This window comes from Amycolatopsis sp. NPDC059235, assembly GCF_042754125.1.
GTDB lineage: Bacteria > Actinomycetota > Actinomycetes > Mycobacteriales > Pseudonocardiaceae > Amycolatopsis > Amycolatopsis albidoflava.
Window position 1 is genome coordinate 1 of sequence record NZ_JBHZAG010000053.1, and the last position, 56335, is coordinate 56335.

Sequence of the window (56335 nt, forward strand, 5' to 3'; positions counted from 1 at the left end):
GTCGACCCGCTCTCCGGTCGCAATTGGACAGTCGTCAACCCGTCGGTCCGCCACCACACCGGCCGCCCAGTCGGCTACCAGCTGATGCCGGGGACGAACATCCTGCCGCTGGCCCAGAGCGGATCGCAAACGAGCAGGCGCGCGGGCTTCGCGTACCGGCATTTGTGGGTCACCGCCTACGATCCTGACCAGCGCTACGCGTCCGGCGATTACCCCAACCAGCGTCCCGGCGACGACGGACTGGTCGAGTACGTCCGGGCCGACCGGCCAATCGTGGACGCCGATGTCGTTGTCTGGTACACGTTCGGAGCGAACCACGTGCCGCGCCCGGAGGACTGGCCGGTGATGCCGGTGTCCAAGGTGGGCTTCCATCTCAAACCGGTGGCGTTCTTCGCCGCGAACCCGGCGTTGGATCTGCCGAGACCTCGGTGCTGAGGCTTGCGGCGGCGGTATCGTCGGCAGGACAAGGCTTTGCGGGAGGCGACGCTCGGGCATGCCGTCGGGAGGACCGGCTCCGGCGCCTCCCGACAGCACCCGCGAATCAGGACTTGGGCAGCGTCACGCCGTACCTCTTGGCCGACAACGTCGCCGGGAAGAAGCACGAGGTCTGAGTGTCTCCGCCGGACAGCGTGCCGAGACCCTTGCCCCCGTCATAGGCCGGACCGCCCGAGTCGCCGTGATCGGAATGCGCGGTCGTGCAGAACTCGTGGTAGACCGTGTAACCCTCCGCCTCGAAGGTGTAGTCGACCTTGGTCACCTCACCCGACGTCACGCCCGAAGTGATCCCGGCCCGCTTGATCTGCTCACCCACCGTCGCATCGGCGAACTCAGTGATCTTCGTGCCGTCGTTGATCTCGCTCGGTCCCTCGCCCGAAGCGTTCTCCACGAGCATGTTGTCCTCGTCGGGGAACACCGCGTCGACGGTCTTGCCGTCGTTCCACGGGCCGCCGCCGCCGAGTTTCTCGCAGTGGCCGGCGGAAAGGAGCAGCTTCTGGCCGTCCTTCTCCACGTTGAACCCGTTGGAACAGGACGCTTGACCGTTGCTGATCTTGTCGCCGCCCTTGATGAACAACGACATGGCGCCGGGATGGTGCTCGACGCGGACCATGTCGCCGTACTGGCGGGCGGTCTCGAGCAGCGAGTCCTTCTGCGCCTTCGGGGTGGCGTCGTAGACGTCGACGACGACCTGGTTGCGGGCGAGGTCGAGGCCCCAGCCGGCGCTGGGCACGCCGCCGGTGGCGTCCAGGTGCTGCTTCACCGTGCCGAGCTGGCCCAGGCTGTACCGCACCACCTTCGCGTTCAGCCCGGACGCGCGGACCTTGGCCGCGTCGGCGTCGTTCAGCACAGTGACGACCGAGGCGCCGCTGTCGTCGAGGTAGTGCCCGCCGGTGGCGGAGCCGAGGCTGTTCATGACCGCGGCCGGTGTCGCCGCCGCGGACGCGGCAGGCACGGTGGTCATGGCGAGGGCCAGCGTGCCGAACGAGCCGACGGCGAGGACGCTCGGCCTGAAACGTGTCGATCGCATGTGTTTCCTCCTGTGCGGAACGGGAGAGAAAGGACGTGCACCGAGCGGGGAGTCCGCGTGAGGGCCTCCGGATTCGGTGCCGGGCTCGGCTGAGTGCGGAGGCAGCTCCGCCCGGGTGCGTCGGGTGACCGGATCGGGACCATGAACCTCCAGTTCGGCGGTCCGGACCGTCTCGTCGTTGAAACGGAACGTGATCAACCTTCGGTTCGTGATTCTCGAACAATTCGGGGCAAGTGCGACACCGACGAAGGTAGGTTCACGTTTGTCGCAATCCCGCGCCCGAACGGCGCAGCGGAGGCGACGAGCGCGGCGCGCCCAGCGCGGTCGACGCCTCCGTGCTCGGCCTGCGGGCGGTCGGGCGCGAGTGTCCACTTGGGACGGTCGCTTCCACGCCTGGCGCCGGCCGGAACTCAAGCCGGACCGAGACGTTCGAGCGACACCGTCGCTTTCCGGCGCACTGGAAAACGGTTCTTGCCGCTCTTTCTCGCGTCGTTATTCGCGGACGGGCGATCAAGCCCGTCCGCGAACAACTGGCCGCCGGGTTACTCGCCGGTGCTGTCTCCACGCCGGCCGTGGGCGCACCGGCTGGGCTCGGCGCGCAGGCACACCGCACCTCCGTTGACGCGCAGCCCGGCGTCGTCGAACGCGGTGGTCCAGGAACGGGCGATGGCGGTCTGGGCGGTGGCGAGCGGGATCAGGCCACTGCAGACGGCGTCTTTGAGTTTATTCTCGACCGCGTCCTTGGGATTGGGAATCTTCCCCGGCTCGACCCACAGGTTGCGCGGGTCGTCAGGCGCTCCCCCGAGTTCCAGGGAGACAAGGTGGTCGTACTCGCCGGTCTCGCCGGCGGGCAGGGTGTACGCCTTCGCCGTGGTGTCCTTCATGCGACTGGTCTTGCCGGTGGGCGGACGCACGGTTTTGGTCCAGCCGCTCTTGCACACCGTCGTGGCGATATTCGCTTGGGAGACCTGCGGATTCACCGCACCGGGGGTGCAGGACGGATCTGGCGTCGGTTGCCCGTCGCGGTTGCCGAGGTGGCAGGAACCAGCTGCCGGAAGCGGCGTCGAAGAGCTTCCGACCGACAGCGCGGCACCGCCGGCCGCCTGGGCAGGCGCTTTGCCGCCGCTCGGTTGCTGCCCGGTCGCGTGGCCGGGGGTGCACGCGGAGCATGCCACGATCCCCGCGGCAAGAACCCCAGCGAGACGTACCGCCCGAAGCGGACGTAAACCCTTCTTCAGCACGTTCTTCCTTTCACCGCAGCAACAATCACGCGCGCCCAGATCCGGGCGGCGCACAGCTTCTCCGCTGCCGCCGGAAGCGAGCGGCAGCGACACGCGCCCTTCCTCGGAAATCCCCCGCGCGTCGGGGCCGGTCGCGCCGGCAGGTTCGGATGTTTCCGACGTCGCAGCATCAACTACGCACCAGGACAGCCGGCCCATTGGCGGAGGATGCGGGGGCCTTGACGTGCTGAACGAAGCGGACATGACCGGCGTAACGAACGGAGTCGCACACACGACTACAAATCACCACGCGCCAAGGAGTTTGCTCATGTTCAAGGGCGTCGCCCTCTTCGCCGCGGCGGCCGCGGCAGCCGTCACCTTCACCGCCTGTTCAGGTGGTGACGCAGGCGATCTCGGTGCCGGCGGGGTGACTCCCGCCGCCGCTTCGACACAAGGATCCTGTCCTCCGCTGCAGACCGGACAGTCGTGCGTCAACGGGCAACTGGTCCAGTCGAGCCCGACCAGCGAGACTCCGCCCCAGGTCACGTCCAGCCCGGCCGGCGAGACTCCGCAGTCGTCGCCCCCAGCCGAGTCCAGCCCGGCCAGCGAGGCTCCGCAATATCCGCCCCAGGTCGAGCAGGCCCGCGATTCCGCGCAGTCGTATCTCGGCTACACCGCCTTCTCGCGAAACGGCTTGATCGACCAACTGTCCTCGAAGTACGGCGACAGCTACCCGAAGAACGTCGCCACCCAGGCGGTGGACAGCCTGGACGTCGACTGGAACGCGCAGGCGGCCAAGGCAGCACAGTCCTACCTGGACTACACCTCGTTCTCGTGCACCGGCCTGATCCGGCAGCTGTCATCGAGGTACGGCGGGCAGTTCACCAATGCCCAGGCCAAGTTCGGCGCCCACCAGACGAAGGCGTGCAAATGACAGCCCACGGCATACGGAATCGTCCGTACCGCGGCCAGGGCTCGCGGACTTAAAGGTCACAAGCGCCCAGACCTGTTGCCGTACAAAGGAATGCCACGAGCGGCAGCCGCCTGCGGGCTGGCAGCCCGGGTGACCGCTAGGCAGGCTCATGAATAGTTCCACGCCACGCGCCGCACTCCGCGCTGCCGGCCTCGCCTCGATCAGGGAACGACCTCCGCCATCCCCCCGCCGTCGATCGCGGACGCGGCGAGTGCGCGCATGCGGCGGAGCAGGCGGGACGTCACCGGGCGGACTAGCGGATGGACCCCGCCGTTCGCCTCGGCGGCCTGTTGCCACTTCGCCTGGCGAGCCTGGCGGACGGCGGGGTCGGCCAGTTCGGCGCACTCGAGGGTGTCGGTGTGCAGGTCGACGGTGATCGTGTCGCCGTCCTCGACGAGGGCGATGGGGCCGCCGAGCGCGGCCTCCGGGCCGACGTGTCCGATGACCAGGCCGACCGATCCGCCGGAGAACCGGGCGTCGGTCATCAGCGCGATGGAGATGCCTTTCGTCCGGCACAGCGCGGTGATGCGGGAGGTCGGGTCGAGCATCTCGGGCATGCCCGGCGCGCCCCGCGGGCCTTCGTAGCGGATGACGACCATGTCCCGGTCCGCGAACTCGTCCGGCGTCTCGACCAGCGCCCGCAGCAGGGACTGCTCGCTGTCGAAAACGCGCGCCCGTCCCTCGAAGCGGCCGTCGACCACGCCGGTCTCGACTCCGGCCAGTTTGATCACCGCGCCGCCGCCGGGAGCGAGGTTGCCCGACAGCAGCCGCAGGCCGCCGGTGGGCTTGAACGGCTCGGTGACCGGGAAGATCACCCTCCCGTCCGGGGCGGGCGGGTCGAGCCGTTCGATTTGCTCGCTGAGGGTCTCGCCCGTGCAGGTCAGGGCGGAGCCGTCGAGCAGGTCGTGCCGGAGCAGTTCCGCCACCACCGCCTGCAGGCCGCCGGCGGCGTCGATGTCCACCATGCTGTACTGCCCGAACGGCCGGGCGTCGACGAGCACCGGGACGGTCCGGGAGAGCCGGTTGAACTCCTCTTGAGTCATCACCTCGGACCAGAAGTCAAGGCCGGCCGCGCGGGCGATCTCCGGCGCGTGCAGGACCACGTTCGTCGAACCGCCCAGCGCGATCGCCACGACGGCGGCGTTGCGGAACGCGAGCGGGGTGGCCAGAGCGCGCGGCGTTATTCCGCGCTGGGTCATGATTTCGAGGCAGTCCACGATCTGCTCGGGGAATTCCTCGACCCGGCGCGGGTCCTCGGACGCCGGCGACACCATATGCAGCGGCTCCAGCCCCAGCACGGCGATGAAGGACTGCATCGTGTTGTAGGTGAAGATCCCGCCGCAGCTGCCGTGCCCGGGACACGCGTTGCGCGCCCACCGCTCGCGTTTGGCCGCGTCCGGGTCCCCGGCGACCTGGAAGCAGCTGACCAGATCGATCGTTTCCCCGGTTTCGGGATCCGTGCCCGGACGGATGGAACCGTCGGAAACCACCACCGCGGGCACGTCGCGCTCCAAGATCGCCGCCGTGGCGCCGACCGGAGGCTTGTCGCACGCCACCACGGCGACGACTCCCCGCATCTCGCTGCCCTCGAAATGCAGGGACAACCCGTCGTTCGTCGTCTCGCGGCCGATCAGCGAGTACCGCATCTGCGGGGTGCCGTTGCGCTGGCCGTCCGAGATCCCGCCCGAGTAGTTCGGGGCGAGCAGCCGGACGGGCAGGTCGCGCTCGCGGATCCGGCGCGCCAGTGCTTCGTGGATCGCCGCGACTTTGTCCGTGACGCCGACGTAGCAGACGCTGTCCCCCAAGGTCCCGACGACGCCCCACGCGTCCCCGTGGATCTTGTCCACGTCCTGGCCCAGCGACCGGGCCGTGGCCACCGCCTGGCAGTCCTGGCCCGGACGCCACACATCCCGGCGGCTCGACTCGTCCATCAGCTCTCCCGTCGTCGACTCGATCGTCCCTATCGTCGCAGATCCGGCCGGGTGCGCAGCTCGAGCGGCTACGCCGAGACGGTCCGCCCTCTCACCCTCGCACTGACACCCTCGGCGATCGATCACCCGCGGTTCGCGAACTCCGAAGGCCGCCAACCGCGCACACAGCAGCAACCGCGAAGGCCGCAGCCTCGTAGGTCATCGCGTGCCACAACGCCGCACCCGCCGTCGCGGCTGGGGCGGCGTAGGCGATGCCAGCGAACGTGACTCCCAGCGTTCCGCCCAACTGCTGCGCCGTAGGAAGCAATCCGGAAACCGAAGCCGCCGCCTCGGGGCGCGCCCTGGCGATGATCTGGGTGAATGCCGACGCGGTGAAGACCCCGAAGGCGACTCCGCCGACGCACAACGCGAGCCAATACCACCAGCGCAGGTCGATCAGCACCGGGACGGCAAGGCACACCAGTCCCATCGCGAGCGAGGCGGCGGCGAGCGCTCGGGGGCCGAACCGGTTGCCCAGGCTGTTCGCGATCCGGCTGCCGGCCAGCGCTCCGACGGCGTACGGCGTGACGCTCAGGCCCGTCTCAAGCGGGCTCCAGCCCTTGACGCCCTGCAGGTGCATCGACAGCAGCAGAGTGAAGGACGGGACGCCCGCGTTGAAGACCAGCACGGCGGCCAGTCCCCATCTGGTCGCCGGTTCATCCAATGTGGACGGTTGGATGAGCGGTTCCGCCGCCCTGCGCTGGGAAAGCACGAAACCAGTCAGCGCTACCGCCGCCAGGGCCAGGCTTGCCCAGGTCCACGGCGGCCAGCCGGTCTCGCGTCCCATCGTCAGCGGGAACACCAGCAGTGCGAAGCCCAGCAGGCTCAGCGTCGCGCCGAGCGGATCCACGCGCGTGGGTTTGCGTTCTTCCCGGACGGACGGCAGCGCGGGCGAGAGCGCGAGGGCGGCGATCCCGATCGGGACGACCACCAGCATCGCCGCCCGCCAGCCCAGTCCCAGCGGATCGAGCTGGGTCAGCACGCCGCCGAGCACCGGGCCGGCGAGGGAAGCCGCCGCCATCGTCGCTCCGAAGGCGCTCAGCGCGACGGGGCGGCGGTTCGCGGGCAGCGCCGACTGGATGATCGACAGGATCTGGGGCGCCATCAGGCCGCTGCCGAAACCTTGCAGGGCGCGCCCGGCGATCAGCACCCACGCGTCCGGCGCGGCGGCAGCCCCGATCGAGGCGGCGGTGAACAGCGCCATCCCGGCGACGAACATCCGGCGGTAGCCGTACTTGTCCCCCAGCCGCGCGGAGACGAGCAGCGAGCAAGCGTAGGTGAGGGTGTAGGCGGCGAGGACCAGCTGGGTCTCCGCCGCCCCGGCGTTCAGGTCCCGCTGGACGTCGACCACGCCCACCTGCATGACCGTGACGCTGAACAGCTGCACAAACGTGCCGGACAGCACAATCGGCAGCAGAAGTCGTTGCGACGAAGGAGAAAGACGCACCGAGCTCATCGGTCGGACCGGTACAGGGCGACCGCGGCGAGGGTCGTCGCCAGTTCGTCCGGCCGGGTCACGAACGGAGAATGGCCGCCCGGCAGGGAGTGCACGTGGAACGGGTTGTCCGGGGTCAGCCGGTCCGCCTCGGCGATCATCAGGTCCTGGGTCGCGGGCGGCAGGGCGAGGTCGTCGGCCAGCCGCACGTAGGAGCGGGAGATCCGTCCCCAGCGCGCCGCGGAGACCGGGACCGGGGTGGTGAAGTTCGCGAACGGGAGGTCGGGGTGCAGGAACTGCCGCCACGATTCCGGGCTGCCCTCGGGGAGATCGTCGAGAAACGCCCGGCGGATGACGCCCACGACGGCCGGGTCGGGGGAAAGCGGGTTGATCCGGATCGCGCCGAGTCGGCCCGGATCGCCGACCGGCGGGACCTGGACGGCGCCCGCGTTCTCCTTGGCCTCGATGTAGTCGGCGAACCGGGGCCGGCCGCCGGGCACGAACGCGGACAGATAGACGAGCCGGTCGACGAGCTCCGGTGCCTGCTCCGCGGCGGCGGACGCGGCCGCGCCGCCGGCGCTGTGGGCGACCAGGACGACGTTCCGGTACCGGGTGCGCGCGCTGACGAGCGCGTTGAGCACGACGTCCGTGCTGTCCTGCATGGTGACGTCGTGCAGGGCCGACCTTTCGCTGGCGAAGCCGGGCTGGCCAGGCAGGAAATACCCGCTGGGAACAGGCGCGTCGAGCCCGCTCCCCGGCAGGTCCACGGCGACGCTGGCGAGGCCGTGCCGGGCGAGCGCGCGTTGCGCCGCTGTCCAGTGCAGGGCGGAATGCCAGGCGCCGTGCACGAGCACGATGACGGTCTCGGACGAGGAGGGTCGGGTCACTTGAGGTCCTTCGGGAGTCGATCACGGACCTCCCCAGAGCACACCCGCCGTGCAGCGTTATCCACTGCGATATCTTGCGAATGCCTTCGCGATACTTCCTGCGTATCATGACGCCGTGGAAGCTCGTCACCTCCGTTACGCCCTGGCCCTCGCTGAACACCAGCACTTCGGCCGCGCCGCCGCGTCGTTGGGCATTGCCCAGCCGCCGTTGTCGACGCAGATCGCCGCGCTCGAGCGGGAAGTCGGCGAGCGGCTGTTCGACCGCACCGCACGCGGCGTTTTTCCCACCGCCGCCGGGGACGCGTTCCTCGCCAGGGCGCGCGGCGCGCTTGCCGAGATGAGCCTCGCGCTGGTCGACGCGGGCCGCGCGGCACGCGGGGAGACCGGGAGGCTGCGCCTCGGGTTCATCGGGTCCGCGCTGCTCGACCCGCTGCCCGGGGTGATCGGCCGGTTCCGGAGGACTCGTCCGGAGGTCCGGATGACCTTGCAGGAGCTGGACAGTTCCGCCGGGTCCGCGGCGTTGCTCGCGGGCGAGCTGGACGTGGCGGTGGGACGGGGCAGCCCCCGCGGCACCGGCGCGGAGCACCTGGTCACCGTGCCCATCGGCGCCGACCACCTGGTGGCCGCGGTTTCGGCGGGACATCCCTTCGCCGGGCGCCGGTCCGTCGACGTCGAACAGCTCTCCCGCGAGCCGCTCGTGGTCAGCGCGGACGCGGCGGGCTCCTATCTCAGATCGGTGTTCGAGCCCGCCGCCCTCGACAGCGCCACGCTGGCGCGCGACATCCACACGATCGCCGGGCTCGCCGCCTGCTCCGCGGGAGTCGGCCTCGGTCCGGAACGGATGCGGCTGATCGCTCGCAAGGACATCTGGTTCTGCGCCGTCGAGCCTCGATTCCGGCTGCCGGACCTGCAGATGTCCTTCCGGGCGGCCGATTCCTCGCCGACGCTGGCCGCTTTCCTTTCCGTGGTCCGGCAGAACTGCGCCGACGTCGGCGGCCGGCTCGACGAACTGCTCGCCCGGCACCCGGCCGCCACCGGGCGACAGCCGTCGCCCGGCGACTCGTGACTCGAAACGCCGACCGCAAGGGAGAAAGCATGCTTCGGAACACACTCGAGTCGGTGCGCCTCGACGACGTCGAACTGGCCTGCCGCGTCGTCGGCGACGGACCGGAACTGGTCGTCCTGGTGCACGGATGGCCGCAGACGCACGAGTGCTGGCGCCAGGTCATCCAGCCGCTCAGCCACGGCCGCACCGTCGTCGCCCCGGACCTGCGCGGCTACGGCGCATCCGGACTGGCCCGCTCGGGCGGCTACGACAAACGCGCCACCGCCGCCGATCTCAGCGGCCTGATCCACCACCTGGGATTCGAATCGGCGACGGTGATCGGGCACGACCGCGGCGCCAGGGTCGCGCACCGCTGGGCGCTCGACCGCCCCGCCGACATCACCGCGCTGGCCCTGCTGGACATCCTGCCGACCAGGGTGGTCATGAACTCGTTCGACCGCGGCTCCGCGAACGCGATGTGGCACTGGTTCTTCCACCGGAACTCCGAACTGGCCGCGAAACTGGTCTCCGGGAACGTCGAGGCCTACCTCGGCCATTTCCTCGCCAGGGTGCGCGAAACCGGAGCCGTCGACGAGGAAACCTTCCGGCATTACGTCCAAGCGTTCGACGACCCGAAGCGGCTGCACGCGTCCTTTGAGGACTACCGCACCGGCTTCTCGACCGACCTCGACCGCGACGAGGCGGACCACGCCGCCGGAGCGCGGATACAGGCGCCGCTGCTGCTCCTGTGGGGCGCCGAAGGGGGCCTCGGCGGACTCGACGTGGTGAAGGTCTGGCAGGAACACCACGCTGATCCGGCTGTTGTGCGCGGGTGGTCGGTTCCTGGCGGGCATTACGTTCCGGAGGAAGCGCCGGGGGCGGTCGTGGATGCGGTCGAGGGGTTTTTGGGGTGAGGGCGGCTGTGTTTGATTGCCGCGACTTCGTCGCGGCGGAGAAATCGCCTTCATCCGGTTTCTTCCCTCCCGATCCGCTCGGCCCGGGGGCCGATCGGATCGCTCAGTCCAGAAACCGGGGCGATTTCTCGTTGTGGTCGGGTGTGGGGTCAGGGCGACCCGGGGCGATTTCTCGGGTCGGTTCAGTGGGCGGTCAAGGCGACGGTGGGGCGATTTCCCGGTTCGGTGCGGCGGGGGGTTAGGGCGACGGCCGGGGCAGGTTTGCGGGGTGGGGGTCGATGGCTGTTCGCGCAGGGGCTGGCAGCTCGGCTCAGGGCGGGCGGGAGCGGGCTTCGCCGTGGAGACCGGATTGCCGTCGAGTGTCTCTGCTGGAGGGGGCGGGTGGGTCGCGAGTTCGGTGGGGCGTTAGGCCGTGGACTCGTAGGTGGGATCGGCCTGGTAGCTCCGGGCGGTTTCCCGCAGGCAGCCCAGCAGCACGTCGCCGTGCTTCAGGTCGTTGCTTGCCCAGGCTGCCCACGTCCGCATCCAGTGCTCGGGGCGCTCCGCGTGCAACGGGATCCATCGCCAGGCGGGGAACCACTTCCGGGCGGACGTCGCGCCGATGAGCACTGTGTCGACCCCTGAGCTGGTGGCGATCAGTTCGCTGTGCTCGGAAAACGCGCGGAACAGCCAGTCGACTTCGGTTCCGGTCGCGGTCGCCGCCGCGCGGAGGCTGACCTCTTCTCCCTTGGCGGAATGGGCCATGACGCGCAGCCCGCCGAGATCGGTGACATCGAGCTGCTCCCGGTCGCCCGGCCCGGTGCCTTCGCGGAAAACGCAGCCGAGCCGTTGCCGGAACAAGAGTTCCTTGTGGAGCTCGGGCGGCTGCGTGTGCACGAGGCTCAGATCCAGCAACCCGTTGAGCAGCAACCGGCGCTGTTCCTCGCTGGTGGCTTCGACGATCGCGAAATGGATCTCCGGCGCGGCTTCGCGCACCGCGTTCAGGTAATCCTCGATCCAGCCTGCCGGAATCCCCGACGGGACTCCCAAGTGGACGAGACGCCGCGCGCCGGCCGCGGCCTGGAGGACCTCGGGGACCCGGTCGACCAGCTCGAAGATGGACAGCAGGTGGTCGCGCAGTCCCTCGCCGACCGCGGTCAGCTCGGTGCCGGTCGCGGTGCGCCGCAAGAGCTGGTGCCCGAGCGACTTCTCCAGCCGGGCGATCTGCCTGCTCAGCGTCGGCTGAGTGAGGTGCAGGGCCGCCGCGGCGCGCGAGATCGAGCCGAACTCGGCGACAGCGCGGAAATAGTCGAGGTGGCGCAGCTCCAGCATGAACCGATGATATGCCTCTGGGGCATGGCAAGGTCGATCGATAGGCATTTGATCTATACCTGCTGGTCGCTCAGGATCGTCCCAGCGAGCAGACGAGCGGAGAGGAAGCGATGACCGTCGAGTTGGCTTTCGAGCAGTTGCCAGGGCCGGAGCAAGCCCCGTTCGTCTTCGTGCTCGTCCACGGCTGGGCACGCTCGCGCTCGGATTGGCATCCCGTTCTGCCTGGCCTGCAACGGATCGCTCCGGTCGTGCTCGTCGACCTGCGCGGGCACGGCGAGTCCGGGCCGGGGCCGGACATGCGGCTGCCGCACGTGGCCGCGGACGTGCGCGCGCTGGTGGACCGGCTCGGTCTCGGCCGGGTGGTGCTGGTCGCTCATTCCGCGGGCAGCGAGGTGGCCGCCTTCCTCGCCCGGCAGGCGCCGGAATCGGTGGCCGGGCTGGTCGTGATCGACCCGGCGTTCGGACTTCCGGACCACGATCGAGCCCGCATCGAAGCGATCGCCGAGCGGCTCCGGCGCGAGGATCCCGTTGCGGTCGCCCGGGAACACTTCGCCGACCACGGCCCGTGCCCGGCGCTCCCCGGCACCGGCGACCAGGTCGCGGCCGCGCCCGAGGCGGTCCGCGACCTGTTCATCGAATTCGCTTTCGGCGCGGAGGCGCTGCATTTCCGCTCTCAGGCGAAGCAGTTCTTCGCCGGTTTTCCCGTACCGCTGCTCGCGATCTACCGAAACGACGAACGCGCCCGCCTAGCCCGCGAGTTCCTCTCCGGTGCCACGGTCGAAGTCCTGCCGGGCGGGCATTGGACGCACCACGAGCACCCCGGCGACGTGGTGGCCGCGATCGCCGAGTTCCTGTCCCCCGCGGAAAAGAAGGAAGCACACCATGACTGAACCCCGCCGTGTCGCCATTGTCACCGGAGCCGCGGGAAAACTGGGCACTGCCATCGCCGAACGCCTGCTCGAAGACGGCGTCGCCGTCGTGGTGGCCGACGTCAAGTCGGGTGCGGCCGCCGCGACCGCCGCGGATCTGCGCGCCAGGTTCGCCCCGCCCGCGGTCGGCATCGCCGCGGATCTCGGGTCCGTCGAGTCGATCGAGGCCCTGGTCGCGGACGTGGGCAGGCGCTTCGGCCGGATCGACGTCATCGTCAACAACGCGGCCGTGAACCGCCGCTCCACGCTCGCCGAGCTGTCGGCGGACGACTGGGATCTCATGAGCGAGGTGAACCTGCGCGGCCCGGCGTTCCTCGTCAGCAGGGCGCTGGAGTTCTTCAAGGCGCAACACGGCGGCGCGGTGGTCAACATCGCCTCGCGCAACTGGGTTTCCGGCGGGCCGGTCGCCTACACCGCTATGAAAGCCGGGCTCGTCGGGCTGACCCGCTCCTTCGCCACCGAACTCGCGAAGCACAACGTCACCGCGAACGCGGTCGCGCCCAGCTTCATCCGGTCCGACTTCACCGCCTACGACCGCGACGACGAGCAGATCCGGCGCCTCACCGCCGAGTACCAGGCCATCACGCCGATGCCGCGGATGGCGGAACCCCGGGACGTCGCCGAAGCCGTCGCCTTCCTGGCCTCGCCCGCGGCGTCGTTCATCACCGGCGAGGTCCTGCACGTATGCGGCGGCGCGCAGCTCGCCCCGCTCCCCCAGACCCCGCTCGCCGTCGAACACGCGGCCCTGCCGTGAAGTTCGGCGTCGCGACGATCTGCCTGCCCACAGTGGACATTCCCGAGTGCATCGCCCAGGTTCGCGCAGCGGGTTTCGCCGGGATCGAATGGCGGGTCGAGCCGCGCCCCGGCAGCATCCGAGACCCCAAGCCCGCGCATCCGTACCTGGTCGGCCACCGCGCCACCCTCCCGCTGGACCTGCCCACGGCCGAGTCAGTCGCCCGCGACACGCGCGCGGCAGGACTCGACGTAATCGGCCTGGCACCCTACCTCGAGGTCGGCGACACCGAGATGCTCCGGCTCGCGTGCGACCTGGCGAACGCTGCCGGCGCTCCGCAAATCCGGTTGCAGGCACCGCGAATCTCCCGAACGGGACAGTCCTATTCGGACCTGTTCGAGCGCACCGTCGCGTTCTTCGGGGAAATCGAGACCGCCGCGAGAGCGGCCGGAATCCGCGCTCTGCTGGAGATCCACCACAACACCATCTGCCCCAGCGCCTCCCTCGCGCACCGGGTGGTCTCGCGCTTCGACCCCGCGCACGTCGGGGTCATCTACGACCTCGGCAATCTCGTCTTCGAAGGCTACGAGGCGCACGAGATCGCGCTCGACCTGCTCGGCGGCTATCTCGGACACGTGCACCTGAAGAACGCCGCGCACTTCCGCTCGCCGGGCGGCGGCTGGCAGGCCGGGTGGACTCCGCTCGAGGACGGCGAGGTCGACGTCCGCCAGGTACTCGGCCTCATCGACCGACGCGGTTACCCCGGCTGGGTCTCGGTCGAGGACATGAGCCTGGACCGCCCGCCCGTCGCGACCCTGCACCACAACGCGGCACAGCTCCGCGAGTGGGGCCTGCTGCACTGAGCTTCCCGTTACTGGACAAGGAGGTCCACAATGGATGCGACAAAGTCCGCATCGGACACCGCCGCGCCCCTGGTCGCGAAAGCATCCCGCTACCGGTGGGTGATCCTCGCCGTGTGCTGGCTGGCCTACACCCTGATCTACCTCAACCGCACGGCCTGGTCCGTGGTCGCGGTCGACGCTTCGCATTCCATCGGGCTGTCCGTGGCCCAGCTGGGGATCTTCGCGACCGCGATGTCCATCGGGTACGTGGTCACCAACATCCCCGGCGGAATCGTCGCGGACCTGATCGGCGGCCGCCTCGCCGTGGGGATTTCCCTTGTACTGGCGGGAGTGCTGACGTTCGCCTTCGGCACCGTGCGCAACCTCGGCGTGGGCATCGCGATCCAGGTCCTCATCGGGCTGGTCAGCGGCGCCGATGTCGCGTCCTTCACGAAGCTGCTCAGCCGCTGGTTCCCGCCGCGCGAGCGCGGGACCGCGTTCGGGCTGTACATCACCGCGACCGCGTTCGGCAGCGTGCTCGCCAACGCCTCCATCCCCGCGCTCATGGCGCGGCTGGACTGGAACGGGGTCTACTACCTGTTCGGCGTGCTCACCGTCGTGGCCGGCGTGGTCTGCTGGGTCCTGCTGCGCAACAACCCGCCCGGCTCGGCCGAGCCGGCAGAACCGGGCGGACGCCTCGGCTTCGCGGCGATGCTCAAGAACCGCAACCTGATGTCGCTCGCCGCCGCCGGACTCGGCATGCAGTGGGCCACCCTGGGGTTCCTGGCCTGGGGCAACTCCCTGATGGTGAAATCGCTCGGGCTCTCGGCGGGAAAGGCCGCGCTGGTCATGGTCATCGTCAGCACCACCGCGATCGGCGTCAAACCCCTGGTCGGCTTCCTGTCCGACCGCCTGCGCGGCACCCGCAAGGCGCACCTGATGATCCTGAGCGGGTACTTCGTGCTCATCCTGGTCGTCTTCGGCCTGGTGCGCGACTACACCGTCCTGCTGATCCTCGCCCCGCTTCTCGGGTTGGGCGTGTACGGCTACACGGTGCTGACCAACTCGACCGTCCCGCAGTACGCCGACCCGCGCTTCGTCGGAGGCGCCTTCGGCCTCGCCAACACGGCCTGGCAACTGGGCGGCGTATTCGCACCGATCGCCGTCGGCGCCGTCTTCAGCGCGACCGGCTCGCTGTTCCTGGCTTTCGGCGTCCTGGCGATCGGGCCGCTGCTAGGGGTTCTGCTGCTCATTCCGATCCGCGAGCAGGTAGACCGCCGCTCCGACGATGCCGCCGGGTCATCGAGCGCAGTCAGCCTTTGAGACCGGGACAGCTGCATTGTCTCGGAAACCCCTGCGGTGGAGCCAGGTTCACCGCACTCCGCTCCGCGCGGGCGCGCCTCGCCGGGCGTTGCGCCTGCTGCCGTTGACCAGGTCGTTGAAGCGGTCGACCGCCCAGATGGTGCGCAGTCCGAGCCTGCCCATCATCATCGGTCGCGGGAACTTCGGCTTCGCCGCCCACACCGTCCGCAGATCCTCGTGCCGCTCGCCGTCGATGATCGCGTCGGCGATGAGGGTGCCCACGTACGGCGCCTGCGCCAGGCCGTGGCCGTTGCAGGCGATCGAGTAGTAGATGTCGTCCCCGATCCGGCCCGCGAGGGGAAGCCAGGAAGACGTGATGGCGATCCATCCGCCCCAGGCTCGCTCGATCGAGAGGTCCGCCAGCGACGGGAAACGCGTCGCGAAGGCGCTGGCGAGTTCCTCGACCAGCCCGGGGTCCGGGGATTTTTCGGGCAGCGGATAGCTGGTTCCGCGTTCGAGGCGCCGCACGCCGAACACGACGGTGTTGCGCGGCGTGAGCCGGTAGTTCTCCATGATGGCGTGCTGGGTGACGAGGCCCATCCGGCTGGTCCAGCCCAGCTCGGCCAGCCGGTCGGGGTCGATGGGTTCCGTTTCCGCCTCGGCCACGTAGATCGGGACCGACAGGTGCCGGGGCGTGATGTCCCACTCCCCCGCGAAGGCGTTCGTGGCCAGCACTACCTTGTCCGCGCGGACCCGGCCGCGCGGGGTGGTGAGGACTGTCTGGGCGCCGTCGTGCCGGACGTCGGCGACCTTCGTCCGCTCGAAGACGCGGGCGGGCGAGTCGAGGAGAATCCGGCGCATGCCCAGGCTGAACTTGCCGGGGTTCATCATGCCGCCGATCACCTCGCGCAGGCCGCCTACGAAACCGCGCGGGATCCCGAGTTCCTCGCTCGTGCCGACCTCGACGTGACCGCCGGCGCGGGCGACGATTTTCGCCACCCGCCGCACCCGGCCCATCTGCCCGCGCGAGACTGCGGCGAAGGCGTTGCCGGTGGCCTCGTAGTCGCAGTCGATGTCGTGTTTGGCGATGAAGTCCTCGACGTGGCGGGCGGCGCGCTCGGCGAGCCGCATCATGCCGGGCATCCTCTTGCGCGACAACAGGTTCAGCAGCTGCAGGTCGCCGCCGGGGGCACCGGCCAGCTGACCGGCGTTGCGCGAACTGGAGCCGTGCCCGCAGAACCGCGACTCCAGCAGCACCACGTCGTGGCCGCGTTCGGTCAGCCGCAGCGCGGTCGACATGCCGTTGATGCCGCCGCCGACGACCGCGACTCCGCAGGTGATGTCCTCGGCCAAGGCCGGGCGGACGTCGGCGGGCGGGTCGACCCAGCCGCTGAAGGTGCGGTACTCGACGTTGTCGGTTTTCATCGGAGCTTCTCCTGGTCGATGCGATGGTCGGCGGTTCAGACCGAGCTGGCGCTGCGCTGGCCGGACGCGGGCTCGAGGCCGGTCCGGACGTTGTGCTCGTGCAGGGCGCGGTAGCTGCGGAAGTAGACGAAGAGCTGGGTCCCCCACGTGCCGAGCGCCAGGATGTAGAAGACCGTGCGGTGCTGGTCGTCCGGGAACGGGAAGAAGTCGTACATCAGCGCGATCGCGGTGCCGGCCGCGGTGGCGAGGCCGGCGCCGACGGCCAGGCCGGTGGCCCCGGCCTTCCAAAGCCGCCACGAGAAGTAGGCGAGGAACACCGTCGTGAGGATGTTGACGACGACGTAGAAGGTCGCGGGGCCGACGTACAGGTGCTCGCCGCGGAACTGCTGCAAGTACGCCCCGGCGGCGATGGCCACGGCGAAGGCCCCGATGTCGGCGGCCAGCGAAGGCTTGTACCGGCGCGTCACCCGCATCAGGCCCATCACCAGGATGAGGGTGATGCCGACCGAGCGCGAGAACGCGTCGAAGAAATACGCGACGGTGTAAAGGAAACTGCCGTCGTCGCCCCCGAGCAGCGACCAGACCAGGAAATTCGTGCCGGACGTGGCGACGATGATCCACTCCAGGCCGAGCAGGTAGTTGGAGTAGGTGCGGAGGAGCTTCCAGCCGCAGAAGAAGCCGGCGAACATCATCCACAAATCGGCCAGCAGGAAGAGCAGCTCTTTCATGTCATCGAGTCCTTAGATCGTGCCCTCGTGCCGCGGCGGAGGCGGCTCGCTCGTGTGATGGCGCTCATACGGTACGACAAACTTAGTCATCTGTTCAAGATGTTTGACTAACTTCTGGTCGCGGCTCCGGATCGATTCGCCTCGCCGCCGTCCGGGCACTGGTAAGCTCGCGCTGACTTAAACAAGCGTCCAACTTCGCGGCGCATCTCGTCCCCAGGGGAGGGCTCGTGGCACGGATCTCCGCGGCGCAGCGGCGCCAGGACTTCGTCAAGGCCGCCGTCGAGGTCATCGCGACGCACGGCATCGACGGGGCGACCACCCGGCGGATCGCCGAACAGGCGAACGCGAACCTGGCGATGGTGCATTACTGCTACGACTCGAAAGAGGACCTCTTCGCCGACGTCTACGAATTCGTGGTCGGCAAGTTCCGCACCCTGGCCGCGACGATCGACCCGCAGGCCACCGTGGAGGAGACGGCCCGCAAGATCCTGCGCGACACCATGGAGTACTACGTCGAGTCGCCGAGCTTCGCCATTTCGGCGCTGGAGCTCATCAACTGGGCGCGGCGGCAGCACGGGGACCGCGGGATCGAACTGTTCGACCGGGCGCTCGAGGGAGCGCGCTCCGCGCTGCGGGCCGCGGCCGGCGACCGCCCGGTGGACGACGAGACGATCAACGAGCTCGCCTCGGCGATCGCCTGCGTGTCGGACGGTTTCGCCGTCGGCTGGATCACCTACGGCGACCGCGCTCTCGCCGAGCAGCAGATGAAGATCGCGGACGCCCTGCTCGAAAGCTGGCTGGCGGCCCGGCTGGGCTCCGCGTCCATCGCGGGGTGAATCCCGGCGCTCGGGACTGCGGGAGGCATCAGGCGGCGTGCCCTTCGAGCACCCGCTTGAAGCCGCCCGTGCGCCGGGCGCGGGACAGCGCCGTCGCCAGAACGACCAGCGCCGGGAAGACCAGCGTGACATAGAAAGTCGTGGTGAAGGCGTCGGCGCTCGGGATGTGCGATCCCTCGAGCAGGTAGTCCGAGGTCTTGAGGTCCACCGACGCCGGATCGACCGTGCCGGCCAGCATTCCGGCGACGTCGACCGAATGGTAGACGAACCCCGACCCGTTCAGCACGATCGTGACGACCGCCGCCCCGACCGCGATCCCGATCGCCATCATCGTGCCCGGCATCCCCGCGGCCATCCCGGATTTCGTCTCCGGCACGACGAACTGCGGAATCGAGAACGCCGCGCTGTAGCCGGCCCGACTGCCGAGGCCGATGATCCCGGACGCGACGGCGTAGTGCCACGCCTGGTCGTGGGCGAGCCCGAGGAAGAGCAGGCCGGCCCCGCAGGCGGCGGCGCCGCCGATCAAGATGATCTCCGGACGGCCGCGGGCGATGAGCTTCTCGGAGTACTTGCCGCTGATGAACATGGTCAGCGCGAACGGCAGCAGGATCAGGCTCGTGGTGAGCGGGTCGAAGCCCAGGCCGTACTCCGCGAACTCACGCGACCATCCGGTCTTGCCTCCGTCCGCGGACAGCGGCAGGCCGTTCACCGTCTGGGCGTAATAGTTGGACAGCACCAGGAACGCGGCGTCGATGCACCCGAAAAGCCCGGCGGAGGCGCAGGCGGTGGTGACGTACGGCGTGCGCAGCACATCGATGTCGAAGACCGGCGCCTTGACCCGTCGCTCGGCGAAGACCCATCCGGCCGCCGCGAGGACGCCGACGAGCAGGATCGCGGTGGCGTTCTGGCCGATCGCGCCGTCCGGCGGTGCGCTGAGAGCCAGCAGGATCAACGAAACCCAGCCGATGAGCCACAGCGTGTTGCCGACGCCGAGCCGGCCCTTGGCCCGCGGCGTCGAATTCGGGACGACGACCAGCAGCGCGATCGTGGTCAGCGCGAACAGCACCGCGAGCACGAAGTAGAACGGTGCGAGCGAAAGGGCAGGCACGGTGCCGTCGGGGTTGAGGCGGGACGGCAACGACCAGATCCGCACGGAGACGCCTCCGCCGACCATGCCCAGCACCACGCCGCTGCCGGTGGCCATGATCAGCACCATGACCGCTGTGGAGATTCCCTTGCCACGCAGGTAACGGCGCAGGAAGCTGAGCGGCACGAATTGCGCGGCGCTGCCGAAGCCCAGCAGCGCGGAGCCGACGACCAGCGCCGGATAGGTGTCGACGACTGCCGCCACGAGCGCGCCGCCGGCCAGGAAACCGCCGGCGAGCAGCGCGATCGACCGGTCGCTCAGCATGTCGGTCAGCCGCGGGATGAGCACGAATCCCGCGCCGCCGCCCAAAGTCAGCGCGGCCAGGATCCAGACCGCGGCGCTCACGGAGTTGTGCGCGTAGCTCGTGGTGATGACCGGGAGCAACGGCGGCACCATGAACGACACCGCGTTGGTCACGGTGGCCAGCAGGGCGGCGACCGCGAGGAGAGCCGTACGGCTGGCCCGCCGCGTGCCCTCCAATGCCCGCACCTGGGCGAGCGCTACTTCGATCTGCATGGGTGTTCTCCAAGCTTTTTGGGCAGGGGCGAGGGATTCACAACGGGAGGCCGTGGCTGTCCACGCCGACGACGCGGTCTCCGCAGAAGACCCGCACCGACTCGGCCGGGCCGTGGCCGCCGATTCCGGCCGGGCCCCAGAAGCTCTGCGCGGAGCCGTCGCCGAGATCGGCGATCTTCGCGCCGTTGACCCGCACCTCCCCGGCGACGATGCGGGAGCCCACCTCGATCGCGCGGTCGGTGTCGGAGCCGAAGACGTAAGCGTCCAAACCGGACGGTGCGGCGTTGGCGATCCGCAGCGCCTCCTCGACGGAGTCGACGCCGTGCAGGGAGACGAGCGGGCCGAACAGCTCCGCCGTGGCGCGGGCCGGGTCGGCTCCGGCGGCGACGGCCGGGGAAAGGAAGAAGCCGCCGAGGTCCGGCAGCCGCGCGGGCTGGTGGATGCTCGCCCCGAGGTCGCGCAATCCCGCGATCCGGTTCGCCAAGGTGCGGAAATGCGGTTCGTTCGAGATCGGGCCGACCTGCGAATCCTCGTCAAGGGAATGGCCGACGACCAGTTTGGCGATCCGCTCGGTGAGGGCTTCCCGCAAGGGATCGACCATCGACCGGGGCGCGAGGACCTTTCCCGGTCCCTCGCACCACTGGCCGTTGAGTTTGGTCATCCCCTCCAGGATCCCGTCGGCGGTGCCATCCAGGTCCGCGTCGTCGAGCACGACGACCGGGTTGTTGCCGCCGAGTTCCAGTTGCAGCACCTTGAAATCCTCGGCCGCGGCGCGCGCGATGGCCCGGCCCGCACCGGGTCCTCCGGTGAAGGACACGATCTTGATCCGCGGGTCGGCGGTAAGCCGCGCGCCGACGTCACCTGCTCCGTGCACGAGCTGCAGCGCGCCCCGGGGCAGGCCTGCCTCGACGAAGCACTCGACGACGATCTGTGCGCTCGACGGCGCGTGCTCGGAGGGTTTCAGGAGGACCGGGCAGCCCGCGGCGATCGCACTGGTCACCTTGGCGGCGGGGATGAAACTCGGTCCGTTCCAAGGAGTGAGGATCGCGGCCGGGCCCCACGGGACCTTGTAGAGCCGCACGTCCCGCCCGTCGGCAGCCAATGCCGTCACGCGCGGGATGGCCACCAGATCGGCTGCGGCCGCGCGGATCCGGTACGGGAGGAACGCCGCGACAGTGCGGGTGACGCTGATCGGTGTTCCGCTGGTGAGCGCGTCCGTGCGGGCGATGTCCTCGACGCGGCTCTCCGCGATCGCGGCCGCCCGCTCCAGCATCTCGGCCCGTTCGTGCCGGGCTTCCTCGTCCCACCGGCCGACGTCGTACGCCTGCTCGGCATAGCGCAGGGCGCGTTCGAGGTCCTCCGGCGCGGTGGTGGCGAGCCGGTAGACGGGCTCGCGTGTGTTGGGGTCGACGTTCCACGCGCCCCCGGCGGTCGCGCATTCGCTCCATTCTCCGGCGATGTAGTTGACCGGCTGGGGCACCGTGATTCCGTTGCGCGGCATAGCGTTCACCTCGGTTCGGGGTTGGTCAGGACTGCAGGTCGACGACGACGCGGGTGACCGCGCCGGACGTCATCGCCTCGAAGCCCTTGGCGATCTCGGCGAACGGGATGACCTGGCTGACCATCTCGTCGAGCAGCAGCCGGCCCTGCCGGTAGAGGCGGGCGAACTGCGCGATGTCCTCGCGGGCCTGGCCCGAGCCCATATAGGAGCCGATGAGCCGCTTCTCTTGGAAGAAGAAATCCAGGGCGGGCACGCTGATCTCGGCGCCGGCCGGGGCGATGCCGACCAGACAGGCCGTGCCCGCGGGACGCACCAGCGCGAGAGCGGTCGCGGCGGTGCCAGCCGAGCCGACTGCTTCGAAGGCGTAGTCGACGCCGTCGCCGAGCTGGCGGTGCAACTCCGCCACTGTGTCGCCGACGCCGCCGTTGATGACGTGGGTGGCACCGTAGCCGCGGGCGGCTTCGAGCCGTTCGTCGTCAAGGTCGATGGCGACGATCGCGGACGCGCCGGCCAGCCGGGCGCCCTGGATGATGGCCGAGCCGACGCCGCCGCAGCCGATGACCGCGGCGGTGCTGCCCGGGCGCAGCCGTGCCGCGCGGAACACGGCGCCGACGCCGGTGACGACGCAGCACGACAGCAGGCAGGCCACGTGCAGCGGGACGTCGTCCGGCAGCTTGACGAGCGCGTTCTCCCGCATCAGGACGTGCTGGGAGAAGGCGCCGATGTCGCCCAGCCTCGCGATCGGCGCGCCGTCGGCGAACTGGAACGCCGGCCGCGGGCGGCGACGGATCTCGTCGATCCGCAGGCATTGCGTCGACCGGCCCGCGTCGCAGTTGGCGCACAGACCGCACGACGGGGTCAGCGCTCCGGCGACCCGGTCGCCTGGGCGCAGCCCGGTGACGGCCGGCCCGACGGCTTCCACGACACCGGCCACCTCGTGGCCGAGCACCACCGGGATTTCGGTGGGCACCGTGCCTGTCATGTAGTGCAAGTCGCTGTGGCACAGGCCGACATTGGCGACCGCGATCCGCACCTCGTGCGGTTCCGGGTCGTCCACCCGGATGTCGAGCAGTTCGAGCGGGCGGTTGATTTCGGTCAGTACTGCGGCGCGGGTTTCGATCATGCGGCCGCCTCCTCTGGAGTCGTAGTCGGGGTCAGGCGCGGGAGGACCAGAAGGCCTCGACGCCTGCGCTGAGGGCGCCGCTGCGCCAGGCGGCACGCGCTGCCTCGTCCTCGCGAGCGAAGGCGGCTTCGACCTCTTCGGCTTGCGGGCGCAGGAGAGCGAGGTGAAGAGCCGTCGTGTTGCCCTCCGGGGTCCACTCGCGAACGGTGTCGATCGCGCGGTCGAGCAGTGCCGCGGGTTCGGCCAGTTCGTCGAGCAGGCCGATCCGGAGTGCTTCCTCGGCGCCGATCCGCGGAGACCCGAGCACCAGGCGCATCGCGTGGTTGCCGGCCAGGCGGCGCAGCAGCACGCTCGACGCGTTGGAAATCGTGAGTCCCCGGCCGTTTTCCGGCTGGTAGTACTCGGTCGCCGCCGTGCCGATGCGTGCGTCGCAGCAAAGCGTGATCTCCGAGGCGCCGCCGACGGCGATGCCGTTGACGGCCGCGACGACCGGCACTCGCGTCGACAGGATCGCGCGGGTGATGTCGTGGAAGCTCTCGAAGGCTTGGCGGATTTCGGCGTCGGTGGTCGGCGCATGGCGGAGATCCTCTCCGGCGGAGAAGGCGCGTCCGGCACCGGTGAGCACGATGCCGCGCACCGTCTCGCCGGTGCCGAGTTCGCGGATCAGCGCCGCGAGCCGGAGCCGAGTGTCCACAGTGAGCACGTTGAGCTTCTCGGGACGGTTGAAGGTCACGACGGCGACCTCGCGGACGACCTCGACGTCGAGGAACTGCTCGGCAGACATGGCTAGCTCCTTCGGGGCGAGAAGTCGTAGGTGACGCCTGGGTCGCGTTCCCGCAACGCAGGCTTGGACACGCGCTCGGACGGGGTGCGGGGGAAGCCGTCCACGAACTCGACGTAACGCGGCACCTTGAAGCGGGCGAGCTGGGCGCCTGCTTGCCCGAGGATGCGCTCGGCTGTCCTGCGCTCCACCGCGATTCCGTTGCGCAGCTGGAGAAACGCCTTGACCTCCTCGCCGAGAACCTCGTCGGGCACGGCGACCACCGCGGCGGCGACCACCCGGTCGTCGCGTTCCAGCGCAGCCTCGACCTCCGCGCACGCGACGTTCTCGCCGCCCCGGCGCACCATGTCCTTGATCCGCCCGACTAACCGGAGGCCTCCGCCGGGACTGCGGACGACGAGGTCTCCGGTGTGCAGCCAGCCGTCGCGCAGCACCGCTTCGGTGGCGTCGGGACGGTTCCAGTAGCCCGTCATCATCGGCTTTCCCGCGACGACCAGCTCGCCTGGTTCGCCGTCCGGCGCCTCAGCGCCGTCGGGGGCGACGACGCGGAGGTGCTTGGTGGGCACCGGACCGCCCAAGCTTCCGGTGCCCACGGCTTCGCCGAGCGGGCTGAACAAGTCCACACCGGACTCCGTCATCCCGTAGATCTCCCGCCACGGGGCGCCCCATCGCTCCTCCAATTGTCCGTGGAGGGCAACGGGAATCCCCGAGCAGAACACCATCCGCAGCCGGTTGTCGCGGTCCTCAGGCGTCGGCGGTTGTTTGAACAGCAACGTCGGCATCGACCCGAGGACGTAGAAGAAGCTGACGCCGTGGCGGCGGACGTCGGCCATGAAGGTCGACGCGGAGAACCGCGGCAGCACCACCAGCGGCGCGCCGACAGTCAGCGCCAGCGCGGTGTTCCATTGTGGATCCATGTAGGAATACGGTTGCGCGGTAAGGATGACGTCCTCGGTGCCGAGTCCCGTCGCACCCGCGCAGACCCAGCCCAGCCGCAACCAGTAGTCGTGGGTGAGCATGCACGCCTTCGGGAATCCAGTGGTGCCCGAGGTGTACTGCAGGTTCGCCAGTGTCTCCGCTTCCGCCGGAATCCGCGGTGCCTGTGCGGAAAACGACTCCGAGCCGTCGCCGGCCACGTCGATCACGCCGACGCCCGCGAGCGCGTCGTCCGCCACTCGCACCTCGGCCACCAGCCCGGCCCGCTCGGCGTCTGTGAAGACGATCCGGGCGCCCGAGTCGCGCAGCACGAAGGCGAGATCCGCGCGCCGGTAGGAGCAATTGACCGGGACGACGACCGCGCCCGCCTTCAGCGCGGCGAGCCACACCACCGGCCAGTGGACGACGTTCGGGAGCATGATCGCGACCCGGTCGCCCGGGCGGACGCCGTCGACCTCGATCAGCCGGTGCGCCAGCCGCGAGGTCCAGGCGTCGATCTCGCCGAACGTCCAGGATCCTTCGGCGAACCGCAGGAACTCCCGGTCGCCCGCGTCCCCGGCCCGGTGCGCCAGCAACTGAGTCAGCGTCGGGACCGGCGGGTCCTCCCCCATCCGCTCGATGCTCACCCGCGACTCCTCTCCAGCCGGCGGGCGGCCTCGGCGACGACCCAGGCGAACGTCGGGTCGCTGCCCGCCATCCACTCCGGATGCCACTGGACGCCGAGAACCGGAGAGCCCGGCAGCTCCACCGCCTCGACCACCCCGTCGCTCGTCCGTCCGGTCGCCACCAGGCCTGAGCCGCAACAGTCGACCGCCTGGTGGTGCCACGAGTTGGTGCGCGCGGACGCGCCGAAGAGGCCTGCGGCGGTCGAGCCCGGCTCGAAGGTCACGACATGCTCGGCAGTCCCGTCGGTGGGCGCGGCTTCCGCCGACAAGTGCGCCACCGGTCCGGCGGGCAGGTCGGCGATCAGCGTGCCGCCCAGCGCGACGTTGAGCACCTGGAGGCCGCGGCACACCGCGAGCACTGGGATCCGGTGTTCGAGCGCGGCCCGGACCAGCGCGATCTCGTACTCGTCCCGCTCGGCGTCGTGGACCATCGGGTCGGTCCGCGGGTCGACGTCGCGGACGACCGACAGGTCGCCGCCCCAGCGCGCCGGGTGGACGTCCTGCCCGCCGGTCACCACGACCGCGGACAGCCACGCGCACGCCCCCGACACGTCGGTGTCGTACGACAGATGGACCGGGAGGCCGCCCGCCGCGGCGATCCGGGTCGCGAAGTCCGCCATGAAACTGTCCGCGCACCGGTTCCCGTACCGCTCGTCCGCCCCGGAGATCAGGGAAAGCCGGAAGCGCCTGCCCGTGATGCCGATCAGCGGCGGCGGGCTCTCGTCGTGCGGGCTCACGGCAGCTCGAAGTAGCGGGCCGACTCCCACTCGGAGAGTTCGGCGAACGGGTCGCCGCCCATGGTGTGGAAAGCCAGCCACTCCCACCGGCGCGACGCGACCCAGAAATCGACGAACTCGTTCCCGAGCAGCTCGCGCAGGTTCGCGTCGGCGTCGAGAGCGGCGGCCGCTTTCGTGATGGTGTCCGGGATCCGCTCGATGCCGAGCCCGGGCGGGAGGCACCACGCCATGTCGGAGACCGGCTCCGGCGGCTCGATCTTCTGCTCCACGCCGGCGATGACCCCGGCCAGCACGCCGGCGAGCGCGAGATAGAGGTTCGCGTCCGCGCCGGGAAGACGGTATTCGAGGCGGGAGTACTCCGGGTGGCCGACGACCGCGCGCACCGCGGCGGTCTTGTTGCTGATGCCCCAGCTGATCGTGACCGGCGGTCCGCTGAGGTCCACCAGCCTGCGGTACGAGGTGATCTGCGGCAGCACGATCGAGGTGGTGCCGGCGATGGTCGCCAGCAGTCCGCCGACGGCGTGCAGCATGGTTTCGGACGGTCCGTCCTCGGCGTAGAACGCGTTGGCTCCGTCGCGTTGCAGCGAGAGATTGATGTGCGACGCCTGGCCGTACCCGGCGGTGGGCTTGGCCATGAAGGTGACGCTGCGGCCGAGATCGTGCGCCACTTCCCGCATCACCTGGCGGGTGCGCGCCCAGTCGTCGGCGACCTTGACCGGGTCGCCCATCGCGATGTTGAGCTCGATCTGACCGGCGGCGTCCTCGTCGTTCCAGGCCTCCCAGACGATGCCGACCTCGTCGAGGCGCTCGGTCACCGCGTGCAGGTATTCGGACCAGTCCTTGGACTTCGCGTGGTGGTAGGCCGTGCCCGCGGTGCCGCCGAGCGGCGACAGGTCGCGGTACCCGCGGGCGCGCGCCTCGTGGATCGACTCCTCGAAGACCGTCGCCTCGATCTCGACCGCGACGGTGGCGGTGTAGCCGTGCTGAGCGAGCCGGTCCACCATGCGGCGCACCAGGTTGCGCGGGCAGAGCGGGACCGGACGGCCGTCCTTCAGCCAGTAGTCGCCGATCACCGCGTCCAGGCCCGGCTTCCAACGCACCACAGTGGACGGATCCGGCCGCAGGTAGACGTCGTCGATGTGGCCGCGCCATTCGGGGAACGCCGCCCCGAAGACGGGCAGGTTGCCGAGGTCGAGACCGAACAGCAGGTCCGCGTGCGGGAAACCGGTGTGCTTGCCGGACTCGAACTTCCGGGGCGAGACGACCTTGCCGAGGAAACAGCCCTCGTGATTCGTCGCTTCGAGGCGCACGGCGCGCAACGGGATTTCAGACATCGTAACGAACCTTCCAGGAGGCACCGGCCATGACCGACAGCTGCGACATGGTTCCCTGCAAGCCCAGGGCACCGGCGTTGAGAACGGCGAAAAGGTCGTCGGCGCCGGAGAAAATGCCCGCGAGCGACTCGGGATCCGAGGCGATGAGGTAGCGCGAGGTGCCTTCGCCGAGCACGAGCTGCTTCAGCCCGCCCTCGCCTTCGGTGACCACCACCAGCGTCTCGGGCATTCCCGGAAGCGTCCTGGTGCGTTCCCAGAACCGCTTCGCTCCGTCGCGCCACGGAGGAACCGGCGGCGTGAGCGCGTGCAGCACGCCGGCGGCGAGGTCGGTGTCGCCGAGCGCCTCCGCGGCCGGCGCGAACCGCCCGTTCAGGTCGACCGTCACCACCGCGTCCGGCTCGACCAGCACCCCGCTGGAGACATCGATTCCCTTGGGGCCGAAGGCAATCGTGGCCGATTGGGGCGTGTCGTGCGACTTCACCGCGACGACTCCGCTGGTCCGACTGAGGTCCTCCAGGGCGTAACCGGCGCGGTGCGCGTCGCGCAGCGTGCGGCCGATCAGCCGGACGATCGGACTGGCGTCGTCCTCGATCCTGATTTCGACCCGCGCGGCGTCGGCGGCGCGCTTCCCTCTGGTCATCTTCCGGTCCTTTCAGGTCCCGCTCGCAGCGAACTTAGTCATTTGACTGAGGCAGTTGACCAGTGATACTGAGTCACGGGTCACACGGTGTCAACACCCCTCGGCCAATTCGCCAGAAAGGTCCCCGATGACCGAACCTTCGTGCTGGGTCCGCCTCGACCGCAACGCATTCCTTGTCGCACAAGCGATCGCGGCCGCCCTGCCCGCTCCTGTCCGCGAACTCGGCGCCGAAACCGCGCGCGCGTCGCTGGCGAGCACGCCGTCCGAAGTCCCGCTCACGCCGCTCGACCGGGTCGAGAATCTCGTGGTGCCAACGCGCGCCGGACAACTCCGTGCGCGCCGCTACCACGCACCGGCCGCACGGGGCGGCGTGCTGCTCTACCTCCACGGCGGCGGATTCGTCCTCGGAACGCTCGACGGCGCGGACGAGGCGTGCCGCGCCGTCGCGGCCAGGTCGGGCTGGGACGTGGTGTCCCTGGAATACCGGCTCGCGCCCGAAAACCCGTATCCGGCCGCGCTCGAAGACGCCGCCGACGCGGTCGCCTGGCTCCGGAAGAACGACCGCGGCCGGATCGCCGTCGGCGGCGACTCCGCGGGCGGCAACCTCGCCGCCGCGCTCTGCCTGCACCTGCGCGAGCACGGCTTGGCCTTGCCGGACGCCCAGATCCTCGTCTACCCGGCGGTCGACGACCGCTTCGCCACGCCCTCCTGGACCGAGTGCGCCGACGCTCCCCTGCTGACCGCCGCCGACGCGCGCTGGTTCTGGGAGCAGTACGCGGGTTCCGCCGCCATCGACCAGTACGCGGCGCCGATGAAGGCGGCCACCCTGCGCGACTTGCCGCCCGCCCTCGTGCTCACCGCCGAGGTCGATCCGCTGCGCGACGACGCGGAGGCCTACGCCGAACGACTGCGGGCCGACGGCGTGCCGGTCACGTTGATCCGCCACAACGGCGTCTTCCACGGGTTTTTCACCGAAGCCGGCGTCTTCCCGCAGACCGACACGGCCCTCGACGACGTGGCCCGCCACCTTCGGGCCATTGACTCGGGCCATCTCGGCCCGTAGCTTCTTGGTCACTTGACTCAGACCTTTGACTACGTCCAGTGGCGCACCCCCGGCAACTCTCGAGGAGCGGAGACCATGACCGACAGCACGACGCCACCCGCCCCCGTCGTCGACGTCTTGTGCGTCGGCGCCGGGTTTTCCGGCCTGTACGCCGCCTATCAGGCACGCGAGCACGGCTGGACGTTCGCCGGATTCGAGGCCGCGCCCGAGGTCGGCGGAACGTGGTTCTCGAACACCTATCCGGGCGCGCGATGCGACGTCGAGAGCATCTACTACTCCTATTCCTTCAGCGAGGAACTGCAGAAGGAATGGACCTGGAGCGAGCGTTTCGCACCGCAGGCCGAAATCCTGCGCTATCTCAACCATGTCGCCGATCGCTTCGACCTGCGCCGGTGCTTTCAGTTCACCACCAAGGTGGTGGCAGCGAAGTGGCTGGCCGAGGAGAAGCTCTGGGAGGCGACGCTCGATTCCGGCGCCACCCGGCGAGGCCGCTACCTGCTGGCCGCCTCGGGCGGGCTGTCCACGCCGAAGGACGTCGATGTCCCCGGCCTGGAAAACTTCGCCGGCCGCACCGTGTCGACGAGCCGCTGGAACGTCTCGCTCGACGACCTCGCGGGCAAGCGGGTCGCGGTGATCGGCACGGGATCGTCTGGCGTGCAATGCATTCCGCTCATCGCCGAGGTCGCCGAGAAGCTGACGGTGTTCCAGCGCACCGCCAACTACGTGTTCCCGGCGCGCAACCGCGCACTGCCGCCCGAGGCGGTCGACGAGATCAAGAGCCGGTACCCGGAAATCCGGCAGGAGTGCCGTTACTCGCCCGGCGGCATCCCGGACCGACCGGTGACCGACCGCGCCTTCGACGTCTCCGACGAGGAACGCCAGAGCCGCTACGAAGCGGCATACGAGCGCAGCGGTTTCCTGGGCGTGGGCTCGGAATTCGCCGACCTGCTCTTCGATCTCGACGCGAACAAGACAGCGGCGGACTTCTTCCGCGGCAAGATCCACGAGACAGTCCACGACAAGCGCACAGCGACGCTGCTCGAACCGCATTTCCCGATGGGTGCCAAGCGAAGCTGTTTCGGCACCGGCTACTACGAAACGTTCAACCGTCCCAACGTTTCCCTGGTCTCGCTCCGCGAGGAACCCATCGCCACGATGACCGCGGACAGCATCGTCACCGAGGCCGGCTCCTACGAGGTCGACGTCATCGTCCTGGCGATCGGGTTCGACGCCTTCACCGGACCGCTCTTCGGGCTCAACGTCACCACGCCCGGCCACGGCAAGCTGCAGGACGCCTGGCGCGACGGCGTACGCACCTACCTCGGCCTGCTGACCGCGGGATTCCCCAACTTCTTCATGGTCGCGGGCCCGCAAAGCCCGGCGCTCGCCAGCAATGTCGTGATGACCATCGAGCAGGCAATCGACTGGATCACCGACCTGATCGGCCATGCGCGCGCCGAGGGCCGCGAGGTCATCGAGGCGACCCCCGAGGGCCAGGACGACTGGGTCGGCATCACCGAGTGGACGGTGAACCAGACGCTCTACGCGAGCACCGACTCGTGGTATCGCGGCTCCAACGTCGCGGGCAAACCGTCGACCTTCATGGGTTACGTCGGCGGAGTCGGGCGCTACCGCCGGATCTGCGAGGAGATCGCCCGCCGCGGCTATCCCGGCATCGCCCTCGACGGCGACGCGGCCGCCAAGCACATCGGCCGCATCGACACCGAGGTCGAGGTCCCGACGGCGCCGGAGGAGGGTCGCGCGGCCACCGCCACCGCGGTCACCGGATGAAGGTCGTGCACCAGCGCTACGTCGCGTACTCCGACGCCCACTACGCCGGAAACCTCGTCGACGGCGCATACAGCCTGAAACTGTTCGGCGACGCCGGAACCCATCTGGCGATCCTCGGCGACGGCCACGAAAGCCTCTTCGCGGGCTACTCCTCCGTCGAATTCCTCGCGCCGGTCCGCGGCGGCGACGTGATCGAGATCGAGGCACGCCTGGCGGCCAAGGGCACCCGCAGCCGGACGGTCGACTTCGAACTGCGCGTCATCTGCCGCTCCGTCGACGAATCCGGCCGAGCCGAGGTCCTCGCCGAACCCGTTGTCGCGACCCGCGCCCGAGGAACGGGCGTCCTCCCCGCCGATTTCGTGAAGGAAAACCAATGACCAACGTGCGTGAAGAAACCTGCGAGGTAGTGGTGGTCGGAGCCGGCATGGCCGGCCTGATGGCCGCGACCACGCTGGCCGACCGGGACGTCGTCGTGCTCGAGGCCGCGGACCGGGCCGGCGGCCGCGTGGATTCGGTGCGCCAGGGCGATTACTGGATCAACCTCGGCACCCAGTTCACCGAGGGCACCGGTCCCCTGATCGACGCCCTGCACCGGCACCGGGTCCCGATGGGAACGCTCGAAGGAAAGTCGGTGGCGCTGGCTCTCGGCGGGAAACAGGTCGACACGTCCAACCCGTTCGCCCTGATGTTCCAGTCGCGAACGAGCTTCGCGGACCGCCTCGGACTGGCGGCGGTGGGCACCCGGATCCTCACGAACGTCCCGTTCCTGGAAAGGGAAAACCGCTGGGCGAAGCGAGTCCGGGCGAAGCTCGACGCCCGGCGTGCCGACTTCGTGCTGCGCGGGGTCAAGTCAGATCTCGCGCGGAGAATGGTCCGCTCGTGGTCCGGGCAGTGGATGGGGTGCGAGCCGGAGGAAACCGCCGCCACGCAGTTCGTCTACTCGATGGGCATCCTGCTGACCGACCCCGGCAAGGTCCCGAACCTCTCGCTGCCCGAGGGCGGCAACCAGACGCTGACCGACATCCTGAGCAAGGACCTCGGCGAACGGATCCGGCTCAACTCGCCGGTGACCTCCCTGAAGCGAACCGCCGACGGCGTAGCCGTGGAATACGACAGCGCGGACGGGCCGGCGCGCCTCCTCGCTAAGCGCGCCATCGTCGCGGTGCCTGCCGACATCGCGGTGCGGATCATCCGCGATCTGCCCTTCGAGTACCGCAAAGCGTTCGCCGACATCCGCTACGGCCGATACGTCGTGGTGGGCTTCTTCACCCACGAGGAGGGACCGCAGCGCTGGGACGACTACCTCGCCGTGTCGACGCCGGAGCTGTCGTTCCAGGCGGTGTTCAACCACGCCGCCGCCCTGCGCCGCGGCCCCGCACGCACACCCGGCGGAGCCTTGGCCTGCTTCGCTGGCGGGGCTGAGGCCGACAAGCTGTTCGAATCCAGCGACGAGGAGATCGTCGCTCGTTTCGCCGCGGATCTGCTGAAGCTCTATCCCGAGCTGAAGGGGAAGATCGGCGAAGGCATCCTGCGCCGGCACCCGCGGGTCGTGCCGTTCTGGGCACCCGGAGGAAGGGCTTCGCTCGCGACGCTGCGCGAGAACTTCGGCCCCGTGCACCTGGCGGGCGATTACCAGCTCGACGTGCCGTCCCTGGCCGACGCGGCCAACTCTGGTCAGCAGGCCGGGGAGAAGGTGCTGGAGAGCTTGCCTCCGCGGGGTTGATTGCTGTCCCGGACCTCGTACCGCGGCGGGAGCGGGCGGCTGCTTGTGCGGTGCAGCGTGTTCGGGTGCTGTTTGACCTCAGCTTGGATGCTTGATGCCGCACCACATCCGGCACCTGGGTCTCCCCTGCTTGGTGATTCGTGCGCCGGACCTCGAGCGCCTGCACGGAATCGCCCGCGCCGCCGAGGCGCCCGATGGTCTCGCACACGGTGAGGCGCGGCGACGGACTGCCCCGCCATCTCACTGCCCGCCTCGCATGGTGGACAGGACGGCCTTGGTCACGTTCGTCGCCGCTGTCGTGGCGTTGCTGCCGGGCGTCCCCTGGATCAGCACGAGCATTTCCGTTTGATCCGACACGCCGACCAGCATCGTCACCTGCCCCTGGCTGCGGCGGTCCGCGGTATTGGCCAGCACAGCCGGAAAACCGCTCACGACCGTCGGCTCGAAGTAGCCGCCCTGGTAATAGCCGGAAGCCTTTTGCCGGTAGGCGTTCGTCAGGCCGTTCTTCACGGTGGTCAGGAACGTCGCGCTGACGGCCGTGTACCCGTCGCTGAACCGCCACCCGCAACCGACAGAGCTGGACGCCTTATCAGCCTCGGGCTGGCTCAGCTGCAGCGCGGACAGCTGCGCTGGCGTCAGCATGCTGCACGGATCCGCGAGGAACTTGTCCACATTGACCGGAGCGGGAACCTTCGGGGCCTCCGCAGTCTCGCTCTTCGACGAGGAGGGTGCCGGGCTTGCCGTCCCCGGCGTCGGTTCGGAGCACCCGCTGACCGCGACAGCTACCACGCCCGTGATGCCGGCCAGAGCAAAACGAAAACGAGAGAAAATCACAGAAATCCTATTGCCGCATTCCACTGGCACGGGAATTGCCGGGATCCACTGTGCCAAGTGGTCTCCTCTCATACCCCGCCATCACGTCGTCGCCAGAGTATCGCACGCGATCCCGGTGCGGACGCGGAACGCGAAACCCGCGCCGCCCTGACGCATCAGCTCTGCGGCGCAGGGGGAATTCCGGATGACGGTATACAGTAGATGTTCTTCGAGTACGTGTCTCGAAGTGTTCCCTCGAGCTCCACTGAGATCGTCAACCCGGCGAACAAATCGCGCGAGCCGGCGGCCAGTTCGAATAGTCTGATCTCGTCGCCGGTAGCGAAGACTCCTCCGGGCGAGAGTTTGCTCAGGGCGTAGTCCCTGTTCAGTTCCACGTTGCAGTTATCGCGCAGATACGCCACGGTTTCGTCATACCCTCCGGAGAATTCCGAGGCGCCGACAGGGGTCACGGCGATGCGCACTTCCCGGATCACGCCGATGCCGGAGCCGGCGTTCTTGGCGGATACGGCCCAGATCGGGCCGTTCGCTTCGGTGAGGTGGACGGCGTCGCGCCGACGGAGTCCGGCCGAGAGCGCCCGGCGCGAGTTCAGTCCCCTGCCGAGCGCTTGCGCGGCATGCTCGCGTCAGTCCCTCCCGGCCTGGGCGATCTTTTCGGCGAGCAGCCGGGGATTGGTGAACACGACCTCGTGGCTGCCGGGCAGCTGCACCAGCCGGTGCAAGCCGAGCCGTCCGGACATCCGCGGGTGCCACCCCCATTCGCCGGGCGGGAGCGCCGTGTCGTCAGTGCAGTTCAGGTAGCTCTTGGCGATCTCCAGCCGGTAGAACCTCGACAAGTCGAGCCGGTCCAGGAACGGCTGGTACGGCGTCGGCGACAGCTGCTGGTAAGCGGCCGTCGCGCGGTCGAGGTCGGCGTCCTGGACGAACGCCTCGCGCCAGATCGGGAACGGCAACATCACCGTGTTGTCGCCCGACTCGCGGGCCAGGCGTGCGAACAATTCGCGATAATGGGGCGGAAAATCGTCCTCGACGCTGGTGCCCGGCCGCGGCACGAACGCGTTCCAGAAGACCAGGCGACGCAACCGATCCGGGACCTCCTCGGCGACCCGCGCGATCACCGACCCGCCGAAACTGTGGCCGACCAGCACGACGTCCGCGAGATCGCGGTCCACGACGAACCGCTGGACCGACCGCACGCAGTCCTCGTGGCCGACCGCTTTGTCCGCGCCTTTGCCATGACCCGCCATCGTCGGACTGTGCGCGACGTGGCCGAGCTCCTCCAACCGGGGAACGACCGCGTCCCAGGCCGAACCGTCGTGCCAGGAACCGTGCACGAGAACGAACGTGCTCATGACCGAGCCTCCATTTGCCGGTATGCGAAGGGCCGAATGCGATTCGCACGGGATAGGGACCGACCGCCGTTCCTCGCCGCATTCGCGGGCGAAACAGCGGGGTATCGAACAATCCTGTCCGGGGCCGCGCGCTGGCCCAGACTGACCGGGCCGCGGTGGACTGCCCGGCGATGCGCTGGATCAGGGAAAAGCTGGCGAACCCGATGGCGGTGCGGCCCGCCAGTCGTGGCAGCTGTGCGAGGGCCGACCATCGCTCGTCCTCCCGGCGTCCGCGTTCCCGAGGCTCGCGCTGGGAGGGTATTGCCGGTCCTCGGGAGCGGTCCCGGCTGCGGTCATGCCGTCACTAGCGGCATCATTTTCGGCGGCTCAGGCCTGGCGGCCGGGGTCGTCTTCGGCCGACGCGCCGGTTCGCTGGCTCTCAGCATCCCTGACCGGCTCGACACTGCGCTCTCAGGAGCCTCCCAAGCCCGGGAACAATCAAGACGGCCGCCCTCCCGCACGAGCCGAAAGCGCCCTGTCGGGTAATCAATGGGGGAAGCCGCCGGGGTCCGGTAAGTTATCCGATATCTCGGTCCGCCGGGAACGACGACCCCATCGATTGGGTCCGGGTACGAGGGGAATCAGATGCACAAGGGTTTTGTCATGTCCATCGGCCGTGCGGCCGCGGCGATCGCCGCGGTCTCCGCGCTGGCGGCGTGTTCGTCGGAAGCCACCAGCGCTGCGCCGGAAAGCGCCGCCGCCCGGCCCGAGGTTTTCGGCGCGGCCGGTTACCGCGGCATCGCGCCCGGGATGGCCAAGGAAGCGGCTGCGGCCACCGGGAAACTCGCCAACGCCCCGGTGTCCACGCTGGACGGCTGCACGGTTCTGAGCTGGCAGGGCGGCCCCGCGCCGGACCAGGCGCGGCTGGCCGCCGAGGCCGAGGCGCAGCGGAAGGCCGACGACCTCAACGCCAAGGCGGACGCGGCGGACCAGGCCGCGAAACAGCCCGCGGGCAAGTCCGCCGCGGATTCGGCCAAGGCGGCCGCCAAGGACGCGGAGGCGGCTCAGCTGTCGGCGGACGCCGCGATGGCGAGTGCCGACCTGGCGGGCAAGCGGGAAGAGCGCGACAAGGCGTTCGCCGCGGCCGGCGGCGCCTCGTTCGGCAAGAACGGCTTGCACGAGCTGGGCGCGCCGCCCGACGCCAAGACCGCGGAGGGCATCGGCGTCGGATCCTCGCTGGCCGACCTGCACAAGGCGTACGACGGGCGCGGACTGAAGGAAGGCAAGGCCGGCCGATTCGAGCTGCCCCTCCCGGAAAAGCCGGGCTGGCAGTTCGAATTCACCCCCACGGCCGACGGCAAGGTCGGCGGAGTGGCGATCTCCGACGGCGCCCTGAAGTGCCGGTGACATGTTTCTGAGTCCATTGTGGACACAGGAAGGCCTCCTTGTCGCCGTGGCCAGGGAGGCCTTCTGCTCTTCAGCCAGGATTCGCACCTCGCCGAACTGCCGCACTCGCCCTTAGCGCAAATCCCAGGGGTTTCGCGGCCGCCAACGCGACGGGAACGGCCGGTTCCAGAAGTTTCACGGGCGCATTATCCGCCATTTCGGGATAACATCAGGATCAGGCCTTCCGTCCCGCACAGAATCCAGATTCCATTGCTTCACCAGGCAAGGACCGACGTTTTCGCGTCACCGGCTCCATTCCCGCAGCAGGTCCTCAACCTGACGGAGCAGAATTCGGCATCCGTCGCAGCACTGGCCGCCGTTCGATTGCAGCCGCGCGGCGATGCTTCGCAGTCGCTGCAAGGCTTCACCGGATATCAGTTCGTCTATCCGTTGCTCCGACGTCAGGTCAAAGTATTCAGCCAGGCACTCGCGCAGCAGGTCGCATGAAACATCGTCTGCTACCGGCGAATCGTCGGCATCAGCGAGCACCCGGGAGGCCTCGGCCAGTCGCCAGCCGCAGTAGCCATCCGAAGCAAAGAGCAACCACAGCCCGGACGCCACCTCGATTTCTTCGAATTTCGTGACAACATTACGATCGAAGCAGAACAAGGTATCGTCGGACCGGTAGTGGCGATACCTCGTAGCAGGGGCGAAGAAATCGCGAACCGGGTCCAGTCGCACTGTGCCTCGGCTCGCCGAGACGGATGCTCCGTGCAAGTCGGCGAGAAACGTCGTGTCCGGCAACCGCAAGGCAACGCTGGTCAGCCGGCCGGTTCGCCGGTCGAATCTGAACTCGTCAACAGGCTCCCACGTGAACCAGTCGACGCTGCCCCGAGTCGACAGAACACGTTCCTCTTGGCGCGCACGATCGAGATACGGACCGCTCGACACGACCCCCTCGGCGAGCAACAACCTCGGGAGAGCGATCGCGAGAGCACCGCCATCGGCAAGCAGTTCGAGATCGTAGAATTTCAGCTTCGTGACCATCTGCTTCGGGCGAACGTCCACATTGGTGTCGACACGCGAATCTTTCCATTGCCGGGGCGAGCGTATCACCGGCGGCAGCAAGGGCCTTGTCTCCACGGCCGAGCGGCAGCCGTCAGTCTCGGACGCCCGCCAGCCGTTCCAGTTCCGGCACGATCTGGGCGGGTGCGGGGGTTTCCAGCACCTGCGCGCACACCTTCTCCGCCGACACGGCGAACGACGGCTCGTCCAGCAGCCTCACCAGCTGCGCACGCAATTGCCCGGCAGTGACCTGGTCGTGTTCCAGTACCAGACCGGCTCCTTGAGCAGCCAGCAAGTCGGCCAAACCCGCCTTGTCCCACATGTTTCCCGGGATCACCAGTTGCGGAATGCCGTGCACCACGGCGTTTCCGATCGTTCCCGCACCTCCGTGATGGATCACCGCGGCGCAGGTCGGCAGCAGGGCGTCCAGAGGGACGAAGTCGTACAGCCGGACGTTGTCCGGTACTGCTGAGGCCGATTCCGCCTGCCGGGCGGTCAGGGTTGCTACCACTTCGACGTCGAGGTCGGCAACCGCGGCGAAAAGGTCGCTGACCGAGAACTGGTCATCGCCCCACAGGTCTCGGCGCGACATGCCCAGGGTGACGCAGACGCGACGTCGCGAGGGCGGTTCGGACAGCCACGGCGGCACCGTCGACGGGCCGTTGTAGGGGACGTGCCGTACCGGGAGGTAGTCCGCGCCGACCGGGAATCGGGTCCACGGCGGCAGCGGGTCGAGCGTGCGCTGCCCTAGGACCAGTTCCTCGTCGAAAGCGCAGCCGTACCGGTCCAGCTTTCCTGACAGCCACTCCGCCATCGGGTCGGCTCCCCCGATGCCGCCCAGGTCGGTGAAGAGGGCGCGCATGCGGGCCCAGTGGTCGAGGCCGAACAGCATCCGGACGTGTGCCGCGCCGCTGGCCCGCGCGGCGATCGGGCCCATGTACGTCAGCGCGTCCCACACGACCAGATCCGGCCGCCATGACCGGGCGAACCCTACGAGGTCGTCGAGCGCCTCGTCGTGGGCGAGGTTTTCCAGCGCGATCGAGCACCACGTCGTGAACACGCCGCGGACGTAGTCCAGAGTGAGCCGGTCTTCCCTGGTCTCGGTGATGTCGAACTCCCAGTCGAAGACAGTCTTGCCGGCGGGCCGTTCCTGGTCCTTGCCGTTGCGTCCGCCCAGATCCAGCACCGGGCCGACCGCGACCGCGGGCAGTCCGGTGCGGACGATCGCGTCGGCGAGGTCCGGCTGGGCGGCGACCCGGACGTCATGTCCGGCCGAGCGCAGCGCCCACGCCGTCGGCACCAGGTTGTAGAGGTGCGCGTTCGCCGCGAACGTCGTGAACAAGACCTTCATCGAGTTCTCCCCGCCATTCTTCGATCGCCTGCACAGCGTGCGCAGTCCGCGGTCCGAAACCTGGCGAAACATACCGATCAGTACGGTTTGAGGACCACCCCTAGCCGTCTCGCCAGGGGCCTCGCGGACGTCCGCCGGGCGACGCCAAAAGCCGGGTCTGCAGCTCGATCGTGAAGCGCTGCACGGGATCGTCCAGGTCGACCGCGCACAGCTCTTCGATGCGTTGCAACCGGTACCGGAAGGTGTTGCGATGAATCCGAAGCGCGGCCGCGGCGCGGGTGGCGTCTCCGCCGGCGTCGAACCAGCAGCGCAGCGTGTTCAGGTACTCGGCGCCGCGCGGTGACGGGTCGCGGCGCAGCACGTCGAGGGAACCGTCGAGCAGGGCGGGGTGTTCGGCGGCGAGGTCCGCCAGTTCGGCGATCAGGACGTGCGGGAGCAGGTCCGTCAGGTGGGCGGTGGCGGGTGCCGTTCGGGCGGCCAGCACACCTGCGGCGTGCCGTAGTGGGCCCGACTCGGCGCGGATTTCGGAGCCGGTTGTGCAGGGGCGGCCGAGGCACGCCACCAGCGGCACGTCCGTCGACGCGCGTCGCCGCAGGCGCTCGGTGAAATCGACGGGTCCTGTGCCTGGGGCGGAGGGGAACAGGACGAACATGAGGGAACCGAGTACTGCGGTCGCCGTGTCTGGGTTGAGCATCCGTGTGCAGCGCGCCAGGGCGCTCTCGCGATCGGAGGTGATCGCGCCGAGGGCCGCGAGACGCCACCGTTGCGAAGTGCCGAGCCGTTCGGTCAGCGCTTCCAGCGATCCTGAACCAGCCAGCAATCCGCGCAGCAGCTCGGCGCGGATCGTGTCTTCGTCGTCTCGCCCGGCGGGTTCGTCGATGAACCAGGCAGCGGCGGCCGTCGACACTTCATCCAGCACCCGCGGCACGGACGCGGACGATCGGCGCGGTGCGCAGACGACGTAACCGCCGATGGTGTTGCCGGAGCGGATCGGGGCGGCCCAGCGAGTACCCGCATCCGGGAGGTTAAGGCGCGCGATCTTTCGGACCTGGGCGAGTCGCTTCCGGACCTTCTCCGGAACGCGTCGGGCCAGCACCATTTCGGTCGTGAGCGCGTCCACCGGTTCGGCGCATCCGAAAGCGAGCACGCGGAAGGCTGAATCGGTGATCATCACGGCGCCGTCCAGCGCCAGGGACGCGCTTTCGGCCAGGTCGTAGAGACCGCTCGCAGTCGGGGTGACGGTGCCGAACCGGGCGCTGGACAGCAGAGATCGCACCGCCGTGTCGATCTCCGCCCAGCCGACCTGTTTTTCCGCCACCAGCACTGGCACATCGGCGGCGGTGAAGTCCAGTTCTGCAGGCAGAGCCCGTACGACGAGCGCCGCAGCTCCCGCGAGGCCAACCGCGGTCAGGGCTTGCGCCAGCTCGTCGGCAGTCGGGTGAGGCGTCGTCATCAGCACTAGCTGGTGTCGGCCGGGCGGCTGGGCTGGGTCCCACGGCACCGCCCCGGTTAGCGGCCGGTTCAGGCCCGAAGCCGGGGCCGCCACGCTGAACCAGCCGCGTCGCGCGCTGAGGAGGAGCGGCAGCCGAATCGTCCCGTCCGGCGGAGGAAGATCGGCGGCACTCGGTTCTCCTGGCCGGGTATCGACTGCCGTCATCGGGCTGCTCCTTCCGTCCACGCGACGCCGCGTCGGAGGAAGGCTAAGGAGCGGCCGCAGTGCCGTCAGTGGGCTCACTGCACTGCGAAGGCCGCTCGGCAGGGCTCTCAGCCCAGCCTGCGCAACCGGGGCAGGAGATCCCGCCGGGCCAGTTCGAGGAAGCGGGCTTGATCGTCGCCGGGCGCGTGCAGCACCAGGTCGGTGAAGCCGGCGTCGACGTACGGGCGGATCCGTTCGACGACCTCGTCGGGATCGGCGGAGACGATCCACCGGGAAGCGATCTGGGACGTCGGGAGTTCGTCGGCGACGCGCTCCATGTCGACGGGATCGGAGATGCCGTGCTTCTGTTCGGCGGTCAGGGACAGCGGCGCCCAGAACCTGGTGTTCGCGACGGCGGCCTCGGCATCGATGTCGTAGGACAGCTTGATCTCGATCGAGCGCGCGACGTCCGCGGGTTCGCGGCCTGCCTGTTCGGCTCCGGCGTCGACGGCCGGCTGCAGCTTCTCCGTGTAGAGCTCCATGCCCTTGCCGCTGGTGCAGATGAAGCCGTCCGCCGTCCGGCCGGCGTACTTCGCCACCACTGGGCCGCCCGCCGCGACGTAGACAGGCACCGGCCGCGCGGGGCGGTCGTAGACGGTCGCGTTCTCCGTTTGGTAGTACTCGCCGTCGAAACTCACCCGCTCCTCTGTCCACAAGCGACGGATGAGGTCGATCGCCTCGCGCAGACGGGCGAACCGTTCCTTGAACCCGGGCCATTCCATCCGGGCGACCGCGACCTCGTTGAGCGCTTCGCCGGTGCCGAGACCGAGCAGGACGCGTCCGGGATACAGCGCGCCGAGAGTGCCGAACGCCTGCGCCACGACGGCCGGGTGATAGCGGAAGGTCGCGGTCAGCACACTCGTGCCGAGCCGGACCCGCCCGGTCCGCTCCCCCGCCGCGGCGAGCCAGGCCACCGAGAACGGCGCGTGCCCGTTCCGGTGCCGCCAGGGCTGGTAGTGATCGCTCACCAGCACCGAATCGAACCCCTGCTGTTCGGCGAGGACGGCCAGCTCCACCAGAGGCCGCGGCCCGAACTGCTCGGCCGATGCCTTGTAGCCGACAGTGATTCTCGCAGTGCGTGTGTCCATTCGGGACACTCAACCGGCTCGGCCGCGCGGGGTCATCGTGCACGGGGGCCGAATTGCGGCTCGCTGCCTTGTGCGCGACGTCAGCTCGGCAATCCTTTCCATGCGCTGCACCACGATGCTGCGGTGGCGACCGAGAGTGGCTCCGAGTGATGCCTTGTAGCCAACAGAGATTCCCTCGCTCCCGAGTCATCGCGCACCACGGACGAACCACAACCCGCCGTCCCATGCGCGACGTCAGCCAGATTCATCCCAATCCACACCCGCCGCACGCGTCGCCAAATGCACGGCCAGACGATCGTCCGGATCACCGAGATCAACAGCCAACAGCTCGGCAATCCGCTCCATCCGCTGCGTCACGGTACTGCGGTGGAGACCGAGAATGGCTCCGAGTGATGCCTTGTAGCCAACAGAGATTCCCTCGCTCCCGAGTCATCGCGCACCACGGACGAACCACAACCCGCCGTCCCATGCGCGACGTCAGCCAGATTCATCCCAATCCACACCCGCCGCACGCGTCGCCAAATGCACGGCCAGACGATCGTCCGGATCGCCGAGATCGACAGCCAACAGCTCAGCAATCCGCTCCATCCGCTGCATCACAGTATTGCGATGCACCCCGAGAGCGACCCCAGCCGCCTTCGCCGACGACTGGGAATCCAGGTAGCACCGCAAAGTGCGGACCAGGCCGCCGGAGGGATCTGCCTCGTCGAGCGGTGCGAGCAGGTCGGCTGCCGCCCCGCGCAGCGGAGCGGATCCGTACCAGCCTGCGATCAGTTTCCGGGCGGAGCCGGCGTCGATGTGCTCCACGACCGCCCGGCGGTGCGAGGTGTGGGCGAGCAAGGCCGCGCGGCGGGCCTGTTCGGCGGAGCGGCCGATGCCCGCCGCGCCCGTGTGTGCGCGGCCCACTCCCGCGCACAGCCGCAGCCCCGGATGTTCCGCTTCGACGGCGGCGAGCGTCTTGGCCAGCCGATCGAGCAGCGGGCCGGGATCCGCGGCGTCGGCGGTCAGCCAGAACAGCCATCCGTCGGCGCGTTCGACGAGCCTCGCGTCGATGCCGTGTTCGGCCAGCCGCGCCTCCAATTCCGTACCCAGCGCGGACATCCGGAGCGCGGCCGGGACATCCGCGGTCTGCACCTGCACCGCGGTGTGCCGTCCGGCGAGCCGCCAGCCGAGCGCGGTGGCCCGCTCGACGGTGCCGCGTCCCGGTTCGCCGGGCTGTTCCAGGATTTCGCTGAGCAGCAGCGATCGGCGCCGGTGTTCCCGTTCGTCGCGCAGGGCTTCCCCCGCCACGTGCACCGCGAACGAGAGCGCCGCGATCGCGATCGCGCGCCGGACCGGTTCGAGCAGCACCCCGGCCGCGAAGCGAGGCCGCTGCACCACGATCCAATAGACCGCCGGCCCGGTCGCGACGACCTGGACCGGGTGCAGCATCAGCTCGCCGTCCACGCCGACAGTCAGGGCGACCGGTCGCGAATCGGCCAGCAGCGCCGGGTCGGCACACCGGCCGAACAGCGCGTGCACAGCCGGATCGCCGGCCACGAAACGGGCTTCGGCGTCGACGAGCGCCACCGGTTCGCCGAGAGTCGCGGTGAGCTGCGAGGCGAGCGCGTTCGCGTCGGCGGGCGGGCGCTGGAAGCGGCGCGAGGCGTCGCCGAGCACGCGCAGGCCGGCGATCTCGGGGGCGCTGACGTAGGAGGCGAACGCGGTGACCACCCCGGTGGGAGTGATGTCGTCGACGCCGATGAGCGGCAGCGCGAGCCGGTCGGCGAGCCTGCGGGTGGCGAAGGGCACCGGCCGGTGCGTGCGGGCCGCGACGATCCCGGACAGTCCCGCGCTGCCTGCCAGCCGGATCGCGAGATCCGCGGCGAGGTCGTCGAGGACGAGCTGCTCCCGGCCGAACACGACCACGCTGCGCGGGGCGAGTTCGGAAATCTCGTGCACCGCGGCACCCGCGACGACCGCCCCGACCGGCCGCTTCAGCCCGGATTCGCCCGCGAGCACCTCGTAGTGCTCGACCAGGTTCAGGTCCAGCAGCTGGGCCAAGGTGACCGTCATGGCGCCACCGGTTCCAGGATCGGCCCCACCGCGGTCGCCTGCAGGCGCGCGGCCGGCACCGGAACGTAAGTCATCAGCGCCTCCTTCACCGGCGTTTCCCGCAGGGTGGGGGGATCGGCTCCGGCGCGGACCGCGGCGTCCCGGGCCAGCTGCCGGGCGCGAGCTGCCGAATCTTCCCTTCCGCCGGTGCCCTGCCAGAAGATCCGGTCGACCGAGCCCGCTGCCTCCGCGGTCGCCGCCCCCACCGCGGCCGCGAGATCGCCGTCCGGCAGCCGAATCGCGTCGGGCACGGACCGGTCTCCGACGAGAACGACGGGAAGATCGTCGTACCCGTACCGCGCGCGGGCCACCGCTGCGGAGAGAGAACTCTCGCGGTTCAGCACGGTCAGCCGAGGCAGGCGCGCGCCGATCCGGATGCCGCCGAATTCCCGGTGTGCGCCCGATTCCGGCAGCAACCCGCCACGGGTCGTCCCGACGACAGTCTGGCCGCCAGTCGTTTCCACCACCACGGCCGCGGGCACTCCGGCCAGCCGGGCGGCGCCGTGCAGCATCGCCGCCCGGGCCGCGCCGAGACACGCCGTGGCCTGACGCTGTGCGGCGAGTTCGGGCAGGACCGTTCCGTCGCCGCGGACCAGGTACAGCTCCGCCTCGGGATTGTGCGTCCGGACGGCCGCGCCTAGCTCGGCGATCCGGGCGCGGGCGAACTCGGCGAGAGCCGCGTCGAGCGCGGCGGTGTTTTCCCGTTCCAGCAACCCGATCGCTTCGGTCTCGCTGCCTTTCCGCACCGGGATCTCCGGACCGAGCACGTCGGCGAGCAAGGCCGCGGCCCGCTGTTCGTGGTCGGGATTCTCCAGCCCGTGGACTCCGGCGAGCGCGACCGCGCGCACGTTTCCGGCGCACCGGCGGGCGAATTCGGCCACCGCGGCCAGGTCCAGCGGCGCCGACGGGGTGCCGTCGTATTCGTGCCCGCCCCGCACCATCGCGACCGGTCCCGCCAGCGCGCCGGACATCCCGGTCGGCCAGCCCACGAGCGGCGGCAGCGCGGTCGCGCCGCCGATGCGCAGGACCCCGACGCGAGCTCCCGCCTCGGCAGGCACGGGCTCCGGCAGGATCGCCACGACCCGGTCGATCGCCTCGGCGTCGATCCCTTCCGCGACGAGTGCGCCGAGCAATCGCGACGGCGAGTCAGCCTCGGGAAGTCCTCGGCGGGACGCCACGATCCGGCTCCGCTCGTCCACCGCCACGGCTCGGGCGGCGACGGCGTCGAGGCCCACTCGCAACCGGCTCATCGGGCGCCGGCCAGCGGAGTCGAACCGTCGAATCGCACCGGGTCGACGGCGTAGCCGAACGCGCGCGGCCCGGCCGCCGCGTGTCCTTCGGGCGTGTGCCACCGCTCGTCGACCGGGCTGGCGAGCACGTGGACTTCCTGGCCGACGGCGAGGTCGATCGTCTGCGTCAGCGCACCCGTGTCCGCGTCCGCGACGCCGATCAGGTCCGGAACGGTCGCCAGCACCGTGCCTTCCCGGCTGACGATCAGGTTCTCGTTCTGGAAGTCGATCCGCACGAAACCCTCTGGGGTATCGAGGGAAACCACGCCGCGCGGCCAGCCGTCCGACGAGTGCTGCAGGACTTCGGCGACGGTCCCGGTGCACACCAGGCGTCCGCCGCAGGCACGCAGGTACGGGTCGTATCCGTCTTCGGCGAGTGCCGCGCCGATCCTGGCACACTCGCTGATCGACCCGACAGTGCCGAGCCGCGCGCAGTCCCCGGCGGTCACCCGATACGCGCTGATCAGCGCCACGAGACCCAGCGGCGGCAGCACGGCCCGCACCAGCTCGCCGAGCACAGCACTGGAGCCTTGGCTGAACTCGGCGACCACCCCAGAGCCGCCGACCACGGTGATCGGCGAGACGGAGAACCCGGCCAGCCGCAGCAACGTCAGGTCGATCGAGGGCAGCGTGCGGCGCATCAGGTCGAGGTCGAGGCACGGCAGGCCGAGTTGGGCGGCGACGGCCAGCGGGACGGCCACGTTGACGCTGCCGAGCTGGATCGGCAGGATCGCCGCGCACTTCCGTCCGGCGCGTGCTTCCACCGCGGTCCGGAGAGTCTCCGCCTCGACGGTGCTGTGCGCCTTCTCGACGAGCGTGTGCGGGGTTCCGCCGGACACCACGGGGAGGACGAGGGCGTCCGGCGGCAGTCGGTCGGCGGTGACGAGCGGGATCAGCCCGTGCCGCCGGACGGCCGCGACCAGAAGCTGCTGTGCCAGGTACGGGTCGCCGCCGCCTCCGCTCCCGAAGTGCACGGCACCGCGCACCACGTCGTCGATCGCGGACTCGGCGACGTGTTCCATGCGCAAACCTTAACTGCCGTCGTGGCTGCTCACGAGGTCGTGACACCCCGGAAACCGGCATACAGCCGGGCGAACGTGCGGGCGGCGGCGGTCAGTTCGGCGACTGGCACGTACTCGTCGGCGGTGTGCGCGACGGTCATGGACCCGGGTCCGTACACGACGGTCGGGATGCCGAGCTGGTTGCGGAGGAACCGTGCGTCCGTGCCGAGTTTCAGCCCGCGGACCGGCGCGTCGCCCGCCGCCCGCCGGACCTGCGCGACGAACGGGTGCTCCGGGGCCAGTTCGGATCCCTCGGCGAAGGCGAGCACGTCCGCGTCGTAGTCGAACACGCCCGCGGCGTCGATCAACCCGGTCACGGTGGCCAGCGCCTCGTCCCGGGTCTGGCCGGGCAGCACGCGCCGGTCGATCCGCAGGCGGCATTCGGCCGCCACGATGTTGACGGCGGTGCCGCCCGCGATGGTTCCCGCGTTGGCGGTGGGAGTGCCCAGGAACGGATGCTCGCTGTCGCCGAAATCGGCGAGGTGGAGCGCGGAGACGATCCGCGCCGCGTCGGCCACCGCCGAGTGCCCGGCCGCCGGGTCGCTGCCGTGCCCCGCCCGGCCGCGCACCACGATCTCCACCATCAGCGAGCCGCGTTCGGCCACCCCGACCCGCAGCTCGCTCGGTTCGGGCACGACGGCCGCGTCCGCGTGCACCAGCCCGGCCGCGACCAGCGCCTCCGTCCCGAACCGGCCGCCGGTCTCCTCGTCGGCCACGAGGTGGAAGACGATGTTCGCGGGCGGCGCGATTCCGGCGTCGCGGCAGGCGCGCATCCCTTCGAGCGCCGCGGCGATCCCGCCTTTCATGTCGCAGGCGCCGCGGCCGTAGAGCAGCCCGTCCCGGACCAGGCCGCCGAAGGGCGGCACCGACCAGTCCTCTTCGGACACCGGAACGACGTCCACGTGCCCGTTGACCAGCAGCGTGGGACCGTCGCCGGACCCGATGCGGCCCAGGACCGACGGACGGCCCGGCTCGGGCTCGAAAATCTCGATCTCGGCGCCCAGCTCGGCCAAGGCCGCGCACAGCGGTTCGACCGCCGGACGCTCGCCGCCGGGCGGATTCCGCGTGTCGCACCGGATCAGGCTCGCGGCCAGTTCGGTCACCCGCGCGGTTTGGACCGCGGCTGCGGGGTTCATGCCGGCTCCTCGAGGTGCGCGGTCATCTCGGCGAGGGCTTCGCGGTCGAGAAAGCCCAGCGGGGCCAGGCCTTTCGCGAATCCCAGCAGCGCGGGACGGAACGCCGCTACCTCCGCGAAGAGGTCGGCGGCTTCCCGATGCCGTCCGGCGCGGGCGAGCAGCACCGCACGCCAGAAGTCGGCCTCGCGGTTGTCCGGCCCGATGACCTCCGCCGCCGACGCGAGGTCTCTCAGCCGCTCGTCCAATTCGTCCGGGGCGACCCCCTCGAACGGCCCGAGCGTCAGACCGCGGGTGAACATCACTCCGCCGACCGCGCCGAATGCCCGCGAACGCGGGAGAAGGCGGGACAGCTCGGCGAGCGGATCCGGGTGGTCGTCGACGCGCAGATCGACGACCACCTCGTTCCAGGGCGTCGGCCCGCGGCGGCCGGACACGACCAGCAGCGCGGCCGACTGCGAACCGCGCACGTCTCCCCCGGCGCTGTCCGCGGCCCGGAGCCCGGCGAGGATGCGGTCAGCGAGGTCGCCGTCCGCGGTCTCGAAGGCGCTGAGCGCGGCCTGGCACACGCCCGGAGCGGCCAGCATGTTTCCTTGCACCGTCACCTGATGCCCGCGCGCGGAACCGGCGTGCGGCGCGCACGACTCGCCGGTGTGCGCACCCACCGAGCCCCGGGCGTCGACGATTCCCAGCTGGCGGTACCCGGAATCCAGGTCCTCCGCGATCAACAGGTCCACAGTGGACGGCGCGGGTACGCCCGCCCGCAACAACTCCAGGCCGCGAGGCCCGTAGTCGACGTTGACGAACGCCTGGGTGGCCACCGCGCCGACGCCCGCCTCGGCCCAGGGCAGCAACGCGCCGACGCCGAAGAAGTGGGTCTGGGCGCCGACGCCGAGCCAGCCGGTGACCGGATCGCGCGCGACGATCGAGTACGTCACGGCCTTCCTTCCTCGGCGGTCGCGAGGTGTTTCCGGATGAGTCCGGCCACCTGATCGGTTTCCTCGAGCATCGGCAGGTGACCCGTTCCTTCCAGCACTTTCGCCGTGCCGCCAGTGGCTTCGGCCAGTTCGCGCGACATCGCGGGCGGGCAGGTCGGATCCTCGGTGCCAGCCACGGCCAGCACCGGCGCGGCAACCTTTCCCGCCAGGTGCCGGATGTCCGCGCCGAACGCTCCATACAGGATTTCGGCGACCACCGTCGTCGGCCGGGTGCCGACCGCTTCCGCCATCACCTCCCTGATGCGCGCCGAGTCGCGGTGTTTTCGGCCCACGATCTGCGGGACCTGATCCGCGAAGTACCCGGCGGTCCCCTGGGCTTCGAGCTCGCGCACCATCGCGGCGATCGCCTCGGCCGGAACGCCGGTGCCCAGCGTCGAACCGAACGTGGCGACACTGCGTACCCGGCCGGGATGCAGCGCGGCCAGCGCGACGCTGATCGTGCCGCCGAGCGACCCTCCGGCCAGGTGCGCCTCGTCCAGCCCCAGAGCGTCGAGGACCGACAGGACGTCCGGAACGTAGCCTTCCTCGACGGTGAACGGGCCGGTCTGCCCGGAGTTTCCGTGCCCGCGCAGGTCCGGCGCCACGACTGGGCGGTCGAGCCGCGCGGCGACGTCCTCCCAGACCGCCGCCGCGGAGTTGATCGGATGCAGGAGCACGAGCGGCACGCCGGATCGGCCGTCCGCCGTGCGCAGCACCGACAGCTTTCCAGTCCGGCCCTGGATGCTGACGCGGTCCAAGCTCATCCTCATTCCGTTCCGTGCTTGGGCATCTGCGGGTCCTGGACGCTGACGTGCATGTGCCAGATCCGCCAGTCCGGGCCGCCCTTGCCGTCGTCGCGGCGGAAGAATTCGGTGGTGCGGAACGGAGTCGGGACGGCGTCCTGCTGACCCGGAGCCAGCACGTCCGCGGTTCCCTCGGCGGTGAGCAGCGCGACGTCCCCGAAAACCTGGACGTCCGGGCCGGCGGTGTCCTTGATCGCGGTGATGCTCAGCCCGATTTTCGCGGCGTTGACCCACAGGCGGTGCTTGTCGAGAACGCCGTGATAGGTGTGGCCGTTGAGGTTGAACTGGTGGTAGCCGTCGCCCTCCGGGAAGTACTGCAGCATCCGGTCGGCGACGAGGCCGACGTTCGCCTCGTACCAGCCTTCGTGCACCTCGAGGATTCGCTCGCGGTCAGTGCTCATGGTCGTGCCCTTTCAGTGAGTGAATTCGCCGGTCAGTTCTCCGACCGCGGCGAGAGTTTCTTCCGCGCCGTCCGCGACGACGGTCGCGATGGCGACGTTGTCCGCACCGGCGTCGAGGTATTCCTTGAGGCGCGCCCGCGCGGTGTCCTGCCCGCCCACTACGCCGAAAACGTCGAGCCAGGCGTCCGGCATCTCGGCGGCGACCACCTCGGGACCGCCGCGCGAGAGCATGTCCGCGAGCTGCTCGTTGGCATCGACCGCGCCGAACAACGGTCCTGGACCAGTCGCGGCAAGGTAAAAGGCGAGAACCGCCTTGAGCGCTTCCCTGGTGGCGGCCACCTGCCCGGGATCCCGCGTGACGTTGGCCGCCGCGAGAACCGTGATCGTGATGCGCTCGTCCCGCCCGGCCGCCCGCGCCGCCTCGTCCAGCTTGCGCCGCGCGCTCCGCACGTACTCGACCGGCGCGAGCGCGCTCACCAGCAGGCCGTCGGCCAAGCGTCCGGTCAGGTCGAGCCCCTTGTCCCCGAGCACCCCGGTGAACAGCGGCACCCGCTCGGGGACGGGGTGGGTGATCGCGACCTCGCGGAACGCGGCGAACCGGCCCTCCTCGTCGATCGTCTCGCCGCGCAGCAGTCCTCGGACGGCGGTGAGGGTTTCGCGCAGGGCGCTCATCGGCGACCGCTGGGTGAGGCCCATCTGCGCGGTCCAGGCGGGGACGCCGTGCCCGATCCCGGGCATCAGCCTGCCCGGGTAGGCGCGGGCGAGCGTGCTGACCTCCATCGCCAGCAGCGCCGGATGCCGCACGACCGACGACACCACGCCGATGCCGACCGGAACCCGCGACGTCGCCCCGAGCGCCAGCGCGGCCCCCGCGATGCCGCCGAGGAAGAAGTAGTCCTCCGGCAGCCACAACTCCCCGAAACCGGCGGTCTCCGCGGCCGCGGCCTGCTTGCCGATCTGTTCGGGCGGAGTGGTGCTGCCGAGCAGCACCCCCAGCCGGCTGCGAGAAAGGCGGGTCATCGGCGGGCTCCTGTCGTGCGGGGTCACAACGTTGAGCTCGACGGTAGGAAGTGCGGTGGGTGCGGCGCTTCGGGCGGGGCGACGAAACGGAGGAAGGGCGGTGGTGCACGGTGCACAAGGCGGACGGGCAGGGGCTGAGCCGAGGTTCGAGGCTTCCGGCTCTGCACGGGTGACGATTCGCCAGCCAATGCCTCCAAACGCCAGCTGTGCCCGGGCACCGCGAGGCGCCCGGGCACAGCAGTTCCGCATCAGTGCGCGGCGGTCACGAACTTGTCCGTGTACGTCTTCCCAAGATCGATCTGCTTGCCCTTCACATCCGGATTGAACGCCTGCAAGACAGTGAGGTTGGTCTTCGGCCCGTCCGGCGGCATGATGCCCGTCGGGTTGTAGATGCCCTTCTCGTTGTCGAACGCCTTGGCGTAGGCGTCTTTTCCGGAACCGGCGTAGTAGTCGGCTGGCATCACGTCGGCCAGCTGCGCGCCGTTGTGGCCCTGGATCCATTTGAGAGCCTCGACATACGCGTTCACGAGCTTCTGCACCACCTGGGGATGGCTGTCCACGTACTTCGTGGTCATGTACAGCGACGTCGCGGGGTACTGGCCGCCCAGCTGCTGTTTCGTGCCGGCCGCGGTGCGCATGTCCAGCAGGACGAACGCGGCGCCCTGGGCCAGGGCCGTGGACACCGTCGGCTCAGTCGTCATCGCGCAGTCGACGTTGCCGTGCTGCAAGGCTCCGATCAGCGTGGCTCCGGCCTGCACGCCCACCCGGTGGATTTTCGTGGGGTCGACGCCGTTCTTCTGCGCGAGGTACTGGGTCAGGAAGTCCGTGGAGGAACCGAGATCGGTCACCCCGAGGTTGCGGCCGGACCAGTCGGCGGGCGAATGGATCTGGCCGCGCACTTCGTTGCGGCACAGTTCGACTTCGCCCGGCGTGGTCAGCATCGACACCACCGATTCCATCGACTGGCCGAGCCCCTGCATGGCGATGGTGTGGTCGTAGAAACCGCCGACGCCGTCGACCTTTCCGGCCACCATGTTCGTGGTCGCGTCGACCCCGGCTCCCTCGTCCTGCAGGGTCACGTTCAGGCCCTGCTTCTGGTAGAGGCCGAGCCGCTGGGCGAGCATGAACGGCAGGTAGATCTGCTTGTTCAAGCCGCCGACCATGATGCTCACCGGGGTGCCGGTGCCGCCGGTGGAACTGGTGCCTGCGTTCTGGCTCGCGGTCGAGGCGCAGCCGGCCACGGCGAGCAGCGCCGCGGCGAGCACGGCCGCCAATTTCTTCGCGGACACGGGGATCTCCTTTGTTCGAGCGGAAAATCGGGGGTTACAGGTCCGGACCGGACAGCTGGGCGGGCCGCCAGCGCAGCAGCCGGCGTTCGAGGCGGGTGATCAGCCATTCGGCGATGAGCGCGACGACGCCCATGATCACCATCGCCGCCCACACGCCGCTCGCGTCGAAGGTGCCCTGCGCGTTCTTGATCAGCACGCCGAGACCCGCGTAGCCGCCGAGGAACTCGCCGACGATCGCGCCGATCAGCGCGAAGCCGAAGCTCACGTGCAGGCTCGCGATGATCCAGGTGAACGCCGACGGCAGCACGACCTGCCGGGTCACCTGCCACCGCGAGGCGCCGAGGATGCTGGCGTTGGCGATGAACGTCCGGTCGACCTCGCGGGTGCCCTGGAAGGCGTTGAAGAACACCCCGAAGAACACCAGCACGATCACCAGCAGGATCTTCGATTCCAGCCCGAGCCCGAACGCCAGCACGAAGACCGAGCCGAGCACGATCCGCGGAATGGCGTTGAGCACCTTGATGAACGGGCCGAACACCTCGGACAGGAACCGGATCCGGCCGAGCGCGATGCCGCAGACGATGCCCAGCACCGTGCCGATGGCGAACCCGATCAGCGCCTCTTCGATCGTCGTCCAGATCTGGCTGCCGAGCGAGCCGAGCGCGGTGCCCTCGGTGACCCACGACCGCAACCGGTCGAAGATGCCCGAGGGAAGGCCGTACAGCACGATCGCGTGCTGGTCTCCTTGCACGAGCAGCTGCCAGCCGCCGAGAAGCACCACCAGCACCGCCGCCTGGACGGTGTGGACCAGGACGGCGTGTATCCGGCGGCGCGAACGGCGAGCAACTGCTGCAGCTCCGGCAGCGGGGCTCGCGGGCGAGTCCACTTCGGTCGTCATGCTCCCGCCTCCCCGCTGATCCGGGTGGTCTGCGCGTACGCCAGATCGACCTCCGTGCGCAGCGCGTCCCAGATCTGCTGGTACAGGTCGACGAACCGGCGTTCGAAGCGGATTTCCTGCACCACCCGCGGGCGCGGCAGGTCGATGGCGAACCGGGCCTTGATCGTCGCCGCCGGCCCGGCGGTCAGCACGACCACCGTGTCCGCGAGCGCGATCGCCTCTTCGAGGTCATGGGTCACGAACACCACGGCGGGCCGGGTAAGTTCCCACAGCGACAGCAGTTCGTCGGACATCTTCGCCCGGGTCTGCACGTCCAGCGCGCTGAACGGTTCGTCCATGAGCAGGATCCGCGGCTCGTTGATGAGGTTCTGCGCGAGCGCGACCCGCTTGCGCATCCCGCCGGACAGCTGGTGCGGGTACCGGTCCTCGAACCCGCTCAGCCCGACCCGGCGGATCCAGTCCCGCGCGCCGGACACCGCCGCGCCCTTGGCCACGCCGCGGAACCTCGGTCCCGCGGACACGTTGTCCAGCACCGTTTTCCAGGGCAGGATCGCGTCGGTCTGGAACATGAACCCCACCCCGGGCGTGATGCCGGAGACGTCCGCGCCGTGCACCCGGACCGTGCCGGCCGACGGCTGTTCCAGGCCCGCGACGAGGGTCAAGGTGGTGGACTTGCCGCAGCCGGTGGGTCCGACGACCGCGCAGAACTCGCCGGGAGCCACCTCCAGGTCGAGGTCGCGCAGCGCGGTGTAGGGCTCCGGGCCCTCGGTCGCGAACTGCTTGGTGACGTCCCGCATGGCGATGGCGGCGCCGGGCGGTCCGGATCTGGGTGCGTGCACGGTGGCGTCCTCTCGATCGGGGCCGATTCCGTTCGAGGAGGCTAAGAAGCGCCGCGGCGCGGCGGAATGTTGCGTGCGATACCTGCGATCAGTGCGCTTTTCTCGGTTTCTGCTCATTAAGTGCACGCCGGACCGGACGATCCGGGCGTACCGGCCGCGGTTTCTTGGCATCCGCGCGGTCTCGTGGTGTCATGCGGGACGCCCCTACGACAAGTGGCAGAGCGGAGCGGTCATGTGGCGGTCACGTCCCCTCGCCTCGCAGATCCTCGTCGCCGTGCTCGGGATCCTGCTCGCCACTGTCTCGGCCGGGGCTCTGCTCTACGTGAAGCTCGCCGGCCAGACCCTCGACACGCAATACGGACAGCGCGCGCTGGGGATCGCGAACACCGTCGCGCAGATGCCGTCCGTCCGCGACGCCCTCGTGCGGCGCGATCCCGGCCGCGCCATCCAAGCCGCCGCCGAGCAGGTCCGCCGGGCCACGGGCGCGTCGTACGTCGTCGTCACCGACCGGTCCGGGCTGCGCTACTCCCATCCCAACACCGCGCTCGTCGGCGAGCGCATCGAGGAACCGGTGGCCGCCCTCGACGGCCAGGGCCATCTCGGGATCGACAACGGGAGCCTCGGCCGGTCCGCCAACGGCAAGGCGCCGATCTCCGGTCCGGACGGCGGGGTGGCGGGCCAGGTTTCGGTGGGAATCCTCGAAGAACAGGTCACCAGCGAGCTGGTCAGCGACATTCCCTGGGTGCTCCTCTACTCCGGGTTGGCGCTGGCCATCGGAATGGCGGCGTCCCTGCTGCTTTCCCACCGGATCAAGCGCGCGACGTTCGGCCTCGAAGTCTCCGAGATCGCGTCCCTGCTCCAGGAACGGGAGGCGATGCTGCACGGCATCCGCGAGGGCATGGTGGGCCTCGACCGGCACGGCCGCGTCGAGGTGATCAACGACGAAGCGCGCCGGCTGCTCGGAATCCCCTCCGCCGCCCGCGGCCGCGACCTGTGCGAACTCGTCCCGCCCGGCCGCCTCCGCGACCTGCTCGCCGCGCCCGCCGCCGACGACGAGGTCGTCCTCACCGACGAATTCCTGTTGGTGGTCAACAAAATGCCGGTCGTCCTTTCCGGACAGGACGCCGGTTCGGTGCTCACCCTGCGCGACCGCACCGAGATGGAAGGCCTGGTGCGCGAACTCCACGCCGTCACCGGCCTGACCACCGCTTTGCGCGCGCAGGAACACGAATTCGCCAACCGGCTGCACGTCCTGTCCGGGCTCCTCGGCCTGGGCGAAGCGGAGGAAGCCGGCCGCTACCTCACCGAGATCGCGCACGGCCCGGCCGCGCAGGCGACCGATCTGCGCGCCCGGTTCTCCCCGCCGGAACTCGCCGCGCTGCTTTCGGCCAAGGTCGCCATCGCCGCCGAACGCGACGTGCGCCTCGAAGTCGACCCCGGTTCCGGGCTCGACCTCAGCACCGCCGATCCCGGCGCGCTCGTCACCGTGCTCGGCAACCTCATCGACAACGCCGTCGACGCCGTGGCCGGCCAGCCGGGAGAACGCCGCGTGCGGGTTCTCGTCGACGCCCTCGGCCCGGACGTCCGCATCGCCGTCTCCGACACCGGTCCCGGCATCCCGGAGGAAGCGCTGCAGGAGATCTTCGCCGACGGCTACACCACGAAGACCCCGCGTCCGGGCATGCGCCGCGGACTCGGTCTCGCCCTCGTCTACCGGCTGGTGCGCCGCTCCGGCGGATCGATCGCCGTGGACGGCTCGGCCGGCGCGCGATTCGACGTGCTGCTCCCGAATTCCCGATCCCGCGCCGCGCTCGAACCCGCGGAGTACGCATGACGATCCGGACTCTCGTCATCGACGACGACTACCGCGTCGCCGCGATCCACGCCGCCAGCATCGACCGCGTGCCCGGCTTCGCCGCCGTCGGCAAGGCCCACACCGCGGCGGAGGCGCGTGCCCGCGTCGAGGAAGTCCGGCCGGACCTGCTGCTGCTCGACATCTACCTGCCCGACGAGGACGGCCTCTCGCTGCTGCGCGACCTGCGTTCGGGCGCCGCCCCGCCGGGGTGCATCGTGATCACCGCGTCCCGCGACCTCGGCACGGTCCGTTCCGCGATCCAGCTCGGCGCGGCCTACTACCTCGTCAAGCCCTTCGGTTTCGAGCAGCTGCGCGAACAGCTGACGGCGTACCGGAGCTGGTGCGAACGCGCTTCCGGCAGCGGCGAAGTAGATCAGGCCACAGTGGACAGTCTGTATTCCGTTCTGCGCGGCTCCGCACCGCGCACGGACCCGCTTCCCCCGACCATGCGCAAGGTGCTCGACGCGCTGCGCCGGGCCGGCCAGCCGCTCGGCGCCGGGGAGCTCGCGAGCGCGCTGGGCATCAGCCGTCCCACGGCGCAACGCCATCTGAGCGAGTTGCACCGCCGCGGTTTCCTCAGCCTCGAACTGGAATACGGAAGCGCGGGCCGCCCGACGCACCGGTACGCGGTCGCCGCCCAGCACTGACCCGGGCGGCCCGGACTCCCGGCGCGAACCCGGCGAACAGCCCCTTCCGCGCAATCGGCGATATCCCGGGCAGCACAAGGGATTCCGGTTGCTCCCATCGGGGTTTCCCGGTGGCCGGGGCGCCGGCGGCGGGCGATCATTCAGCGGAACCGGCGCGACCGGAGCACCCGGCCGCCCGCCCGCCGGAGCACCGAAGGGATCGCCATGGCCGCCACCGGCCCGATCGACCACGTCGTCGTCCTGGTCCAGGAAAACCACACCACCGACAACTACTTCCGCTCGATGGCCGCGTTCGGCGCGAACGTCGCGACCGGCTGGCCGGTCTCCCCCAACCCGCCGAAGTCCGACCAGCCGCACGACCGCAAGGCCTACTACCGCTGGCTCACGAAGAAGAGCACCGGCGCGCACGTCCAGTTCGACACGGTCGCCGACCTGCCGTTCTACGCCTGGCTCGCGGCGAGCGGCGCGTTCGTCGAGAACCACTGCGCCGGCTACGGCACCAATTCGACGCCGAACCACCTGCTGATCGTCGGCGGCCAGACGCCCACCCTGCGCAATCCGCCGCGCAGCCAGGCCGACCCGGTGTGGGACCTGCCGTCCCTGCCCGGGCTCGCCGCCGACCACGGCGTGAGCTGGAAGGCCTACACCGGGACCAGCGGGTATCCGGTCGAGTTCTACCAGCAGCTGAAGGGGTCGCCCGAGATCGTGCGCTCCGCCCAGATCATCGCCGACGCCCAGGCCGGCGCGCTGCCCGCGCTGTCGATGGTCTGGCACGACTCGCCTTACGACGAGCACCCGCCCGCGGACGTCGGCAAGGGCGAGGACACCGTGTGGCAGGTGGTCGACGCGATCGTGAAGGCCGGGCTCTGGGACTCGACGGTCTTCCTGCTGACCTGGGACGACTGGGGCGGTTTCGACGACCACGTCGCCACGCCGAACGTCGAAATCACTCCGGACGGCGTCCAGCTCGCCTACGGCCCGCGCGTGCCGCTGCTGATGTTCGGCGGACGGGTCAAACCCGGGATCGACCACCGCTGGTCCTGGCATCCGAGCATCCCGAAGACCGTCATCGACCTGCTGAAGCTGCCGAAGCTCGGCGTCCCGCGCGTCGACGGCGACCCCGGGCTCGCCGACCTCGTCGACCTCTCCCCCGGCGCGAAACTGAACCCGCCGCCCCCGGCGCACGGCACCGCGATCACCCAGCCCGCACCGCCGAAACCCACACCGACACCGACCCCGGTGCCGCCGC

51 protein-coding genes and 1 pseudogene (1 of these 52 cut by a window edge) are annotated in these 56335 nt (G+C 69.9%); 17 read left to right on the top strand and 35 right to left on the bottom strand.

The window, feature by feature from the left end; translation table 11 throughout:
- Positions 1-435, top strand: a pseudogene (locus tag ACFXI3_RS29085) (tyramine oxidase); the annotation flags it as partial.
- A gap of 106 nt (positions 436-541) precedes the next feature.
- Here ACFXI3_RS29085 and ACFXI3_RS29090 read toward each other — a convergent pair.
- Together ACFXI3_RS29090 and ACFXI3_RS29095 are read right to left on the bottom strand one after the other, a co-directional pair.
- Positions 542-1525: a S1 family peptidase gene (locus ACFXI3_RS29090; protein WP_378403703.1), complete on the bottom strand. Its 984-nt coding sequence runs from the start codon at positions 1523-1525 to the stop codon at positions 542-544.
- A 542-nt stretch (positions 1526-2067) separates the two neighbouring features.
- Positions 2068-2964, bottom strand: coding sequence for a hypothetical protein (locus ACFXI3_RS29095; protein ID WP_378403705.1), 897 nt, complete (start codon positions 2962-2964; stop codon positions 2068-2070).
- 109 nt (positions 2965-3073) lie between these two features.
- On the opposite strand from ACFXI3_RS29095, the gene ACFXI3_RS29100 reads away from it, so the two are divergent.
- Positions 3074-3679, top strand: coding sequence for an Ltp family lipoprotein (locus tag ACFXI3_RS29100; protein ID WP_378403707.1), 606 nt, complete (start codon positions 3074-3076; stop codon positions 3677-3679).
- 200 nt (positions 3680-3879) lie between these two features.
- Here the strand turns inward: ACFXI3_RS29100 and ACFXI3_RS29105 are convergent, their stop codons facing one another.
- The 3 genes from ACFXI3_RS29105 to ACFXI3_RS29115 form a co-directional block, all read right to left on the bottom strand.
- Positions 3880-5649 carry a dihydroxy-acid dehydratase gene (locus ACFXI3_RS29105; RefSeq protein ID WP_378403709.1) on the bottom strand — a complete coding sequence of 590 codons (1770 nt, stop codon included), beginning with the start codon at positions 5647-5649 and terminating at the stop codon, positions 3880-3882.
- A 91-nt stretch (positions 5650-5740) separates the two neighbouring features.
- Positions 5741-7144 carry an MFS transporter gene (locus ACFXI3_RS29110; RefSeq protein WP_378403711.1) on the bottom strand — a complete coding sequence of 468 codons (1404 nt, stop codon included), beginning with the start codon at positions 7142-7144 and terminating at the stop codon, positions 5741-5743.
- The gene (locus tag ACFXI3_RS29115) at positions 7141-8010 is read right to left on the bottom strand and encodes an alpha/beta fold hydrolase (RefSeq protein ID WP_378403713.1); all 870 of its coding nucleotides are present in this window, start codon (positions 8008-8010) and stop codon (positions 7141-7143) included. The genes ACFXI3_RS29110 and ACFXI3_RS29115 overlap by 4 nt, the downstream gene beginning before the upstream one ends.
- A 115-nt stretch (positions 8011-8125) precedes the next feature.
- Here ACFXI3_RS29115 and ACFXI3_RS29120 point away from each other — a divergent pair, with 115 nt between their 5' ends.
- Together ACFXI3_RS29120 and ACFXI3_RS29125 are read left to right on the top strand one after the other, a co-directional pair.
- Positions 8126-9076, top strand: a complete 951-nt coding sequence (locus ACFXI3_RS29120; RefSeq protein ID WP_344273433.1) for a LysR family transcriptional regulator — start codon at positions 8126-8128, stop codon at positions 9074-9076.
- A 29-nt stretch (positions 9077-9105) separates the two neighbouring features.
- Positions 9106-9969, top strand: a complete 864-nt coding sequence (locus tag ACFXI3_RS29125; RefSeq protein ID WP_378403715.1) for an alpha/beta fold hydrolase — start codon at positions 9106-9108, stop codon at positions 9967-9969.
- Positions 9970-10374: 405 nt separating this feature from the next.
- Here the strand turns inward: ACFXI3_RS29125 and ACFXI3_RS29130 are convergent, their stop codons facing one another.
- Positions 10375-11280: a LysR family transcriptional regulator gene (locus ACFXI3_RS29130; RefSeq protein ID WP_378403717.1), complete on the bottom strand. Its 906-nt coding sequence runs from the start codon at positions 11278-11280 to the stop codon at positions 10375-10377.
- 110 nt (positions 11281-11390) lie between these two features.
- Between ACFXI3_RS29130 and ACFXI3_RS29135 the strand changes: the two genes are divergently transcribed.
- From ACFXI3_RS29135 to ACFXI3_RS29150, 4 genes are read left to right on the top strand one after another with little or no spacing between them, the layout of a single operon-like run.
- A complete protein-coding gene (locus ACFXI3_RS29135) occupies positions 11391-12170 on the top strand; it encodes an alpha/beta fold hydrolase (protein WP_378403719.1) in 780 nt (259 codons plus the stop codon).
- On the top strand, positions 12163-12963 hold the full coding sequence (locus ACFXI3_RS29140; RefSeq protein WP_378403721.1) for an SDR family NAD(P)-dependent oxidoreductase: 801 nt from the start codon (positions 12163-12165) through the stop codon (positions 12961-12963). The genes ACFXI3_RS29135 and ACFXI3_RS29140 overlap by 8 nt, the downstream gene beginning before the upstream one ends.
- Complete coding sequence (locus ACFXI3_RS29145) at positions 12960-13805, top strand: sugar phosphate isomerase/epimerase family protein (protein WP_378403723.1); 846 nt, start codon at positions 12960-12962, stop codon at positions 13803-13805. Before ACFXI3_RS29140 ends, ACFXI3_RS29145 begins: the two co-directional genes overlap by 4 nt.
- Positions 13806-13835: 30 nt before the next feature.
- Positions 13836-15107, top strand: coding sequence for a nitrate/nitrite transporter (locus ACFXI3_RS29150; RefSeq protein WP_378403725.1), 1272 nt, complete (start codon positions 13836-13838; stop codon positions 15105-15107).
- A gap of 48 nt (positions 15108-15155) precedes the next feature.
- On the opposite strand, the gene ACFXI3_RS29155 is transcribed toward ACFXI3_RS29150, so the two are convergent.
- The gene (locus ACFXI3_RS29155; protein WP_378403727.1) at positions 15156-16511 is read right to left on the bottom strand and encodes an NAD(P)/FAD-dependent oxidoreductase; all 1356 of its coding nucleotides are present in this window, start codon (positions 16509-16511) and stop codon (positions 15156-15158) included.
- Between the two features lie 35 nt (positions 16512-16546).
- Complete coding sequence (locus ACFXI3_RS29160; RefSeq protein WP_378403729.1) at positions 16547-17239, bottom strand: transporter; 693 nt, start codon at positions 17237-17239, stop codon at positions 16547-16549.
- A gap of 227 nt (positions 17240-17466) precedes the next feature.
- Between ACFXI3_RS29160 and ACFXI3_RS29165 the strand changes: the two genes are divergently transcribed.
- Positions 17467-18075: a TetR/AcrR family transcriptional regulator gene (locus ACFXI3_RS29165; RefSeq protein WP_378403731.1), complete on the top strand. Its 609-nt coding sequence runs from the start codon at positions 17467-17469 to the stop codon at positions 18073-18075.
- Positions 18076-18103: 28 nt separating this feature from the next.
- On the opposite strand, the gene ACFXI3_RS29170 is transcribed toward ACFXI3_RS29165, so the two are convergent.
- From ACFXI3_RS29170 to ACFXI3_RS29205, 8 genes are read right to left on the bottom strand one after another with little or no spacing between them, the layout of a single operon-like run.
- The gene (locus tag ACFXI3_RS29170; RefSeq protein WP_378403733.1) at positions 18104-19738 is read right to left on the bottom strand and encodes an MFS transporter; all 1635 of its coding nucleotides are present in this window, start codon (positions 19736-19738) and stop codon (positions 18104-18106) included.
- Between the two features lie 37 nt (positions 19739-19775).
- On the bottom strand, positions 19776-21239 hold the full coding sequence (locus tag ACFXI3_RS29175; protein ID WP_378403735.1) for an aldehyde dehydrogenase family protein: 1464 nt from the start codon (positions 21237-21239) through the stop codon (positions 19776-19778).
- A 25-nt stretch (positions 21240-21264) separates the two neighbouring features.
- Positions 21265-22362 (bottom strand): Zn-dependent alcohol dehydrogenase, encoded by a 1098-nt coding sequence (locus ACFXI3_RS29180; protein WP_378403737.1) that lies wholly within the window; start codon positions 22360-22362, stop codon positions 21265-21267.
- Between the two features lie 31 nt (positions 22363-22393).
- Positions 22394-23146 carry an enoyl-CoA hydratase/isomerase family protein gene (locus tag ACFXI3_RS29185; protein WP_378403739.1) on the bottom strand — a complete coding sequence of 251 codons (753 nt, stop codon included), beginning with the start codon at positions 23144-23146 and terminating at the stop codon, positions 22394-22396.
- A gap of 2 nt (positions 23147-23148) precedes the next feature.
- A complete protein-coding gene (locus tag ACFXI3_RS29190) occupies positions 23149-24705 on the bottom strand; it encodes an AMP-binding protein (RefSeq protein WP_378403741.1) in 1557 nt (518 codons plus the stop codon).
- Complete coding sequence (locus ACFXI3_RS29195; protein WP_378403743.1) at positions 24702-25481, bottom strand: gamma-glutamyl-gamma-aminobutyrate hydrolase family protein; 780 nt, start codon at positions 25479-25481, stop codon at positions 24702-24704. The genes ACFXI3_RS29190 and ACFXI3_RS29195 overlap by 4 nt, the downstream gene beginning before the upstream one ends.
- Entirely contained in the window at positions 25478-26815 is a 1338-nt protein-coding gene (locus ACFXI3_RS29200; protein ID WP_378403745.1) for a glutamine synthetase family protein, read from the bottom strand. Before ACFXI3_RS29200 ends, ACFXI3_RS29195 begins: the two co-directional genes overlap by 4 nt.
- Positions 26808-27455 carry a hypothetical protein gene (locus ACFXI3_RS29205; RefSeq protein WP_378403747.1) on the bottom strand — a complete coding sequence of 216 codons (648 nt, stop codon included), beginning with the start codon at positions 27453-27455 and terminating at the stop codon, positions 26808-26810. The genes ACFXI3_RS29200 and ACFXI3_RS29205 overlap by 8 nt, the downstream gene beginning before the upstream one ends.
- A gap of 127 nt (positions 27456-27582) precedes the next feature.
- On the opposite strand from ACFXI3_RS29205, the gene ACFXI3_RS29210 reads away from it, so the two are divergent.
- The 4 genes from ACFXI3_RS29210 (at position 27583) to ACFXI3_RS29225 (ending at position 32032) form a co-directional block, all read left to right on the top strand.
- Complete coding sequence (locus ACFXI3_RS29210) at positions 27583-28518, top strand: alpha/beta hydrolase (RefSeq protein ID WP_378403749.1); 936 nt, start codon at positions 27583-27585, stop codon at positions 28516-28518.
- Positions 28519-28593: 75 nt separating this feature from the next.
- Complete coding sequence (locus tag ACFXI3_RS29215; protein WP_378403751.1) at positions 28594-30309, top strand: flavin-containing monooxygenase; 1716 nt, start codon at positions 28594-28596, stop codon at positions 30307-30309.
- Positions 30306-30686, top strand: a complete 381-nt coding sequence (locus ACFXI3_RS29220) for a hotdog domain-containing protein (protein WP_378403753.1) — start codon at positions 30306-30308, stop codon at positions 30684-30686. The genes ACFXI3_RS29215 and ACFXI3_RS29220 overlap by 4 nt, the downstream gene beginning before the upstream one ends.
- Positions 30683-32032 (top strand): flavin monoamine oxidase family protein, encoded by a 1350-nt coding sequence (locus ACFXI3_RS29225; RefSeq protein ID WP_378403755.1) that lies wholly within the window; start codon positions 30683-30685, stop codon positions 32030-32032. The genes ACFXI3_RS29220 and ACFXI3_RS29225 overlap by 4 nt, the downstream gene beginning before the upstream one ends.
- Before the next feature lie 240 nt (positions 32033-32272).
- Here the strand turns inward: ACFXI3_RS29225 and ACFXI3_RS29230 are convergent, their stop codons facing one another.
- The 3 genes from ACFXI3_RS29230 to ACFXI3_RS29240 form a co-directional block, all read right to left on the bottom strand.
- Positions 32273-32923, bottom strand: a complete 651-nt coding sequence (locus ACFXI3_RS29230; RefSeq protein WP_378403757.1) for a DUF3558 domain-containing protein — start codon at positions 32921-32923, stop codon at positions 32273-32275.
- A 98-nt stretch (positions 32924-33021) separates the two neighbouring features.
- Positions 33022-33327 carry a hypothetical protein gene (locus tag ACFXI3_RS29235; RefSeq protein ID WP_378403759.1) on the bottom strand — a complete coding sequence of 102 codons (306 nt, stop codon included), beginning with the start codon at positions 33325-33327 and terminating at the stop codon, positions 33022-33024.
- Positions 33328-33489: 162 nt separating this feature from the next.
- Entirely contained in the window at positions 33490-34215 is a 726-nt protein-coding gene (locus ACFXI3_RS29240; protein ID WP_378403761.1) for an alpha/beta fold hydrolase, read from the bottom strand.
- A 642-nt stretch (positions 34216-34857) separates the two neighbouring features.
- Here ACFXI3_RS29240 and ACFXI3_RS29245 point away from each other — a divergent pair.
- Positions 34858-35601 (top strand): hypothetical protein, encoded by a 744-nt coding sequence (locus tag ACFXI3_RS29245; protein WP_378403763.1) that lies wholly within the window; start codon positions 34858-34860, stop codon positions 35599-35601.
- 282 nt (positions 35602-35883) lie between these two features.
- Here the strand turns inward: ACFXI3_RS29245 and ACFXI3_RS29250 are convergent, their stop codons facing one another.
- The 16 genes from ACFXI3_RS29250 to ACFXI3_RS29325 form a co-directional block, all read right to left on the bottom strand.
- Positions 35884-36708 carry a hypothetical protein gene (locus ACFXI3_RS29250; protein WP_378403765.1) on the bottom strand — a complete coding sequence of 275 codons (825 nt, stop codon included), beginning with the start codon at positions 36706-36708 and terminating at the stop codon, positions 35884-35886.
- A gap of 31 nt (positions 36709-36739) precedes the next feature.
- Positions 36740-37996, bottom strand: a complete 1257-nt coding sequence (locus tag ACFXI3_RS29255) for an activator-dependent family glycosyltransferase (RefSeq protein ID WP_378403767.1) — start codon at positions 37994-37996, stop codon at positions 36740-36742.
- A 100-nt stretch (positions 37997-38096) separates the two neighbouring features.
- Positions 38097-39653: a PucR family transcriptional regulator gene (locus tag ACFXI3_RS29260; RefSeq protein ID WP_378403769.1), complete on the bottom strand. Its 1557-nt coding sequence runs from the start codon at positions 39651-39653 to the stop codon at positions 38097-38099.
- A gap of 107 nt (positions 39654-39760) precedes the next feature.
- The gene (gene fgd, locus ACFXI3_RS29265; protein ID WP_378403771.1) at positions 39761-40780 is read right to left on the bottom strand and encodes a glucose-6-phosphate dehydrogenase (coenzyme-F420); all 1020 of its coding nucleotides are present in this window, start codon (positions 40778-40780) and stop codon (positions 39761-39763) included.
- Between the two features lie 234 nt (positions 40781-41014).
- Entirely contained in the window at positions 41015-41194 is a 180-nt protein-coding gene (locus tag ACFXI3_RS29270) for a helix-turn-helix domain-containing protein (protein WP_378403815.1), read from the bottom strand.
- Positions 41195-41257: 63 nt separating this feature from the next.
- A complete protein-coding gene (locus ACFXI3_RS29275; RefSeq protein WP_378403773.1) occupies positions 41258-42835 on the bottom strand; it encodes a PucR family transcriptional regulator in 1578 nt (525 codons plus the stop codon).
- Complete coding sequence (locus tag ACFXI3_RS29280) at positions 42832-44124, bottom strand: hydantoinase/oxoprolinase N-terminal domain-containing protein (protein WP_378403775.1); 1293 nt, start codon at positions 44122-44124, stop codon at positions 42832-42834. The genes ACFXI3_RS29275 and ACFXI3_RS29280 overlap by 4 nt, the downstream gene beginning before the upstream one ends.
- Positions 44121-45185: a DUF917 domain-containing protein gene (locus ACFXI3_RS29285; RefSeq protein ID WP_378403777.1), complete on the bottom strand. Its 1065-nt coding sequence runs from the start codon at positions 45183-45185 to the stop codon at positions 44121-44123. The genes ACFXI3_RS29280 and ACFXI3_RS29285 overlap by 4 nt, the downstream gene beginning before the upstream one ends.
- A 29-nt stretch (positions 45186-45214) precedes the next feature.
- On the bottom strand, positions 45215-46360 hold the full coding sequence (locus ACFXI3_RS29290) for a M20 family metallopeptidase (RefSeq protein WP_378403779.1): 1146 nt from the start codon (positions 46358-46360) through the stop codon (positions 45215-45217).
- Positions 46357-47295: a DUF1028 domain-containing protein gene (locus tag ACFXI3_RS29295; protein WP_378403781.1), complete on the bottom strand. Its 939-nt coding sequence runs from the start codon at positions 47293-47295 to the stop codon at positions 46357-46359. Before ACFXI3_RS29295 ends, ACFXI3_RS29290 begins: the two co-directional genes overlap by 4 nt.
- A complete protein-coding gene (locus tag ACFXI3_RS29300) occupies positions 47292-48098 on the bottom strand; it encodes an alpha/beta fold hydrolase (RefSeq protein ID WP_378403783.1) in 807 nt (268 codons plus the stop codon). Before ACFXI3_RS29300 ends, ACFXI3_RS29295 begins: the two co-directional genes overlap by 4 nt.
- 2 nt (positions 48099-48100) lie before the next feature.
- A complete protein-coding gene (locus ACFXI3_RS29305; RefSeq protein ID WP_378403785.1) occupies positions 48101-48538 on the bottom strand; it encodes a nuclear transport factor 2 family protein in 438 nt (145 codons plus the stop codon).
- A gap of 12 nt (positions 48539-48550) precedes the next feature.
- On the bottom strand, positions 48551-49558 hold the full coding sequence (locus tag ACFXI3_RS29310; protein ID WP_378403787.1) for an LLM class flavin-dependent oxidoreductase: 1008 nt from the start codon (positions 49556-49558) through the stop codon (positions 48551-48553).
- A gap of 248 nt (positions 49559-49806) precedes the next feature.
- Entirely contained in the window at positions 49807-50847 is a 1041-nt protein-coding gene (locus ACFXI3_RS29315; protein WP_344273336.1) for an ABC transporter substrate-binding protein, read from the bottom strand.
- Between the two features lie 34 nt (positions 50848-50881).
- Positions 50882-51745, bottom strand: a complete 864-nt coding sequence (locus ACFXI3_RS29320; protein WP_378403789.1) for an ABC transporter permease — start codon at positions 51743-51745, stop codon at positions 50882-50884.
- A complete protein-coding gene (locus ACFXI3_RS29325) occupies positions 51742-52542 on the bottom strand; it encodes an ABC transporter ATP-binding protein (protein WP_344274477.1) in 801 nt (266 codons plus the stop codon). The genes ACFXI3_RS29320 and ACFXI3_RS29325 overlap by 4 nt, the downstream gene beginning before the upstream one ends.
- 274 nt (positions 52543-52816) lie before the next feature.
- On the opposite strand from ACFXI3_RS29325, the gene ACFXI3_RS29330 reads away from it, so the two are divergent.
- The 3 genes from ACFXI3_RS29330 to ACFXI3_RS29340 all read left to right on the top strand — a co-directional run.
- Positions 52817-54418, top strand: a complete 1602-nt coding sequence (locus tag ACFXI3_RS29330; protein WP_378403791.1) for an ATP-binding protein — start codon at positions 52817-52819, stop codon at positions 54416-54418.
- A complete protein-coding gene (locus tag ACFXI3_RS29335; protein WP_344273327.1) occupies positions 54415-55086 on the top strand; it encodes a response regulator in 672 nt (223 codons plus the stop codon). The genes ACFXI3_RS29330 and ACFXI3_RS29335 overlap by 4 nt, the downstream gene beginning before the upstream one ends.
- Before the next feature lie 204 nt (positions 55087-55290).
- Positions 55291-56335, top strand: the 5' portion of a protein-coding gene (locus ACFXI3_RS29340) for an alkaline phosphatase family protein (protein WP_344273324.1). The gene runs 95 nt beyond the window's last position; the window shows 1045 of its 1140 coding nt (coding positions 1-1045); it begins with the start codon at positions 55291-55293; its stop codon lies off the right edge, out of view.

Coding starts and splice junctions, on each gene's coding strand:
- ACFXI3_RS29090 (WP_378403703.1), bottom strand. CDS start 1,525: ATGCGATCGACACGTTTCAGGCCGAGCGTCCTCGCCGTCGGCTCGTTC.
- ACFXI3_RS29095 (WP_378403705.1), bottom strand. CDS start 2,964: ATGGGCCGGCTGTCCTGGTGCGTAGTTGATGCTGCGACGTCGGAAACA.
- ACFXI3_RS29100 (WP_378403707.1), top strand. CDS start 3,074: ATGTTCAAGGGCGTCGCCCTCTTCGCCGCGGCGGCCGCGGCAGCCGTC.
- ACFXI3_RS29105 (WP_378403709.1), bottom strand. CDS start 5,649: ATGGACGAGTCGAGCCGCCGGGATGTGTGGCGTCCGGGCCAGGACTGC.
- ACFXI3_RS29110 (WP_378403711.1), bottom strand. CDS start 7,144: ATGAGCTCGGTGCGTCTTTCTCCTTCGTCGCAACGACTTCTGCTGCCG.
- ACFXI3_RS29125 (WP_378403715.1), top strand. CDS start 9,106: ATGCTTCGGAACACACTCGAGTCGGTGCGCCTCGACGACGTCGAACTG.
- ACFXI3_RS29130 (WP_378403717.1), bottom strand. CDS start 11,280: ATGCTGGAGCTGCGCCACCTCGACTATTTCCGCGCTGTCGCCGAGTTC.
- ACFXI3_RS29135 (WP_378403719.1), top strand. CDS start 11,391: ATGACCGTCGAGTTGGCTTTCGAGCAGTTGCCAGGGCCGGAGCAAGCC.
- ACFXI3_RS29140 (WP_378403721.1), top strand. CDS start 12,163: ATGACTGAACCCCGCCGTGTCGCCATTGTCACCGGAGCCGCGGGAAAA.
- ACFXI3_RS29150 (WP_378403725.1), top strand. CDS start 13,836: ATGGATGCGACAAAGTCCGCATCGGACACCGCCGCGCCCCTGGTCGCG.
- ACFXI3_RS29155 (WP_378403727.1), bottom strand. CDS start 16,511: ATGAAAACCGACAACGTCGAGTACCGCACCTTCAGCGGCTGGGTCGAC.
- ACFXI3_RS29160 (WP_378403729.1), bottom strand. CDS start 17,239: ATGAAAGAGCTGCTCTTCCTGCTGGCCGATTTGTGGATGATGTTCGCC.
- ACFXI3_RS29170 (WP_378403733.1), bottom strand. CDS start 19,738: ATGCAGATCGAAGTAGCGCTCGCCCAGGTGCGGGCATTGGAGGGCACG.
- ACFXI3_RS29175 (WP_378403735.1), bottom strand. CDS start 21,239: ATGCCGCGCAACGGAATCACGGTGCCCCAGCCGGTCAACTACATCGCC.
- ACFXI3_RS29180 (WP_378403737.1), bottom strand. CDS start 22,362: ATGATCGAAACCCGCGCCGCAGTACTGACCGAAATCAACCGCCCGCTC.
- ACFXI3_RS29185 (WP_378403739.1), bottom strand. CDS start 23,146: ATGTCTGCCGAGCAGTTCCTCGACGTCGAGGTCGTCCGCGAGGTCGCC.
- ACFXI3_RS29200 (WP_378403745.1), bottom strand. CDS start 26,815: ATGTCTGAAATCCCGTTGCGCGCCGTGCGCCTCGAAGCGACGAATCAC.
- ACFXI3_RS29205 (WP_378403747.1), bottom strand. CDS start 27,455: ATGACCAGAGGGAAGCGCGCCGCCGACGCCGCGCGGGTCGAAATCAGG.
- ACFXI3_RS29210 (WP_378403749.1), top strand. CDS start 27,583: ATGACCGAACCTTCGTGCTGGGTCCGCCTCGACCGCAACGCATTCCTT.
- ACFXI3_RS29215 (WP_378403751.1), top strand. CDS start 28,594: ATGACCGACAGCACGACGCCACCCGCCCCCGTCGTCGACGTCTTGTGC.
- ACFXI3_RS29220 (WP_378403753.1), top strand. CDS start 30,306: ATGAAGGTCGTGCACCAGCGCTACGTCGCGTACTCCGACGCCCACTAC.
- ACFXI3_RS29225 (WP_378403755.1), top strand. CDS start 30,683: ATGACCAACGTGCGTGAAGAAACCTGCGAGGTAGTGGTGGTCGGAGCC.
- ACFXI3_RS29240 (WP_378403761.1), bottom strand. CDS start 34,215: ATGAGCACGTTCGTTCTCGTGCACGGTTCCTGGCACGACGGTTCGGCC.
- ACFXI3_RS29245 (WP_378403763.1), top strand. CDS start 34,858: ATGTCCATCGGCCGTGCGGCCGCGGCGATCGCCGCGGTCTCCGCGCTG.
- ACFXI3_RS29255 (WP_378403767.1), bottom strand. CDS start 37,996: ATGAAGGTCTTGTTCACGACGTTCGCGGCGAACGCGCACCTCTACAAC.
- ACFXI3_RS29260 (WP_378403769.1), bottom strand. CDS start 39,653: ATGACGGCAGTCGATACCCGGCCAGGAGAACCGAGTGCCGCCGATCTT.
- fgd (WP_378403771.1), bottom strand. CDS start 40,780: ATGGACACACGCACTGCGAGAATCACTGTCGGCTACAAGGCATCGGCC.
- ACFXI3_RS29275 (WP_378403773.1), bottom strand. CDS start 42,835: ATGACGGTCACCTTGGCCCAGCTGCTGGACCTGAACCTGGTCGAGCAC.
- ACFXI3_RS29280 (WP_378403775.1), bottom strand. CDS start 44,124: ATGAGCCGGTTGCGAGTGGGCCTCGACGCCGTCGCCGCCCGAGCCGTG.
- ACFXI3_RS29285 (WP_378403777.1), bottom strand. CDS start 45,185: ATGGAACACGTCGCCGAGTCCGCGATCGACGACGTGGTGCGCGGTGCC.
- ACFXI3_RS29290 (WP_378403779.1), bottom strand. CDS start 46,360: ATGAACCCCGCAGCCGCGGTCCAAACCGCGCGGGTGACCGAACTGGCC.
- ACFXI3_RS29300 (WP_378403783.1), bottom strand. CDS start 48,098: ATGAGCTTGGACCGCGTCAGCATCCAGGGCCGGACTGGAAAGCTGTCG.
- ACFXI3_RS29305 (WP_378403785.1), bottom strand. CDS start 48,538: ATGAGCACTGACCGCGAGCGAATCCTCGAGGTGCACGAAGGCTGGTAC.
- ACFXI3_RS29310 (WP_378403787.1), bottom strand. CDS start 49,558: ATGACCCGCCTTTCTCGCAGCCGGCTGGGGGTGCTGCTCGGCAGCACC.
- ACFXI3_RS29320 (WP_378403789.1), bottom strand. CDS start 51,745: ATGACGACCGAAGTGGACTCGCCCGCGAGCCCCGCTGCCGGAGCTGCA.
- ACFXI3_RS29325 (WP_344274477.1), bottom strand. CDS start 52,542: ATGCGGGACGTCACCAAGCAGTTCGCGACCGAGGGCCCGGAGCCCTAC.
- ACFXI3_RS29330 (WP_378403791.1), top strand. CDS start 52,817: ATGTGGCGGTCACGTCCCCTCGCCTCGCAGATCCTCGTCGCCGTGCTC.
- ACFXI3_RS29335 (WP_344273327.1), top strand. CDS start 54,415: ATGACGATCCGGACTCTCGTCATCGACGACGACTACCGCGTCGCCGCG.